The following is a 54,129-nucleotide window of genomic DNA, read 5'->3' as shown; positions in this document are numbered from 1 at the left end:
ACCCAATGGTGTCTTATATATATCTAGCATTTGATTTTCGTTTGCATCATAAATTTCTGTAATCACTTCATATAGATAAGGCTCTTCTGGCGACCACAGATTAGGTGCCATCAATGCCATTACCATTTCAACCTCGGTATGGTTGTCTCCTTCGATTGTGATCTTATTTGAAAAAGAAGCTACTACTTGCTTTGTTCTGTCCGCAATTGAAGTCTTGATTATACCACTCATCGAATGAGCGTATTCGTTATATATCGTAGTTTTGATGTTGATCTGGGCTTCATCTTCTCTTACAACCGGTGTGGTCACATACGTTCCGTTCCTGCCAACATGAAGTCTATCCGTCTTAATAAGCCACACGTGGCGATAAATACCGCATCCTTCATACCACCAACCTTCATAATCACTGGCATCCACTTTGACGAAAATGACATTTTGCCCCTCTTCTCCATAGCGCGCAATATCAGTAATGTCATAACAGAAGCCTGTATAGCCGCTTTGGTGAGTTCCCATTAGATGTCCATTTACCCATACTGTACTGTTTCGCATTACGCCATCGAATTCGATTATGATTTTTTCCCCTAAATCTCCCGCAGGAATCTCAAACACTTTACGGTAACAGCCAATCCCAACCGGGAGATATCCGTGACTCTTATGGTGCTTAACTATATCTCCGTCATAAACGTAATTTCCTTCCACACACCAGTCATGGGGAAGATTGACTGTCTTCCAATCCCGCTCATTTAAGGCAGCCTGCTCTCTTTCATCAAAATAGGCAATCTTCAGCCATTCCCCTTCAGCAATCTGCTCGCAGTCGGTTAATCCCCCTGTCATACCTCCTTTAACAGCATGCCTAACAGGCAAATCGCCTAAATGAAAGAGCCAATCGGAATCAAAGCTTTGCACCGTTCTTGGCATTGTCTTCATCGTAATCCCTCGTTTCGCAGGTCATTGATATAGTCTGTCATCGTTATGGTGCGGCCTTCCAACCTGGATTTCTCAGAGGCAAAAGCCATTAAATGGCTTTGAACGGATACGTGAGCACCAGATAGTCCTGCCACTTCTCCATCACTTTGCACGAGCCGAACAAAATCATGCATAATACCATGATCTCCCCCACCGTGCCCTTCCAACGGTGTATCCAGATGAATCATCTCTGTCTCCCCCGTGATAAAACTGGTCACTTCGATCACATTTTTCTCCATATGTGCTCTTATCTGCCCATGCGTGCCCATCAGCTTAAGGGTCCTTCCATTTTCATGGGTATAAGCGCATTTATCCTCCTACCTTCTACTTTGTGTGATAGTTCCTTCGCTTGATGCCATTAATATACACTGTTCGCTCCCCACGAATAAACTGACAAAAGTGTAGATTTCCCTGCGATTTAGCGAATAATTGGGCTATCAATTTTACGATTTTCTAACAAATCACAAAAAAATGCGGATAACCGGATGCAACTTGCGCCCGGTTATCCGCTTGATTCCTTCATTCAATCTATCCATGAGGTGGAGGTCGGATATGCTGCCTCAACAGGATCTTCGTCCTTATGGCAGATCCCTTCATATATTCCTTCACTGCTGCAATCTTAAATTCTTTCGTATATTTATTAAATGTTTGTCCTTTTTTAGCCATGTAAAAAGCCCCTCCAAGTTCACTCATTGCCTTATAGTACCATAAGGTTTTTTCTGAGTGTCTACTTAAAGGGGATATTACCAATTTGATTGGTTTTTTTTAGTATTTATGCTCAAACTTAAGTAGATAAGGGTAGCATCATCCGGCTTTTTGTTATTTGGCCAAAATTTGATAGTATACAATTTCTTTTACTTCGATCGAATTTATCACATTATTTACCATGCATGTCGTGAGGAACCGTAACGGTTGATGAAGCAGAAGTTTTATTACCTGCATGATCAAAAGCCGTATAGGTGATCGTGTATATGCGTCCATTCCCTTTGCCAGATCTTTCGGCACAAAGCAAAAATTTAGTATCCAAAGTGCCTAACTCTGCACCTTGAATGTCGTTTGACGTTTGACCATCACCTAATCCATTGTCCGACTCGTTGCTTATTATGGATGTAAGAACGACAGATTCGATTCCGGAAAGACTATCTTCGGAATACACAGACGCACTTACCGTAATCATTTGGTGGTTTGCCGGCCACAAAATAGTTTTATCCAAAACTACATGAAGTGTTGGGGCCGTCATATCCAATTGCACGACTGCTGTATGCGGCGTTTCAACATTGCCTGCCTTGTCAACGCTCCAGTAAGAGATGGTGTGACTGCCTTCTTCTTTAATGGTAACGGAAGTACCTTTTTGCTCAGTACCGCCGTCGACCCTGTAAAATGTATCAGCTACACCTGAAAAATTATCAGTTGCATTAAGCGTTATTGTAACCGGAGTTTGATACCACTCACCGAGCTTTGTTCCATCCAGCTTAGCGACAGTTACTGGAGGAACGTTTAAATTAATCTCGGCCACGTTGCTATAGCCCGACTCTCCCGCAGTGTTAACAGCAGTCACTTGATAACCGTATACCATATCCGGATTCAAGTTGAGATTTGTAAATGTCGTAGCAAGCACTTCAGCATCGTTTACCTTCTCAAAGATACCACTCTTGGAATCAGCACGGTAAATGTTATATCTCTCTGCACCAGGCACAGCCGACCAGTTCAGCGTAACATCAGTGGTCGCATTTGCCGTCGCTGTTAACCCCGTCGGTGCATCAGGAACTGGAATTGCAGCCAAAACAGTTACATTAATGCTTGTAGTCATTGCCACGTTGTTCGGATTTGCAACTCCGTCAGGCAAAGTTACTGTTCCGCTAACCGTGAACGTCTGCCCTGCATGTGAGGACGGATCATAGGATGAAGCATTCACATCCCATGTCACACTAGCATTCACACTGCCCGCATCGGTAACCAGTGCTACAGTTGCTGGCAAGCCAAGGGCCACCGCTGTCTTCACCGTTCCGTTGGCCAGTCCGGTGATGTTAGCTGGCGCTGTTATACTAACAAGCTGCGTCGCAGTCGGTGGAGTTAGAAGAACATTTATTTCTGCAGCTGACGCCCATCCATTGACGCCAGCCGTTGCTTCGAGCTTGACATACGATGCATCGATCGGTGTAAAGGTTGCGTATTTCACCGAGTTATCGCTTGCCCAGCTTCCGCTTTTAACCTTTGTAAAGGTCACCCCATCCGTACTTACAAATACGTTATAGCCTGTAATAATTCCATTGATGGCTGATTTCCTTGGCAAGTACGAGATTTTATTAATATTGGAGGTTCGCCCAAGATTTAAGGTAATCGATTGGGGGAGAACGTCGGACTTGTCCCATTTTGTATGCCACATCGTTAGCGGGTTTCCATCAATCGCCATGGATGCCGCATCATTTTCACCAATCGTTTCCTGGCTTGTCGCTGTCGCTGTCATTCCTGAATGAGAAATCCCATTTACAACCACACTAACGCTTGTGGTCAAAGGAACATTATTCGGGTTTAAGAGTCCAGCAGGCAGGGTTACGATTCCCGTTACCGTGAAGCTTTGCATATTCATTGAAGTGGGATTGTAACTTACGTTACTTAAATCCCATGTCACACCTGCATTCACATTTCCTGAACCGGTGTTCAGTACTACTTGCCCAGGCAAACCAAGAGCTGCCGCAGTTTTTGTCGTTCCGATTTCCACTCCTTCAATAGGTGCAGGCGCTGTTATACTTATAAGCGAATCCCCCATGTAATCCATCTGGAACCAGTTTAAATTAATTCCGCCTGCAGTTCCCAGCAATCTTATCGTATGTGAACCCGTAGGCAATGCAATCATATCGGTTACTGTTGTCCAATTCGGATCGCCGCCGGTGACCGGCAATGATGTCGTCTTTAGTAATACACCATCTACGAGAATTTGGATTCCACCCACGAAGCCTGTACCCGTTGCAATTCTGTATTTTATTGAATACGCTCCAGATGTTTGAGCATTGATAGTATAGTCCGCCCAGTCCCCGGAATTTAAATAGCTTATATAGCTTCCTTCTTGACTGCTTGTTGCGGTTTGAACCCCAGACATTGCGCTGTAGCTTTCCGCCTCAATCTTCCCAGGTACCACTTGAAGTGGCTTCACTGCCGGAGCGTCTACACCGCCGTAAACATCTATAAGATCGTAATATGACATCCCCGTGTTCGTGCCAGGAGCGCCAGTGCTGTTGTAATTTCCCATGCCAATATAATTGAATGATGCTCTATTGAGGGTCGTTACCAACTGGCCATCAATAGAAAGATTGACTTGGCCAGGAGTCGAGTAGTCAAACTTAAACTGATGCCAACCAAAAGTACGTGGAATGGTCGTTAACTTTTCAGTAGTACCATCAAGATAACTGAAATAGTCCTTGCTAGTATGACCGTTAATTCCTAACCCGACCTGTTTGTCAGAAGTATGGTCATCAACCCTCATGAAAGATTGAACCATCACATCCGAATTGTTTAAGCCTTCGTTCCAGTCATTACCGGCATAATCACGACGTTTATCAAAGAACCAGCCAGTTACGATTTTGTTTAAGTTGTTGTTGAATGTTCTGCTTAATGCAAGGCCGCTTGAATTTCCCGCAGCGCCACCGTTGATGAAGAGAGAGTATTGACCGTTAAAAGGGCCTTCTGCTGTATAAGCACTGGATATAATCGGTGTGCCTTTTTCAATAGACCATTTTGTTGTGTCAATCTTCCCGCTCTCAAAGTCATCTGAAAAATAGCTATTCGATTGCAATTTCGGCGAGGTCGGATTATACAATTCGGAAGTGAACGGAAACTCTTGACGGTTGATACCGATATGGTCATAATCCATCTTCGAGACGTCAAACGTATAATACAGACGCGGATTATAAGCTGACGTTGGATAATCGCTGTTTATGTTATCCACATAAAACTTGTCATTATTTTGTGTAGGTTCTACACGTAAATTAGCGCTCTGATTGTTCATGCCTTCAATATTAGAAAGATGCGTACCCGAGGCGCCCATAGCCAAGTCCATACCATGAACAGTATTCGCATCGCGAACGTCGGGAGCACTACCGATATCCGAAGTTACAATTTGATTAAAGAAATTGACCTTTAAGTCGCCGTATGGTTGACCAGTTGCTGGATTGGTAACTTGTGTCGGGTCATTTTTGCCGTAAATACGATTCACATCACTGCCTTTGAAAAGAGCTCCAATGAATATGGCGCTATCCTCAGCGGTATCTTGTTCAGCATCATGCACATAAATATATTCAAAATGGTTGCCGTAGTTATAAACGTCTGTCACCGGGTTGAAATTCGGACTAGCACTAGTCATAGTCTGTGCCTGGCCGACAAACGAAATCGCACGTCGTGGAGCATAGTAAATTTCGAGGTTCTTAAAATTGCTAAAACCTGTATTCATAACTTGCAATCCAGCACCAAAAGCATTACTTTGTCCAACATGGTGAATGGACAGATTATAGAAGGTATTGTTGTTGTTGTATTTTCCAACACCTGGATAACCGCCATCCGTATTAATGCCGCCCATGCCGGTGTTATCTATAGCAAGATTTTGGAAAGTATTGTTTGTGTTGTCACGCCAAACGATGATTCCAAAAAGACCCATATTGGTAATGCGGCTGTTTTGAATCGTGATATGGTTGGTATTGATCAATGTAAACCCGCCATGCATATATGCCGGACGAACAGCATAGTCAGAATAATATGGCTGTGTGCTGCCCGCTGCCTCTGGTGGTGCGTATGGAATTGCCGTACCGCCAGCATACCAGGTTTCACCGTAGCTCCAACCATCTACGATATAATTACTTGATTCTGTACTTTCGAGAGTAAATCCGTCAAAAGTGATGTTACTAACTTGTTTTGCTGGATCCGGTGTTTTGCCCCAATCCGAAATCGCGGGTTTATCGGTTCCCTGCAAATGAATAATTTCGTTCGTTGTCGGAATCACAACATTCAAGTTGTTCATTTTATCGACGTCTGCAACATTGTCAGCGTCTGTCGGATAGTAATAAAGCCAACCTGTATGTTTATCATAGTAATACTCACCTGGTGTATCCAAAAAGGAAATGTTTCCTTGCAAGAAATAGCGTCCGTTGGAATTAATGTTGTATTTTGTAATATATAGTTCAGGATGCGCAGAATCGTACGGTGAATACAATTTATTATTCGTTGTGTCAATCCTGCTAATGGGAAGAGTGTTAGACTCGAAAGCGCTTCCTCCGCAGTCAAAAACAAAAAGTTGAGCAATCTCTGACCTGCCGCTAGCCTGAGCATCTTTCAGAGCCTTGATTTGAGCCAGAGTCAGGTCGCTCGCTTTGTAACTCATATCTTTGTTTGAACCACCGGTTGATTCTAAATATGGGCCATTAGACGCTTGGAATTTAGGATCTTCCACCTTATTAGGCGTACGAGCCATGAGGGCTTTTTGGGAGCCAATATAAAGTTGGTTAAAGTTATATTTTTGCGGATCGATTTTAACTTTATAGACTTTGCCTACCGCAGATGATGGCAATTCACTTAAATAATCCGTACCCGCCGCATCAGAAGCCATCGTCTGCACCCAACCGCCTGTAAGAGGGTCGCCGCCAATTAAATGCGCGCTTCCGGGAGCTTCGAGGCTTTTATAATAAACCTGGTGCCCATTAAAACCTGAATCACGTTCGTCGAAGTTCAACCGGTCATGGATGTAATAATTGCCCGGTGCAACAAAAACATTAATGTCGCCAGTCATAGTTTGATTGATTTGACGAACAGCTTGTTGGGCTTTTGCAATGGTCAGAAATGGATGCTCAGAAGTCCCATCATTATTGTCGCTGCCTATTGTAGATACAAAAAACTCTTTGTAAACATTATTTCCTGCCGCGTTAGCGCTTACATTTGGAATAGCGCCACAGAAGGAGTTCGCAATCAATGTAACATATAAAAATAAATGCAATATTTTTCTGGTAGCATATTTACTCATTTCATCGTCCCCTCACATTTTAAGTATTTTTTCGAAAACTCGCACGGCCTTCTATTTTAGTAGAACCACCTTTCCCCGTCATTTGGATTGAGGCGGTTCTACACAAATTACTTGCCGTTTGCTGCTTTCCAATCATTGATTTGTTTCTGGGCATCGTCCGTTAACTTGTCTAATCCTGCTTTCTTCAAGCGATCCACATACTTAGGAATACTAATTTCTGGATCTACGGTACCTGTCATTAGTGCAGGGATCATTTCTCCCATAATTGCATTTACTTGTGCATATTCTTGTTTTAGGGAATCCGGATTATACAAGAATCCTAGTAATGGTGAAGTCGCCGATGTATCATTCAATTGTTTGAGTTGATCGAGCGTGACCGGTGACCCTTTGCTCGCATAATCATTAAACATGTTTCCAAACTCCCAGTTCGTGCCCGGAGCATAGCCGCTATCTGCAATAGCTTCCATTGTATTGTCATTAACCTTCTTATAGTGCTTGCCTTCGATCCCATCGGACAATAACCGATACAATTGTTTGTCGCTGTAAAGCAAATCAAGCAACATCATCGCTCTCTCTGGATTTTTACTCGTTTTAGAAATTGCTGTCATTGTTGCAATGACTCCGCCTGTATTTATATAACTAGGAACACTATCGACAACTACAGCAGGATATCCTTGTTCAGCAGTTGCTGCTTCGCTGGCACCAGGGCCGCCGCCGCGCGTCCATACCGCATACTTGCCGGATTTTGCCTCGGCTTTGTAATCTTTTAATGAGACTGCATCTTTTCGAATGTAGCCCTTCTGATACCAGTCTCTATATACCTTCATCAAATCCATAAACTCCTTGCTCTCCACTCCGTCAAACACTTTCATGTTCTTGTCGTTAACGTTAATCATTAGCGGAAACAAGCTATTTCCTTGCACGGCATCGATTGTGAATCCTGTTTCCATATTGAACAATTCAGGGAATGGGTTCGCGGCAGGCAAATAACCTGTCATACCTGGCTCACCGCTTTTCACCTTCTCCAGGAATGGAGTTAAATCGCTCGGCTTTTTGACGCTCTTTACATCAAAATTATATTTCTCTACAAGTCCTTTATTAAAAACTAGTCCACGAGCTATGTAGTAAGTTTGATAATTTAGAGATCCGTATATTTTACCGTTTATCTTTGTTGCACTCCAATATTTTTCTGGAACCTGCTTCAAAATATCTTGACCGTACTTCTTAAGCAGATCGTCCAACGGCACATAAGCTCCAGCCAAAACATTGCCCCCATAGTTATTTGCCCATGAAGACGTAAATGCCAAATCATAATTCTCATTTGTAGAAGTGATGACTTTCATTTTATCATCGTATGCCCCCCAGTCGATGACATTAAGCTTTAATGTGGCATTGATTTTTTCCTTCAGTATTTTGTTTATTTCTTCCATAACTGCAGGTTGATCTTTTTGTGGAGTGCCGACTGTGTACCAAGTCAACTCAACCGGTTTTAATGCAGCTGGTGAAGCAGACGCTCCCGCAGATGCAGAAGACGTTGGTGATGCACTTGCCGTTTCATTTGTTGACTTAGCTGCATTGGATCCGCATGCGCTGAGAAGCAAAGATGCCCCAATAACCAAGGTCGTACAAAGTGAAAGCTTCTTTTTCATCATTTCTTAAACCCTCCTGTTGTTTTATATTGAGACTGCTTTCGCAGTAACAATCAAGTTAAGTGGCCTATCCTTTTATCGAACCAATAGTAATACCTTTTTCAAAGTACTTCTGGAAGAAAGGGAAAACAAATAGCATCGGACCTGCAGCTAAAACAGCCATTGCCATTCTTGCCGATAAATCCGGCAATGACACTTTGTTAATCATCCATGGTGGAACAAAAGCACTTTTCAGAAAATCCATGTTAGACTGAATTTTAAATAGCATATATTGTAAAGAAATTATTTCAGTATTGTTTTGAATAAACATTAAGCTTAAGTAGTAGTCATTCCAGTACGTAAGCAGGTAGAACAATCCAACCGTAGCTAGGCCTGGCTTGGCTATCGGAAGAACAATTTTGAAAAATATTCCGAGCTCGCTTGCTCCATCGATTTTTGCAGATTCAATAATCGCGGATGAAATGTTCGTGAAAAATCCTTTCATAAGCATAACAAACCATGCACTGACCAAATACGGAAGAATTAAGGCGAATATAGAATCCTTCATGTGCAATTGATTAACCACGAGGATATACCAAGGAATCAAACCGCCGTTAATCAACATTGTGAAAAACACATAAAACGAAGTCTTATTGGCATACGCATAATCTTTCCTAGATATTGCAAAAGCCAGCATTGAGGTAAATAACAGTCCAATTACCGTACCCACAATCGAAACGAATATTGTAACAATATACGACGTAAATAGTTGACCTGGGTTTTGAAAAATAAATCGATAGGCTGCCAAATCAATATGCTTTGGAATAAACGAATATCCGTTTTTTAGAATATCCACATCACTAGATATCGAAATTGAAAATACAAGTATGATCGGCGCAATACATACAATGGAAACAACCGCCATCACAATATGAATCATCGTATTGAAAAGACTAACTCGCACCCGTTCTCCCCCCTTTAAAATAATGCGTTTTCTCTGTCATATTTTTTAATAATCCAGTTAGAAACAATAACAAGGATAAACCCGACAAAGGACTGGTAAGCGCTCGCTGCAGAAGACATCCCAAAATCACCAACACCTTTTAATGAACGGTAGACGTAAGTATCAATAACGTCAGTTGTTGAATACAGCAAGGATGAATCACGAGTCAAATTATAGAAAAGATCAAAGTTTCCGTAAAATATTTTTCCAATTTGGAGTAAAAGCAACATCGTGATCATCGGCTTTAACATCGGAATTGATATATTCTTAATCTTTTGCAGCTTGCTTGCTCCATCAATGTCAGCTGCATCGAATAGTTCGCTATCGATTCCTAATAAACCCGTGTAATAAATAATCGTGAAATAACCTATGTTCTTCCATGTATTGGCACTTACAAGCAATGACGGCCAATAGGAAGGTTCGTTATACCATAAGACCGGACTAATATGCATTTTTTGCAGCAACATATTAATAAATCCATGCTCCATATCAAGAAAAGCGAGAAACACATAACTTACGACCACCCAAGATAAAAAGAAAGGGAAAAACATGATTGTTTGATATAACTTAATAAACTTACGCGACATTTCATACAACATCAAAGCAAACATGATAGAGAGCACTAGTAACACAACAATAAATAGTGCATTGAGAAGTACCGTATTTCGGGTAATACGTAAAGCATCTTCACTCGAAAAAAGAAAATGGAAGTTTTTAAAGCCTACCCACGGGCTTTTCCAAAAACCTAAATCGTATCGGTAATCTTTAAATGGAAGCACCAAACCATATAAAGGGATGTAACAAAAAACGAATAAAAATAACATGCCAGGAACTGTCAAAAGAAACAATTCATAGTTTTTGCGGAATGTGCGCAATGCCTTCATTTTATCCTCCTACCTTCTACATTGTGTGATTATTTCTTCATTGCTGATGTCATTACTATATACTGTTCGCTCCCCACGAATAAACTGGCAAAAGTGTAGATTTCCCTGCGATTTAGCGAATAATGGGGCTATCAATTTTACGATTTTCTAACAAATCACAAAAAATGCGGATAACCGGATGCATATTGCACCCGGTTATCCGCTTGTTTTCATTATTAATTCTCTTTTATCGCTTTCATGAGAACATACTCCTTAGGTGAACTCCCGAACTTCTTTTTGAACAATCGATAGAAGCTCGTTTCATTTGGAATCCCGACCTTCTCCATGACCTGTGACACAGTCAATTGGGATGTCTCTAACAATTCTTTAGCGCTTAGGATTCGCACATCGTTAATATAGGAAGCTACCGACATTCCTACTTGACCCTTAAATATTTGTCCTACGTAGCTTGATGACATTTTGTAAATCGAGCCTAATTTTTGGAGCGAAAGATCGGGATCAGAATAATTTTTTTCAATCGTATCTTTGATGGCTTGGGCAATAGCAATATGTTTCTGATGACTTTGATATTTCTCCGTGCTTATCAACCGACGAAGCAAGCTCTTCATTTCATCGTATATCTCATCAATGGTTTCTAGCGTCATAACGCTACCGTAAATCTCATTAAAATCGATTACAGGTTGGTTAATGTTGGTGTCATTCATTTCAAATATGGTCGCCATTATTGTTCTTATTAATTGCATAATCGAAAAAGGAATGTGGCTGCCAGATTGCTGCGATATTTCTTTTAAAATAGCAAATATCGTATCCTCGGCAGCATTTACGTTTAATGACTTCATTTCGTCAACTAGCTTTTTTTCCAGATTAACCGAGTAGTGGAGTTCCTTTATTTGATTTTGCTGCTCGATCATATCTAAAGTGATAATTGCGCTTTTACCGAATACATACCGATAGTTTGAATTGATTAGAGCAACGTTATAGCTTTGGGATAAATGATTAACTTTGTCTACAGCAATTCCTATAGATATAGATAACGACAAGCCTAAATATTTAGAGATATTACCCTGTAATTCCGACAAGCAATTATAGAGCTCCTGGTAAATCTCATCTTTATCTAGAACTTTTGAATGAATGATAATTGCGAAATGATCTCTTTTCATATCCAATGATTCATTGGCAAACGCTTTCGATATGGTTTCGGATGCAATATTAGCAATAGAATACTTATAAAGTTCGATATCTTTAGCCGTATTATTTTCTTTAAATAACTGATAATTATCGATTTTCATGACACAAACGATAAACGTTCCATCTGAACTTAACGTAATTTCACTATGTTCCTTTAAGCTAAGCAATTCTTTTTCTTGCATAGACACACTGTCAATCAAAAGGTTTCTAAGGTAATAATTTTTCAATTGATTTACATTCTCCTGCTCTTTGCTCTGGGCAGTTTGAACGAGTTCAACAATTCTTGTGTACGTTTGGTTTAGGAAGCCAATCTCATCATGATGAATTGTAGAGTTGTTTTCATTTGAACCAAATCTTCCAGAACTCATCCTCTGCACTAAATTGCCAATTGGCCTATAGATCTGTTTTGATAACGCGAACGAAATAAGTATACTTAGTGCGAGGAAAATTAAAGTCATAATAAGAATACTTAATTGTATCTTATTCATGTATCTTAATACGTCTGAGAGGGGTTGAGTTTTTATTAAAACCCAATCCGCGCCTTCAATGTACATATAGGTGATAAAATAATTTTCTCCAAGTATCTTATCAATCATATACCCGTATTGTTGGCCCTGTTTAATATTCTCCTCGATTTTGCTCGCAAATAGTTGTTTCACAGGCTCCTGCAGACTTTTTGTGCTCAAATCGCTGTTCACAACCTGTCGTTTATCGCTTAGTAAAAATAAGTCCCCTTTCATATCCGTGGCATTAATGGTTTTGATATTGTTAATAACCAAATCCGCATTCACATTTACAAACACAGCCGCGTCATATACCCCATTCACGCTCGGAGACTTATACATGGCATAAGTAAATACCTCTGCTGATTTACCATCCATTTTCATTTTCCTCGAAATAGGCTGCAAAATAGGAAGGGTCTTATAGGAATTTAAAGTATCCTTCAGTTCTTCATCTTGATAAAACATGCCATTGTAGGTCGATAGAAAAGTTTTAGCCTCATTATTGTATAGATAGATAGAATGAATAAGTGGATTATTGTTAATGACGGAAGTAGTCATTTTATTCAAAGTAAGATTCAAATCAAAAATGTTGCTGTCTGTCTCTTTGACATGCAATAAATAATCCGCATCTGAACTAAAATAAATGGAGGAAATCAAATGTCTGACAGTCTCATTCATATATGTAATATTATATTTCATTTGATAAAGCATTTGTTTATTCAATTCGTAGTTGTTTTCTACGACATTTTTTCTAACGTTATAATAAATAGTAGCCGAGAAACCGATTACAAGAAAACAGATGGCTGCCGTTATCCATAGGTAAATGCCGTTAAAAAACTTCTTTTTTTGAAATGATTTCAATTTCACAGGAATACCACCCAAAGTTGTAATTTCCATCTATTATAATGCTATTCTGATGATATCGACAAGGTATATAGACGAAGATTCCTCAAGTTCCGATTGTCGTGACAAAGCGGTCGAAGCTAGCCCTATCAAAATGTTTGTTCAGAACTTGGTGTATTAGTACCTGTTAGTAACCATTCTAATGAACACTCAAATCTAATATAGATCGATATGACTATATCTATAGCAGGCTTACTCTTCCCAGCCTCTATATCACTCAAGCTCCCTTGAGAAACTCCAATTAATCTAGAAAATTCAGTTTGATTTAAATTATGTATCCTTCTAAGTCTTCTAATGTTTTCCCCGATCATATTCACGAAGATCCCCCCAAATGATACGACGAATTATGACAGAGATTATTACAGAGATTTTGAAGATAATTTTATTTATTATTTTCTTCACCTTTTAAATAAAAAACAAAAACTTATTTTATGAATTGTATAAAAAATCCCGATGTATCAAGGCTTTGAGCCACATCGGGACTGACTTAGTTGTGACAAATCTACGTTCCAAATCGATGACAAACTATATTACAAACGGTGACAAAGTGAATTACAACTCACATTTGATAAAAATAGAGTGATGGAAAGTTGAGGAGATCCAAACCGGTTGAGACTAAAACCGGATTACAGAGGAGTACCTGTATCCCTTCCTTCTCTTTCTGAGCGATCCATTCTTCTCTTTTGGGACCTTCGACACTGGATTCTAGAACAGCCGTCTTGATGCCCCGCTCCTCGAGTAACATCTCCAATCGTTGAAGAGTTCCCATTTTTCCGGTATATACGGCATAGACGCCAACCTTCCTATTCAGCTTCAGTTGAGATCTAACAAACTTAATAAGTTCTAATTCCTTCGGGTATAAAAGTTTATCACTAAGCCGATAATCAGGAGAGACAATCTCTTCATTCGTATCCGGATGATAAACACCCTTGAAATTGAAGGGAACGTCTGGGTAGGACAGCAATGTATTAAGCAGGCTGCCTAGCAGCACAGACTGTCCACCTGCAAGTAGTTCTTGTTTCACCGCTTCACGAAGCAAATCTTCTACATCATGCAAGTTACGCTTCAAATACCATTCAGGAGCCAAAAGCCTTGTTGCTTTGGTAAGCTTTCTTTTGGTTCGTCCAGGTCTTCGTTCGACCCTTGTCACGCAAGAGATGAACGATCGCTTTCCTTCCATGCGTACATTCAATGGGCCTTCTTGCAAGGTAGGCATAACCTCGAACATATCCGACATCTGGATAAAGCAAGAAACATCACTTAGCATGTCCGTAAACAATTGCGGAGCAGCAGCGGGCATTTCCTTAACGGAAGTCTTCTTCGAAGAACCATTGCTAGAACTATTCAGACTGTCATTCTCACGTATTTTTGTTACTTTCTCCCTGACTCCATATAAATCGATCCATCGGCCAACGTCACCCCATTTGAATCCAGCATTTTTCATCCTTGTCGGAAAAAGTCGAAAAATGAGTTCAAATAAATTGGAGGCGTACCCATTCATCAATGTTCCAGTCATTGCGATGGAATTCTTCGCACATTGTGAAATGACATGAAATGCGTGTGCCTGCGCACTACCGCCCGTAAATAGTCATAGGTAAGAGTTTGAAAATATCTCCCTCTTTTCCCCGACTCCACACCGTACGTGAACCTTTCAGTTCATACGGCGTTCCATCTAAGCGTTTCCTATATTACCTTATCTAGCTTACAAAGGCTCCTGAGTTGGTTTAATTTTCTCAACTGCATTGAGTTGAGACTGAAATAGTGGAGATACTTTTGAATCGTCTCTTGTTGTGTTGCGTGTATCAGCCTATGAATATCCTTGTGAACTATGACAAGGTTCTTGAAGTCATCTTTTCCGCCTAACAAATTCGCTTTATGATAGGTCAGGCCGTTCCAAACGAGGATCCGATTACCTTTCGGCGATTCCCAGTAAAACGGCACATTGGGCTTTCCAAAGGGGCAAGCGCCGTGATGAGTATTGATGTTTGTAGACAGATACTTCACACCTGCATCATATAGTGCATCCGCCATTCCCCAAGAGAATCCATTAACATCGCAGGACATAGCGCTGAGCAACGGCACACCCACCTCACGGGCAAACTCCGCTACTGGTTTCAGAATGTCTCTCATATGACCTTCGTCAAGAAGCTCGGTCATATGCAAATATGTCGCGCTCAATTCCAAAGAACCGTTTTTCAACGCTTCGACCAACCGCGATTTTCCTACGCTGCCCGTTTTGGACAAATACTGCTCAACCGCCCAAAACCCTTCGCACATAAATTTGAATCGGGAGTGGCTATCCCGGGTTTGCTGTTCGAGGGAAAGCGCCATATCAACCGCCTGCTCGAGAAACTGCTTGTGGTACTCCGTAATAACCTCTTGACGTTCCGTATACCCAATGTCGATATGCGAATGTTGGATGATAAACAAAGTAAATGGTTCTTGCCGATGCAATGTGATCCTCTCCCTTGTATATATTGCTTTCATGTTCATTGTACTGTGATGTGATCGTTGCTTCTTTGCTACCACGAAGTGCATAAGTCCTGTCTCTAATTATCAATTACAATTTATTGGATCTGAAGCATAAACGGAAACGGAATTTCATGTCTTCTTCAAACCACATCCGGAAATTCGTTCCCCCAGGCAAACTATAGGCGCATCCAGTGTCTCAATCACGACACTTCCATCCGCACCTTCATAATAAAGTCTATTTCCCTAACGTATAGCATCGGTTCATTTCAAGATTTTCAATGTTTTCGGCGGCATTTGAATGATATGAACTGACAGGGTTCAAGCTGTCTAACACTTTCTTTGCTTCGAGTTGCAATTCCGAACTTAGCGCTGACACCGCTTGATCCAGATATGCGCGTTGCTCCTCCCACGAGCTTTCAAAGTGCCGATAACTGCGCTCCTCCTTTCGCCCAAGTCGATTAAACGTATCATAATCCGGACATTGAACATCTTCATCCCTAAATTGATCCTTCGATCTCGCCGCCGTAAAATCCGCTGCTGAGTAATTTACGTAATCCGCCAAATAAGTTTTCTCATCCAACCCCCAAGTATGCTCTGCAATCAACATGAGACGATTGCAAAACTTGCCGTAACTTTCACCATTTGGATCTAGTACACCCGTACCCACCCATTTATCCCTTAATCGAAGCAGTTCCCGGTAGCGTGCCACTTTGAGCGGGTCGGATGCCGTGCCCTGGATCCACGAATCACCAATTTCCTCACTAACGATCGGAAGCACATGCTTACATTCCAGCAACTTTTCGGCGAATGCATCCAGTGTTGACGCGGCAATTTCCACACCCGGATATTCAGTTTGCAATCGTCTGTACAGCCACTCTATATCTTCTAAGGAAGAAGGACCGTTATTATCGCCTGTGTGGGCAAAATAAAGCGCCTCCTCAAGTCCCTCCACTTCCAGAGCTTGACCATAATCACCGGCATAGTTGACGATCAGCTCGGAGCCGTCGCTCGCCCTCCAAACAAACGCTTGCGGGACGCACGGAGGCTTGCTGGAAGGATTTACTCCGATATGCAAATAACGAATTCCGTAACTAGCCAATATAGGTACGATGCCGATCGTATGTCCCGGAACATCCGTCATTTTCGCGGCAATGGTCTTTTTCCCGAATCGTTGATCCAACTTCTTAGAAATCGACAAGCCATATTCAAGCAGTGTTTTATCCATCAATTCCGTATGGGTTGTAAAAGGAAGACCGTGCCATGCAATTTCTCCTCTGCTAATCGCATTCTCCATTTGGATCCGCTGCTCTTCCGACGCGGATTGCAAATATTCCTCGATCAGCCAAGACCCGACTGTCCAAATAAATTTCGACCGTCCGTCATCTCTTGTCATACGTTCAGACAATGATAAGGCTTGCGGAATAAACGTAGTCATGTACTTGTCAACCACATTAGCCGCAAGATCGGTAAACCCGATATCCAAATGCGTTTTGAAAATAACTAGCCAAATATTTCTTTTTTGAAAGACACCATCATTCTACCCCCATACTGACAAAATTATAGTCGGTTGCTTGCAAAAACATATCGGATCTCGCCGCCCTTTCCTTTACGTGAAAGCGCAGCGGTCACAACCATCGCAATTATTGCACCATCAGCGCGAACTCCATATCGTGCTGCGTAATAGTGTTCCGGAGACTGGTGGCGTTATCCTAATCCCGAACAATAACTTGATCATACCTTTGCTCCAAGACACCCGGAACCTCGTATAGTAAATAATAGAGACCGTTAACTTCTCCTCGAAACGAAGCAGGAAAAGACAAATACTCATATTTCGACAGAATTGGAAGCACAGAAATATCACTGGAATTTCCGCATTTAGTCTTCTTCAAACTAAAAGCTGATAGTATATTGTTTTCTATAAGAACAACCCGTTTATGTCTTGTATCATATAGGCAAAATTCCAAAAGATTAGCCCTCCTTTTCTCCACTTTATTTCTTTATGGTCGCTCCTCTTGGAGAAGTCGAATTAAAGGACTCAGAAAGCTTTGATAGGGGAAAAACATGCCGAAGAGCATGCAGTTTGGACTAAAATTATAATAGAAAGCAGACCTATACGAATGTCACAGATCTGCTTAACGGTGAAGTGAGGATTAACCCAAGCTATCCAATATAAACAACAGTAGACTATTACTGCGAATTCACCAGTTTCAAGCCGTTCAGTGCAATTTCGGCCGATCCTTGGAGTTAATTGTAGTGGGACAAAATTATTCCTACAATTCCATTAAAGTTGTAGACATGGAAAACATCCGTTTCTCTCTTCCTTGAATGTATCCCGCAGTTCCATTTCGTACAGCCTCGGATAAACCATGTGTCGGATAGCTCGAAAACGGCTCTAAGCCAATATTATAATGCCTGCCAAACCATGGATATCCGGTCGTATTTCCGAATTCCTGCCAGTACCACAAATAGGGCATAGTATCAGCATCCCACTCTACACAAATTGCTGCGTTAAGCCTTGCATTGTCTACTTGGTACCATCCCTTATCTTTAAACCCTTTCATATAAACGATTTCCGAAGGCTTGCCTTTTGGTGGAAGAACAGAGATATCCGTCATGTTGCCCGATGTTTCCTCAACCCACGGCCATTCATGCGTAATTCCACGTTTTACTCGTGCGGATTGATCATTATCTGCCACATCCAGCTCGTCAGCAATAATTGTTATGTTCTCTGGCATTCGAATCGTACAACCAGGTTCTAAAAATGGCTTACCGAATGCTAAATGCTGCCCCCACATATACCTTAGAGGTACCTCGCTTAAATTCTCTATCTCTTCCTTTATGTCAATTTTTGCTGCGTTAGCATAAATGGTAATGGTCTTGCTCAGTTTAAATGGAACTTTCTTTGTTTTGACTGTAAATCTTACAGCAACCATTTCCGGGGTATCTATCTCGATCATGTATGACCATGGCATATGAGCCACTTCGCCATGCTGACCAAATTGGGCACCAAGATAAGCACTGCTGACTCCGCCATTTGGGAATATCTCTTGCCATCCACCTATATAATAATCAATATAAGTGGACTGGGAATCAGGAGATGTCGGCAAATATCTATTTGGGTTATCAACACCATTTTCAGTCAGCCACATAAAATCCAAATCGCGGCTTTTTAATAAGAACTCGAAGATTTCTAAACCTTTATCGAGTAGGATAGAAAGCCTTATTTTTTCATTTTCCAAAACAAGGGTCTTCATTCCCATATAGGTATACTGATCATGAATGCGGCAACCATAATTTCTTTGTTTTCGGTAATAATCCATCTATATCTTATCCTTTCAAGAAGAACGGGTACAAAGTCATACCACCGTCGACGAAGAGCGTGACTCCAGTAACATAGCTAGCTTCCTCTGAAGCCAGCCATGCTGCCGCGGATGCGATTTGCTTCGGTTCGCCTACCCGGTTCATAGGGATAAGTGACAGAACGACTTCATTCTGTTTTGGATCGGACAGAATATGATCGTTCATAGGCGTAGCAATGGCTCCGGGCGCAATCGTATTAATGCGGATACCATGGGGAGCATATTCGAGCGCAAGCGTCTCAGTCAACATCCTTAACCCACCTTTGCTAGAAGCGTAATGAGCATGGAGAGGCTTTGGAATTTTTTGGTGGACACTCGACACATTGATAATATTCCCTAGAATGTTATGCGCCAGCATGTACTTGATAGCTTCACGACAAGCAACGAAAGGGCCGGTTAAGTTGGTATCCATGACTTTGTGCCACTCTTCTAGACTTAACTCATGGGATGGACAGGTAGTTTGAATGCCCGCATTGTTAACCAGCACATCCAGGCTTCCGAATGTCTCTACGGCGGTCTTGATGAGTCGTTTGATTTCATCTTCTCTACTGACATCGGCACAGACTGCAATCGCGTCACCGCCTGCTTTCTTTACCTCTTCCACAACCATAGAGGCCTGATCTGAATTATGATAATCGTTAACAACGACCTTCATCTTCTCCTGCCCGAATCGAACCGCAATCCCACGTCCGATCCCTTTCGAAGCACCCGTAATAACCGCTACTTTCCCTGCAAGGTCCGTAAACATATTATCCCATCCAATCCGTTATTCTTTATTCGTTATTTACGATTGAAAGTGCGGCCTTCATATACCCTAATGCATACGCCATACCGGCATGCCAAGGTGCTTTGCACGTCATCTGCGGTGTATGATCTGGAATAAAAACACCGTCAAAATTATTCTTCTTATAAATGCGAAGCGCCTTGATCATATCAATGTCGCCCTCGTCAACAAACACTTCCTGATAATTCGGCACTTTGCCTATTACATTACGAAAGTGCACGTAGCCTATAGCATTTTGCTTGCTATACTGGTCGATGGCTTCATAGATGTTACCCTCGGTCATTTCCTGCAAAGTCCCCATGCAGAATTCCAACGCATTACTATGGCTTGGGACGATATCAAGCAGCTTTTGGTACAAATGAGGCTGATTCACCAAACGACCATATCCGCGGATAGTAGGCATTGGAGGATCATCTGGGTGAGCGGCTAATCTTACTCCAGCTTCTTCGGCTACCGGAATGAGCTCCTTAAGGAAATATTCTAATCTCTCCCAAAGCTCAGCCGAGGATATCGGGGGGATGAAACCTTTCGGTGCGTTAAAATCATACGTCATATTCCAGATTTGTCCGTTTGGAATCGGCGTTTCCTCCGGTCCTTCTTGGAGGTTGAATGTTGCAGTGACTGCTTCCCCGCGGGCGACAGCCCGATTCACATGTCCCCATACTCCCGCTATGCTGAAATTGTATCCAATGACTGGGATACCAGCTTTACCTACATTACGGACGATCTGCTTTAAGTGCTCGATCTGTTCTTTTTTCTTAGGACCGTCCATCAAAATGTCGTACCAATCGGCAGGACTGAAATTTTCGATCGCTTCGAATTCTAATCCCTCTTCATTCATGGATTTCTTTAATGCGAGCAGGCTTTCATAGGACCACACATCTTCGTTCGGTCTTGCTATTCCCATGTTACGGTCTTTATCCGTTGATGGCAAACCTTCGACACCATTGTAGTAATCCACCAAATGAGCAACGATATGGGTACATCCAGCTTGTTTGGCAAACCGGAAATTATCTTTCGTCAATCGATCACGATATAATCCAAGACCTAGCTTCATGACAACAACTCCTCTATGCAAAATGAAATAAATACGTGCTAAATCCTTTTATAGAATTCCAAAAGTTTTAAAGGCTTCCGTACATAGCATGCCATCCTGTAAGGCCTTCCTCACCAGATTCTCGCCTTCCACTTTTTCCAGTGACTTCTTAATCACTTCTTCCTCAATATCTTGAGGAACGAATACAATACCGTCGATATCCGCAAATACGTAATCACCAGGGTGGATTCGTACGCCATCTATTTCAATCGGCTGTTGGTAATTGATAAGATTAACTCGCCCCTTCGAATCCGTAGGTACCTGACCTCTTGCGGCCAAAGGAAATTTCATTTCCAAGATTTTGGCCGTATCGCGGTTTAAACCGTCAACGATTGCACCCCTGCCTCCGCGCGCTCGACAGGCTGTCGCGATTAACTCACCCCAGAAAGCAGCCGCATCAGGTGCCCCTGTAGAAACGACAAACACTTCACCATGTGAAACAGCGTCAATGGCTTCCATTTGCAACTTGTAAGGCTCCGCTGGAATTGAAAATACTTTTGTTCCTTGAGCAGTGAAAGCTCGGCCGCTTATTTTCAGATTAGAATCAATCAAGCGTACTCCCGCACCCAATGTTTGATTGCGATAACCAAGATCGTCCAAAATATCGCCAATAACCGCTGAATATAATTTTTGCTCCAAGAAATCGAAATCGTATCCTGCAATTATAGTTGCTTTAGTATTGTTCATGTTTTAATCTCCTCTGTTTATTTATTTGTTTGTTTAAAATTTAAAATGTGAAATTTCAGATAATCTAAAATAGAAAGGGAGCCCTTTACAAGACCCCACCATTTTCAGTTAAATGATCAATCATATTGATCTTACTATTCTTAATGTGTTCTTCAAGTTTTGCGCATGCATCTTTTATATCGTTACGCTTTAACGCCTGTACAAACGCATTGTGTTCGTCATGTCCTGAAATAGACCGTTCATAACTTTGAAAGAAGTATATCCTTGCAGCATACAGAAAACTGTTTATTGACCTATATTGCTCCAGCATTCGGTGATTGTCAGCTGCCTGAACAATTTCATTATGGAACCTAATATCAAGTTCGAGAAAACTTTCAAATGGAAACGGTGTAACAGCCAATGTCCCTTTAAAATCTTCAAGGATTTCTTCAAGCGTGTTAACAAGTTTTTGTGCTTTAAATTCAGTAAGATGAGACACACACCACTGCTCAATCATTAACCGGATTTCAGAAACTTCTTCGATGTCCGATTTTTTTAAGCTCGTGACAAATGTTCCAGATCGAGGCTTTACTTCCATTAAACCTTCAAGAACTAAACGGTTAACAGCATCCTTTAAAGGCGTTCGGCTAATGTTCATTTTTTGCGATAAGTCATTCAGATCAAGTCTTTGCCCGCCAATAAATTCACGGTTTAAAATCATTTTTTTAAGCAAATGATACACTTTCTCCGAAAGTTCGGTATGCTCTAGTTCATACACTCTATTCCCCCCTTTCGCTATTAAATCAAACAAGCTGAAACTTCAGATTTCAGTATAATTATACTCTCTTTTTACTGCATAAATCAAGTAGGATTTGTTTTTGCACCTACCCATATGCTCCCATTCACGGTTGAATTGCCCCGTTCCTCATTCATACGTTTTTTTGTCATTCAAATAACAACTCTTTCGATACGATTGGAATCCCAATCGTTACTTTCGTACCTTCACCATACACGCTTTCGATCTTAATACCGTATGAGTATCCATATTTCAAATGGATTTGGCGATTCAGATTTCGCAAAGCAAAGCTCGACGTATCATCTGTTGTTTCCAACGCAATTGAACTACTTAATTTCGCCAAATCCTCTTCTTTCATTCCAATCCCGTTGTCTTCGATGATGAGTTGTAAGCCCTCATGGTTTGTAGACGCGGTAATAGTAATATGCCCATGACCCTTTTTCTGTTCTATTCCATGGTAGATTGAATTCTCAACAATGGGCTGGAGAAGCAGCTTCGGTACTTGGCAATCCCCCAGTTCCTCCGGTAGTTCTATATGAAAGCTGATTTCACCTTTGTAACGGATATTTAGAATTGTCAGATAACTGACAACCAGTCCGACCGCTTCTTTTAATGTGACGATCTCTCTACCTCCACTTAAGCTATACCTGAAAAATTTGGATAGAGCCGCTACCATTTGCGATATTTCTTCTACTTTTTTGATCTTTGCTATGCTATAAATCGAATCGAGGGTGTTGTACAAAAAATGCGGATTAATTTGTGCCTGAAGAAGCTTAATTTCGGCTTCCTGGTTCAATACTTTTTCATTGGCCAGATCCTTGATAAGCAATTTCAGTTCGTCGGCCATATCGTTAAACCCTTGGTAAATAAGTCTATATTCATCTTTTCGATTGTCCAGTATCCTGATATCCAAATTCCCATTCTCAATTTTATGCATGGCTTTAACAAGCTTTAACAACGGTTTGTAAAACAAATTGGACAACAAATATGTTACGGCAAAGATGAGGAGGCCCGTCACCGAGATAAGAATGAAGAAAAACTTTCTCATTTCGTACACTTTACCCAAAATTTCAGACGAAGGAATTACAACGACAAATCTCCACCCGGTGTAATTGGAGATAGAGTACACGACAAATTGACTTTGGTTTTCGTAAAAAAAGCTACCGCTCTCTCTTCCCAACAACTGGATCTGACTATTAATCCGTGTATAGAGATCAGTTTTAGTACCCAAAATGCTTTTGTCCGAATATGCTACAACATTTGCGTTGGCATCCAGCACGACGAAATCACCTGGAATGCCTCTTTGGATTTTCCTGTAATAATCGCTGATATAGTTCTCGTTGACATTCACAGCCAGTATGGCAATTGTTTTATCTTCATTTTTCAAAATCTTGTCAAACGTAATTTGTTTATTGGATTCTAATCGCGTTTCAATATGGTTCAAAGTGTAGTAATCTACTGATCTGGATACGAACCATCGGTCTACACCTTCCTGACTTTGGGCCTGTTTAATAAAATCTAAATTGCCCGGATCAATATTTTCATAATAGGTGGAGTTAGAATCGATAACCGTATTTTGATGAACCAAATATAGATTAAAGGATTCGATCCCTTCCATGATGTTGCTAGCTTTAATGCGATTTTTGAAAAAGCTTAGGAGATCCAAGATTCCTGAATATCTTGCATATTTTACTTCAGGTTCAAGTGGGAGCTCTTGCTTGGCAAGAGCAAACAGCCTATTATCAGTCAAAAGTAATTGACTCATTCCTGTAACATTGTAAAGAGCGGTATCAATATTGTCGACCGCAAAATTAATACTGCTGATGACAACCTTTGAGGCTTGTTCCGTGATGGACTGTTCGGATCTTTTATAAAGCAACCCGCTGACTATAATCATTGGGATGAGAACGACCATAAATATAACGAAGAACATTTTGGCGCGAATACTGATATTTCTAAACATCATACGTAATCCGTTTCTTTAATACCGAATGGGGTATCTTTCTCATGAATAGTTGATCCATGGTATATAATGTACAAAGAAATCACTCCTTTGGTTATGGTTAATTGGTAACTCCATTTTACCAGAAAGCGGTTTCTTATTGTGTTTACGTTCAGGTTATTTTGTCGCGATACTGCATAGGGGTTAAACCCTTAGTGGTCTTAAATATTTTCGTAAAATACTGAACATCGTCATAGCCAACGCTGCTAGCGATTTCATATATTTTTTTCGTTGGATCGCTCATTAATTCAATCGCTTTTTCGATACGATATTCCATAATGAATTTACTAAATGAAATGTTCACTTCATCTTTGAATATTTTGCTTAAATAGGAGGGATTCAAAAGGAATTTCTCGGCAACCAAGTTGAGCGTAATTGTTTCATTATAATGCACTTCCACATATTGGATGATCTTTTCAATCACCTTCCGCTTTTTGGGCTCATGTGTTTTCTTTAAGTAATCAATGATCTTCTCAAAAGCTTCTGACAGGAGCTGTCGGATATCCTGAACGCTTTGCAATCTATGCACCAACTCGAAAAAATCTAGACTGAACTCCGAAAATTCATCATTTACAGTGAATTTTGAGATGACATGTACGACTTGAAAATAGATAAACTTTAACTCTGCAGGAGTGATCTGTGAGTCCCCTTTTACGAGCATTTCCATATTCACATGAAGCGATTCTTTATCTCCCAGTTTGATTGAGTTGATAATCGCATCGATATCATAGTTTTTGTAATGTTCCGACTTGGACGAGGAAATCAATTCCCCTTTCCGTACTTTAGCTGAATATCCGTTAAACAGCAGTGACTGCTTAGCCTGACGGTACGACGAGGATATATCGAAGATATCCGTATAACCTCCTCCTAGACCAATGAACACCGAACAACCTAGAATTTTGCCGATGATTATATTGAGGGCTTCGGACATGGATAATACTCTGTTGTGAATGACTTCAACTTCGTTTGAAGAGGAGATAATAACTACTACCTCATCTGAATGAATGAACACAATATCGTTTTCACTCAAATCTCGAAGAAAATCCCTTGCCACATTCCTGATTACGAATTGGACAAAATCAGTACTATTCTGCTCTGTTACTTTCTCGAAGTTTTGAATCTTAAATATGACGCAAATATGATGAACGTTAGTACGATTGATTTGAAAATCATTCAGTACCTCAACAGCTTCCTGTCTGTTTTGAACCTGTCCGTTAATCAATTTGGCGAATAGCATTTCCTTCAACAATGGCAATCTCTTGTTAACCTGATTATCGGCCTTTCTTAATAAGGCTTCTTGTTTCTTCTCCAGTTGAATTTGCTCCAAACATCGTTCTACAATATGGAGTAAATCCTGATCCTCGACAGGTTTAAGAATATAGTCAAAAGCCCCTAACGCAACGGCTTTCTTAGCATATTCAAAATCACTGTATCCACTGATTATGATAACTTTCGCCAGTAATTGATGTTCCTTTAAACTCTGCATCAATTCCAACCCGCCCATATTCGGCATCCGAATATCCGTAAGGATTAAATCAGGATGAGAAACCTTAGCCTTCGCTAAAGCTTCATCGCCTGAACTCGCCTCTTCAATGAAATCAATTCCCAATGTGCCCCAATCTATCGTTTGTAGGAGTCTTTGGCGTACCCAAGTTTCATCATCCACAACTATCATTTTGGCCACACCCAATTGCCCCTCTCATGCGAAGCTTAGGATTTCTGTTAGAAGGGTATGAATGGAGTTCCTGCCCTCTGTTATGTAAGGCAACAACTCCATCCCGCTTGCTTCATTATGTTCAGCTTCGCTTCTTCATTAATTGAATAGTCGTAATGAGCACAGCTACAAGAATGAGAAGTCCTCTTACGATGTACTGGACGTATTCGTTAATATTTAACAATGTCATCGCATTGATGAGAACCCCCAGAAAGATCAGACCGATGAAAGTCCCCCATACTTTACCAACACCTCCGAATAAACTTGTACCTCCTATAATCACGGATGAAATGGCAATCATTTCCCATCCTTTTCCGAAATTAAAAGAACCTGACATCACTTGCGATGAAATAAGTATGCCACTGAGTGCAGACAAAAGCTGAACGACAACCATACAAATAATCTTCACTCTCGATACATTAATCCCGGATAATCGCGCGGATTCAGGATTCCCTCCGACTGCATAAACAGAGCGGCCGAACTTCGTGTAGTTCATGATGACGAGAACGACGGCAAATACAACAATTAAAATAATAGCAGGAATAGGGATTGAAAAGATTTCACCAGCTCCAAACACATTATACCATGAAGGCAATGTCGTAACAGGGAAACCCTTGGATAGTACTGCAGCAATCCCATAAATTACGTTTAACATAGCTAGTGTAATGATAAAGGAAGGCACTTTATACTTGGTTAGAATCCATCCGTTGAAAAGACCGATTAGACCGGCAACTAGAAATGAAGCTATGATGCCAACAACGACCGCTGCATCCATCGACATAACACCGCTGCTTGAAAGATTGCCGGAAACAAGTCCGACAATAACCCCTGTTATCGCAACCGTTGATCCGATGGATAAATCTATTTCCCCCGCGATAATGACCATTGTCATACCAAATGCAATGCAACCTTGCATAGCCATATTTCTTAAAATATTTAACAGATTATCCGTGGTTAAAAACCCGGAGGAGGCAAATGCCATAGCAACCACAATAATGATCAAAATAATTTCCAACACATGCTTATTCAAACTTTTTTTCAATGTGTCAGGTGACAACAATGATGTTTTGACTGATCCTGTTGTTGATATTTTCACAATTATTCTCCTCCCATACTAAGAGCGTATAGTTCATCTATTTTTAGTGCTTCCGGAGTATATTCCCCTGTTATTTGGCCATCTTTTAAAATTAGAATCCGATGACAAACCTCCAGCAATTCTTCCAATTCAGAAGAAACCATAATACTTGATATCCCCTTACGTGACTGATCCCAAATAATTTGGAAAATTTGCTGTTTGGCATTCACATCGATCCCACGAGTTGGTTCATCAAAAATCATAATCTTGGGATTGGTATTTAACCAATTTCCCACAACCACCTTCTGCTGATTCCCTCCGGATAATGAAGAAACTTGATGATTAACATCCGCCACCTTAATCTGAAGATCTCTTACTTGTCGTTCAACAAAATCATTCTCAATATGCTTCCGGATAAAAGATTTTTCAGATATTAGATCTAGACTTGCCATACATAAGTTATCCTTAATCGAAGCCATCTGAATAAGACCTTCATGCTTTCGATCTTCCGGCGTATAAGCAAGACCAGCTTTTTTCATTTTCTCGGGGGTTGGAGCATGGATTTTCTTCCCACTGCAGTAAATCTCACCATTATCATAAGGATCAGCTCCGAAAATCGACTTCAAAAGCTCGGTTCGCCCCGATCCCAACATTCCTGCTATACCTAATACCTCACCTTTTCTCAATTGAAAAGACACGTCCTGAAACTTATTTTTGCGGGAAAGCCCTTTTACTTCCAAAACGACCTCGTTAGAAAAAGTAAGATCATCAGGACGAGTGCGAATTTCCACATCACCGAACATCATATTAATGACATCTTTGCGTGTTAGTTCCTGCATCGGCGCTTTACCTATATAATGCCCCTCACGCAGCACCGTGCAGGTGTCAGCGATTTCCCAAAGTTCGTGAAGCCGATGCGATACATAAATAATAATGACATCTTTGTTTTTTAATTTGCGAATCATGGCAAACAAGGATTCAATTTCGTTTTTGGCAAGCGCCGAGGTAGGCTCATCGAGCTGTAATACTTTTGGATTAAAGCTCATGGCCTTAACGATTTCTATCATTTGCGCTTGACCTACACTTAGGTTATAGACCATTTCCTCAGCTGGAATATCCACGCCCAGTTCTTGTAAAAGCTCATTTGCCATTGCATAGGCTCGCTTCCAATCGATCATGAAGCCTCTCATCGGCATTCGACCAAGAAAAATGTTCTCAGCAACGGTTAAACCAGGCACAAGGCTTAGCTCCTGATATACGGTTGCTATTCCCTTTGCGAATGATTCGCTAGGATCATTAAATTTCATGGACACTCCCTCCAAAATGATTTCGCCTTTTGTCGGCTCGACTGCACCTGAGAAGATTTTCAACAGCGTAGATTTCCCTGATCCATTTTTGCCAAGCAGCGCATGCACTTTTCCACTTTCAAACGAAACGGAAACTTCATCCAATGCGATGGTACCCGGATATACTTTCGTTATTTTTTTGGTTTCCAGCATACTCATAGGATTTACCTCCCTGCTCTCCCACTTTTATAGTTCGGGGTTATTACAGAAAGAAGATTTTCATCAAATCTGCAGCAACCCCAACTTTTTTGATTTTTTATGTTATTTGCCCATTTTGGACTTCAAGTCAGCCTCAAATTTCGTAATGTCATCCGGTTTCGCTCGGCTAAGCAAAATGCCATCTACAATCGTTGCTTTACCTTTACTTGCACTGATGTCTTCACCTTTCAGGCCTTTAATTAACAATTCCATTGCTTTATATCCAATGTTGTAAGGATCTTGCCCTGCAATCGCTTGCAGAATGTTATTGTCGTCTTTGAGCATAGAGATCAATTGGTCACTTGCATCTGTTCCGAAAACAAACACTTTGCCTGCTTTACCTGAATTTTTAACAGCCATTGTCGCACCGATCGTGCCGCCTTCGTTAGCCGCCCAAATTAAATTTACATCCGGATGAGCAGTTAATATGTCACTTGTTATGGATACGGATTTATCTTGAAGCCAAGCGTCTTGATCCGCTACAATTTCAACGTTGGGATTGACTTTTTTGACTTCATCAATGAATCCGTTTACACGGTCAGCGCTTTGTTGCGGTAGTTGGGATTTAAATTGAAGGATGGCGATTTTCGCTTTTCCGCCAAGCTTGTTCTTAATAAATTCAGCAGCTTCTTTACCAGTAATTTGACCGATATTCTTATTGTCCGAAGTATATCCTCCGACTACGAACGGAGCATTTGTCAAGGCAAGGTTCGTAACTGCGACCTTCACCCCTTTTTCATCTGCCTTTTTCAGAGCTGCGATGGAAGAATCCTGATTCAGCGGGGAGATGGCAATACCGTTTACTTTCTGGGATATATAGGTGTTGATTAATTCAGCTTCTTTTCCTTGGTCGTTAGCAGTGTTTCCTGTCAGTACTTTAACTCCGGCAGCTTTACCCGCATCTTGAAAGCCCAGTGATAGCAGTTTCATAAATTGGTCTTCCTGGAAGACCACGCCTGCAACGACAAGATCAGCTTTTGTATCCGCCGGTTTTGCTGTTACAACAGCTTCGGGTGTTTTCGTAGCTTCACTAGCAGTTTTGCTGGAACCACAAGCAGTAAGAGATAGTGCCAAAATTGATGCAAGCGCAAAAGTAGAAATTCTTTTCAAATTTTTCATTGTTCAAATCCCCCTAATCAAAGTTTGGATGTTTCTTGCATTAATGAAACGTAATTACTTACAAAAGACGGTATCAATTACCGACCGCTCCACCTTTCGTAATTTATTAAGTAACATTAGACAAGAGATAACTATTGACTCATTCTACCCAGCCTTGCTTGGTCCTGTGTTAGCTATGATCAATGTTATTGTAGTTTGATTATAAAATGATGCGGAAAAAGGAACAACGGGAGAGATTTTGTATTTCTTGTATTATTTTTGTTTTTGTTATTTTTTACGAATGGACTCTCGTCAAGGCTGGTATATTGATTGATTATACAAGGATCTTATTATTTAAAAGTTGCCGTGTGATTCTATCGTACAAGATAATAATAGTGGTAAAGTTATTGTTTACAACTCAGCTTTCACATATATATAACACCCTAAACCTTCGCTTTACTCTTTCACACGCTTAAGAATAAGAAGGACGAATCACCTCTAAGAAGGACGTCGTGTATCGCTACGAATTACAGTCGGTTAACGGCGACAATTCTTAGGACTACTTGGAAGCGACATAGTTTTTCCATGATCTTTCCCGTATATTGTCTTACCTAGTTTGTCATTCGTGTTGCTCCGCTATACTGTCGTTACTTTAATAAACAAAAAAGGAACTACCGTGAAGCTAGCCCCTCAACACCTTATTATGAGAACTTTTCGAGTTCGACTTTGAATGAATTGATATTGGTGGTGACTTTTTAGGAAACCTTAATACAGAAAAAAGACGTGACTGATTTGATCGTTCATAGCAATCAAGGATTCCAGTTCACGTCTTACGTCCACTCTTTTATAAAAAACGAACCATTATGATTTTACGCTAAGCAGCATACCCTTAATGAAATTGCGCTGTAGAACGAAGAACAGCAACACCGTTGGCAGCGAAGTCAATACGATTCCGGCTAACAATGTGGTCACACCTGAGCGGAAGTAAATACCTTGCATTGTCGCCAGACCTGTCATAACTGGACGAACCTTTTCCGATCGGGACAACGTCAGACCGAAAACCAAGTCGTTCCAAATCCACGTGAACTGGAACAAGAAAAGGACGGAAATTGGTGGCAGCAGCAGTGGACCGATGATTCGAGTAAGATACCAAAACTATGAAAACCGTCAATCTGTGCCGCTTCCACAATTTCGTAAGGCAGCGTCGTCATGTAATTGCGCAATAAAAAGACGCAGAATGGAATGGTAATTGCAATTTAAAATAAGAGCATGCCGCCGAAGGTATTGTAGAGACCTAACTTTTGATATCCCTTGAACAACGGAACCAAATACATCTGAAAGGGAAAAATAGTCCCACTGTAGATGAGTAAGAATAAACTTCTACAAGAATTTAAGTGTTTTAAAAATTCGAATTTATTTGTCACTTTTACTTGATAAAACTTAGCCTCTTCGTGGAAACTGTACTTATTAGATTCGATTTTTCGCAAGATTTCATTGCTTCCTTCGTAGAAGAGAGAGAAGTAGTGGAGTACTATAATCAATAAGAATGGATCATCATCATTGTCAATATCAAGTATAATCTCAAGAGCTGCTTTAACAAGGCAAGTTAATATACATAATGTCTCCAAGTTGATTTTTCTTAAGTATTTGTCTGTTTCATTTTCAATGATATCCCGAAAAAACGATTTCATTACTTTCTCATTTACTTGCTCACGAATGATCCCAACAAATAGCAAAAAAAAGAGCCGAATAAATCTGGTTAGATTTACTGCGATCTTTTTATGAATTTCACTTATTTGGGATAGTCCCATTGGCGGTACCGCCCCTATTTTTCCACAAATTAGATAAATATTGGTTTTCCAATGGTTCTCGTGTCCTGATTATCACACAGAAAAGAAGCCTAATTCAATATCCGGCTTTAGTTTCATTTCTATTCATCTATTTAAACTGTTGGATGATATAATCCGCTGTTCGAATAGCTAGGGCAATAGTGGTGAGGGTGGGGTTTGCCGCTCCGCTAGTGGGAATAACGCTATTGTCGGCTATATAAAGACCTAATACGCCATGGATTTGTCCATATGGATTGGTAGCCGAAGTGGAAGGATTATCACCCATACGGCATGTTCCCATCTCGTGAATCTCATCTCCGGGAAGTTTTCGGCAAATTTCTGAAACCAAGGGAGCTTTTAAGGTGGAAGAAGCCTGTTTTAGACCCTCACCCATTTTTTGAATGATATCCTCATCTCTCTCACTGTATGAGAATTGCACTTTTAACTCTGGCACCCCGTACTCATCTCGCATGAGGGGATCAAGGACTATTTTATTTTCATATCGTGACTCAACCATACCTGAACCGATAAAATCGATCTCCCACTCCTTACGCAATGGTTTTTCATTATAAGCATACCAATAGTATTCCGAATTTTTTCCTGGTCCATGAATCTGTATTTGATAGGGACGATCAACCGTCCGTGGAATCAAAATACCGAGCGTACCTAAGATCTCGGGAAAATCATCGCGACAAACAATACCTGTTCCAACCACTCTAGAATGATTCGTAAGATAATGACCGATTGCTGTCCCTGAGATCCCAGAATGAAGTAAAATACGTGGGGTTTCAAACGTGCTTGTTGATAAAACAATGGTCTTCGCTTTAAGCAAATAATTTTTTTTGTCCGAAGACACGACTTTTACGCCAACCACTTTTCCCTTTTCAGTTAGCAATTCGACGGCACGGCTCTTTATAGCCAAGTCAAAAGGTCGCTTATTCAAAGCTCTCGCAAGAAATAAGATTGAGCTAAAAAACACATTGGAATGGATTTCTCCATATTTGGTTTCTGCTAAGTCAGCAGCAATCGGTTCATCGGTTGCTTCGGGAAATCCGCCTTTCCTAAGCTGGGATAGAAGGATTTGTGTTATTGAAGATCCATGTGTATAGGACTGACTGACGTTCATGACCTGTTCTGCAATATTGTAGTAAAGGTTCATATCTTGCAACGAGACCGGCCACTTCACAATATCGGCAGTATGCATTCGAGGACACACTGCGTTCCAAAGGACTGTTCTTCCACCTAAAGCGAGAAACTGTTTAAAAGCTAGCTCAGATGATTCCGGAAAAAGGGTATTTTCATGTAAATGATCCGGCCAGGACATTCCAATTCGCTTCCAAAACTTTGGATTCGCCCAGAATTTACCATAACGTTCAGCATTCATCGTAGGGATGTTTTGTACATTTGTTGGTAAGAAAAGATCTCCGGCTTCAATGACACCGATTCGTTTCCCGTTTCTTCCCCACTGTTCACATAATCTCCAAAGAACCGCTCCTCCTCCTGCTCCTGTACCGACAATAATAACGTCATATTCGATTTGTGCCATTTGTTCCAACGAAGTGAGGGGAATCCACTGATCCAAATAATCGGATTGAGATTCAGGTTCACAATGGGGTATAGCTGCCGGGTTCCTGAGTTTCATACTTGGAGATGAGATTTTTACTACTTCTCCCTTGATTTGCTGATCGGGACTAGTAATGTGTTGATTACATGAAAGGAGATCTTGTATTCCGACATGATATTTTTCAGCAATGCTTCTCAGCGTATCACCATCATCAGCAACATAAACCTTCAAAGACTCACACCTCCATTCTTTTCATTCGTAAAAATATATGTGGCGGAATTTGCCTTTATGCAGCCGAAACCCATGTACAGGATGATTCTAGCAAGTAAAACAAACCCAAACTAAAAATTAACTAACATTGAATAATATGGATATTTCCTGACATTTAGACAAATCATAATTTTAGTCTTCATCATTACTCAAAGCTGGGTACAGGGAGGATACATTGTGTTTAACAAAACATGGTTTCATTTCCGTTCTCATCAATCAAGGAGGAACAGTTAGTTACAAAACAATAAGAACATCCGTTTTTCATGGAATTGAATCAAAACTTACAAATTTTGCAGTCTGTTTATACGAATTGTTCGGATGTCATATTTCATAACTTTATAATCTGCGAAAAAACAAATGCAGTCATTATTTACATTGAGGGCATGTCAAACACAGAGTTGATTGATCAGCATATTCTTGCCCCGCTTATGCTGGAAACAGGGGTAGAACAGAACAATTCGTTTATTTATCTAAAAAAGAAGATCTCTGTTTCTAACATAAAAGAAGTTCATGATTTTTCCGTTGCTATCGAACAAATTTCAATAGGGAATCCCGTAATTCTCATGGAGGGGGAAAAGCAAGGAATCTCCTTTGGATTGGCAAAGATGGAAAAGCGTGAGAAAGAAGAGCCCCAGGCTGAATCTGTTGTACATGGCCCACGTGAAGGGTTCACTGAGACATTAGCTGTGAATACCTTAATTTTACGAAGAAGGATCAAATAGTCCGCAACTAAAATTGAAACCATTGAAAAATGGGCGTTATTCCCAAACCCAGATCATGATCGCCTATATCGAAGGCATTGCTGATCCTACCTTGATCGAAGAGGTTACAAATAGGTTGAAACGAATTGTTATTGATGGTGTGTTGGAAAGTAGGTATATCGAGGAGTTTATCGAAGATAGTCCATTTCCCCCTTTCCCTCAATTATTAACAACAGAACGACCTGATGTTGCCACCGCGGCTCTGTTGGAAGGACGCTCGGTCATTCTAGTCGATGGTACTCCTATTTCCATGCTCGCTCCAGCTACTTTTTTTTCCTTATTACAATCACCTGACGATTATTATCAAAAGGTTTAAGATTGGTACGTTGATTCGTTGGTTACGTTACCTTTTCGTTCGTTATTATTGCCTTAGTGGTTCCTTCTACTTATGTTGCCGTTTTAACCTATCATCAAGAAATGCTTCCAACTGCTCCGCTCTGAAAGCTGAACAGCCACTCCGACTTAATCGGAGAAGATAATAAATACCGGTAGTCGCACGGACAGAAACCTGATCCGACAAGAAAGGGATGAATCCTGATGCTTGAAAGAGGGAAAATTTCACCAATGCAAATGGGTATACTATTATACTCAGCGATGTCATCAATTATTCTATTGTAGCTAGCTTAGGCGAATGCCGCCTTGGATCAAGGTTTCCGCGATTTGATCCGCTTTGTCTTCCGGAATGCCCCTCAGAATGGCAATGATTTTTTCTTCGGAAAGCCGTGTACAGTTGTCCATTAAATACCCCCTCACGGTAACCTCGACTCGCGCCAACTAGCGGTGAGTATCCCTATATTCTTGCGGTGTAACTCCGTAATGCTTTTTGAACACGTTGATAAACGAATGCGCCCTTTGATAACCTAATTGGGCTGCGATTTCATATACCATATCATCGCTGCTTTTCAATAAATTGATTGCTTTCTCCATTCTGATACGGTGAATATATTCGCTTAACGTTTCACCCGTTTTTAATTTGAAAATTTTGGACACATACACGCGATGTAGATATAAATGATCTGCAATTGCTTGTATGGATACATCGTGGGACAAATGATCTTCCACAAATTTTCGAATCTGACGGGTCATCGTTTCCCGTGAATCACTCCTCTCATGCTCGATGTCCGCTTCAAAGCACTGCAGCACACGGGTCGCCCAGTCCTGTAACTGATGGATCGAACGAACTGGATTGCTGCCGATAAGCTTATTATAATCATCGCCGATCAGTTGCGAGAGTTGCCTGCCGCTCTTATGTGCAATATAGGAGAATGAGGCGGATATCGAATAGAACACTTCAAGAAGATGCTCCTCCGAATCTGACCATTTCATTTGAAGTTCATCAAAAATATGATGGAGTTTTTGGGCGACAGCATCCCAACGCCCCTCCTCAAGCAGGTGGGACAAAGTGGGGAACTCGTACAGATTGTGCAAGGACCTCATTTCGATCTGCTCGAGTTCATCGGAAATCGTCATAAATAACTCCTGCTCGCTGCCAACCTTTTTACGAAGCGCCGAAATGGATGTGTTATAAAGGGTGGCGATACCATCGGGAAAGCTGCACCACCTACTGACCAACACCGAGATACTTCCCTTCAAATATTTTTTCACAATTTCCTGTAATTCGGATGCCGTGCTTTCCAAAATATGTTGTTTCCAATCACCGCCGACTTCCGCTTCATTCCCCTCGATCGACTTCCATTTTACGACAAACACCAAGAAATCGTGCGCATCCTTGCAATGCCATAACTCAAACCGTTCCCCGAAAAGCTCCTCGGCAATATTGCCTATGGAGAACTCTATCAACGACAAGTTCGTCGTATCATAATGGATAAAAGGGTTCTCCAGCCGGATCATCATCATGGCAAACGGCTCGCCGATCAAAGCAGGCACTTGAAAGATTTCCATTTTTTCTTTCAGAGTCTGCATCGATATGCGTCTTCCCTGCAGAAGATCATGAAGTAATGATTCTCTCAGCAAAGGGAGATTTTCCCTCAAGGTACGTGTATTCCTCTGATTGGAAATAATCCATTCCCATTCTGCCTTTAGATTTCGGTTTACTCTGTCCACCGTCTGCAGCAAATCCTCATCCGTCACAGGTTTCAGCAGATAACCAGCTGTCTCGTGCTGAATCGCTTCTTGCGCATATTTAAATTCGGCATGTCCCGACAACAAAATGCATTTGGTGTTCCGCCATTTGGTGCGTACTTCACGGATAAGCTCCAAACCGTTCATACCGGGCATGCGAATGTCCGATATAATGATATCGATCGAATGGGTGCTCATTATTTCCAATGCGTCAAAGCCGGAGTACGCCCTGAACACAGCCTCGATCCCAATCTGCTCCCATGAAATAGCCGTAGCCAGTCTATCCACTACATGAATTTCATCATCAACGATTAACAAGCGGGTCATCTCTTATTTCCTCCCGGCAATTCCGGAAGCCCACCATTCGGCAATTGCTTCCACTTCAGTGTGCATTTTATTCCCCCTTGATCGGAACGCTCCACAATCAATCCCGCACCTTCGCCAAATTGATAAAGCATCCGCTGATGTACATTCCATACGCCGCATCCCATTTCTTCATTCATTGGAAGCTCCATTTCATATTGAAGCTTTCTTAATTCCTCCGGCGGCATGCCGACACCGTTGTCTTCCACGATTAATCGGTACTCATCTTGATCCATCTCGCCCTTGATGAGAATTTTACCGTCGCCGATTTTGGGCTCAAGTCCGTGGATGATTGCGTTTTCCACTAACGGCTGCAGCAGTAGGCGGGGAATGAACAGCTCTTTCATGTCTTCCGGAACGGAAATGTCGTAGTGAATCTTCTGCAGCCGCAGATTTTGGATCACCAAATAATTTGTAACCAGTTTGAGTTCATCGCGAATCGGAACGGATTGATTTTCAATCCTAGTCGTATACCGGTAATAGCTGCCAAGATTTTGAGCCATAGCAACGACGGATTTCGTATCTTTAAGAATAGCCGTATTGACAATGAAAAATAGACAGTTATATAAAAAATGCGGGTTGATTTGCGACTGCAGCATTTTCAGATTCGCTTCCCGGGAACGGATTTTCTCTTTGTATACAGAATCAATCAGCGCTTGAATCTGTTCCGCCATATCGTTGAAACGGCGTATGAGAAAATCAAACTCATTGTTCGGCTTATAATGAATTCGCGTAGAGAAATCCCCCATTTTCAAGCGCTGCACACTGTTTACTAATTTCAAGATCGGTATCTGCACATGCCTATACAACAGCAGGGATGCAAGTACACTTAAGCCGAGCAATAGTGAAATCGAGATATAAAATAAGTTACGGCTGCTCGTTATCGGGTGCAAAATTTGCTGCAATGGAACGTAATCAACCAGGTACCAGCCTATATTCTTCGATTTAACGTAAGTTACAAAATATTGCTGGCGATTCAGCGAAATGACGGATTTGCCCGATTCATCGGTTAATTTAGGCTTTATCAAATCGAGCACTTGTTGAGTCAGCTCTTGTTGGGCGGTACTATTTTCAATAGGCTCATAGCGAGGGTCATAAAAAAATGGATCTCCCTTTCCCCCCGCCTTAAATTGATCGAGCATATTTATGATATTCACATCCGGAAAGCTTACTTGAAAGATCGTCGATACCTGTTCAAACCGGTTTGCCAATTCTGGGTTTACGATCTGTTTGACAAAAACATGATCCTGCGATTCACTGGAATTACGATTTTCGTATACCCAGTTTTGCGTCAAATTTTTTCCTACAAAACGATCGTCATAGGAGACGTAAATATTAGACGACAGCGCCTTTTTCTCATTAGGCAAAAAGATCGATAGATCATTGATCCATCCGCTTGAAACGCTCTGCAAACTTAACTTTCTGGAAACCCTAGATTCTGTTTTTAACCGTTCGAAGAGAGAACTGCTCGGAAAATCGATATATTCGCGAATCGTCGGATCGGAGCTAATAATCACCGGAGACATGGACAGTTGGTCAATCGCCGTATCCATTTGGTACTGGAAAAAGGACATCCGGTTCAAGTTCGAGGATTGGATTTCTTCCGTTACGACATCGACGCTCACTTTGTTTGAATAGCTGTATAACAAAAGAATGGGGAATAACACTAAAAACATGAGAATGACGAGTTTTTTGAAAGTATTCATACGAATCGCCATCGTCGTTCATCCCCATTTCTCTTTTATCATTCGGCAACCGAGCCGTCTTTATGCCTCCATACCGGGTTGGTCCAATTATGTCCGATAGAAGCCATTTTGATCACATGCTCTTCGTTGATGCAGTGTGGAGCGATCGCCACATCGTAAGCTTCCGCCATCGACGCGTTTTTTTTCATTCGGTAATACCACCTGCATGAGACAAGTCAGGCTGTACAATATCTACGCATCCATCCGAAAGCAGCGATTTAAAATCCCATCGGGGGTACATTCTTTCCCCAGTCGCAATCGGAATCGACGTATGATTCGCAATTTCACGTAAAGCCTCATGGGTCCTCCGCGATAAAATCCAGCGCGGTACATGACGTTCCAGTGATCCTCGATACGCAAAGGATCTTTGCCTATTCAATATTCCATCAGTTCGGTGACTGCCGCTTTCACCGTATCGGCTCGTCCTTCGACGACAGGTCCCCCCCCCAACCGAAAATACCTTCATCGGTCTCGATTTTTTGAAATAGCCAGCGCGGAAGGACTTTATATAGTTTATAATCTGTTATTCTCTTTCTATCCATCCATTCCTTTCTAATCGATTGACTTACCCTTTTACCGCACCTGCCGCCAAGCCGCTAACGATATACCGCTGGGCTGCAAGCGCGATGATGAGGATCGGGAGAGTAATAATGCAAGCTGCCGCCATCAGAGCTCCCCAATTGATTTCTGTATAAGACATAAAATTGAACACCGCAATCGGCAGTGTTTTCGTTTTGTCCCCTGCCAAAATAAATGAAAACATGAAGTTGTTCCATGAGAAAATCATGGACAATAGCGAAGATGTAATAATCCCAGGTCCTGATATAGGTAAAATAATGCGGAGAAACATTTGCGTTCGGGTACAACCGTCAATTAGTCCTGCTTCCTCAATTTCCAAAGGCAATGCCTCAAAGAACGAGATCATAATCCAAATGATAAACGGCATTCCGACGAGCATATGACTTAGAATAAGAGAAGTATACGTATCGACCAATTGCAGTTTTGTGAAAATCATATACCAAGGAATTAAGAATGATATCCCGGGGACAATACGCGCAATTAAAATCGTGAGCCCTAAGCCATGAAGCTTATATCTTGCGATTCCATAGGCAGCTGGCAAGCCCAAAAGCAATGCGCCTGCTGTAGAGCCGATAGCAACAATTAAACTATTCGTTATGAACCGCATGAATTCATACTGTCTAAAGACATTGACGTAGTTTTCCATCGTTGGTTTAAAAATAAAAAAGTTGCCGGTTGACATAATCTGCGCATGTGTTTTAAAAGAGGCAAGAACCATCCAAATAAAAGGGAATGCAAACGCGATTATGACGATCCACATGATCAGCGAATGCAAGAACATTAAATGACTACTTTTCTTCATTCCTTAAGCTGCCTCCAATCGCTTTCGTACCCATATCATAGCTAATGTTAACGCCATGACGAGCACAAAGAAGATCATGAGCAGGGAAGATGCCGTACCTAATTTGAAGTATTGGAAACCGAGCGTATATCCATAAACGTTCAATGTTTCCGATGCGAAATTAGGGCCGCCCTGCGTTGTCCCGTAAATGATATCGAATGTCTTTAATACATCGATCAGTCTCAGCATGACGGCTACGATAATCGTCGGTCGCAGCAGCGGCAGCGTAATGTGCCAAAACTTTTTCCATGCGGTTGCGCCATCCACATCCGCCGCTTCATAGGGCTCGGATGGAATTGTGGATAATCCTGCCATAACGATCAAAGTGATCATTGGAGTCCATTCCCATACGTCGATGATCACTAAAGATGGAATAACTTGATCTGGAGAAGCTAACCATAGTAAAGGCTTTAGGCCTAGAAATCTAAGAAGCTCGTTAGCAACTCCGATCGTCGGCTCATAAATAAGCAACCACACTAACCCCATGGCGACTGGTGTGGCGACCATTGGCAGCAGGAACAGCGTTTTAGCTGCATTTTTGCCGCGGAAATCACGATATAGCAATAGGGCAATGGCTATACCCAATACCGTTTCAAACACAAGCGCTGCAAAGGTAAAATAAAAAGTTGCTCCAACCGAATGCCAAAAACGTTGATCTGATAATAATGCTGTGTAGTTCATAAGACCTACCCACTTTGGAGACTGTACGGCCGACATATCCCATTCATAAAAGCTGATTCGCAGCGTATACAAAATAGGAAATACCATCATAAGCAATACAAAAAGTACCGCAGGCATCGTATAAATCCATTTCAAGTTGCGGTCAACCCATCCGCGATACATATCATTTCACCACTTTCAATTTAGGTAGCCAAAGGGCCAAAAAATGACCCTTTGTTGGTATAGTTATTCTGTTTTTTCCTTATCGATAATATCTTGCAGCATTTTATTTGCAATATCGGCTTCACCTTTTACATCTTCACCCAGTATCGCTCTCAATACGATTCCACCCACCGCTTCGCGGGCTTCGCCTACACGGATGACAACCGGACGGTCATGGCTAACTCCGATTTCAGATGATTCTTTGATAACCTTAACCAACTCGCTAGGAAAGCTTTTGGTGCCCTCAGGGTTATTCCATACTGATGCGCGTGCACCTTGGACGCCTTTCTGCTGTGTTTTTAGCACAATCTCCTTGCTGGTAGCCCAATTAATAAATTCCCATGCCGCATCTTTATCAGCCGACTTCGCATTCATAGCCAGTCCCCACGAGATGACGCTAGCAGGCTTAGCCCCAGCTTTTCCAGCAGGGAACGTAGCGAATCCGACTTTATCCGCAACGATGGATTTGCTAGGATCTGTAGCATTTTGATAGAACGAATTCCCATCGGTATAAAAAGCGGCTTTTCCTTGAGCAAAGACGCCCATTGCCTGAGGCCAGGACATATTCAGTACGCCCGGAGGACCATAATCTTTCAGTAATGTTCCGTAAGTAGTGAATGCTTTTATCGCTTCGGGTGTATTGATTGTTGCTTTATCTCCCTGTATAAAGTCGCCGCCTTCAGAAAAGAGGAATGAGGATACTTGCGTTACTAGCGCAGAGCGCTGTCCTCTGGCTACGAAGCCGTAGACCCCATTGTTCGGATCGTGTAGTTTTTTTACTGCAGCTACCAGTTCGTCAATCGTTTTCGGTACTGAAATGCCGGCTTTTTCAATCAAATCTTTGCGGTAGTATAGGATTTCCTGCTCCGTAGTAAGCGGAATTCCGGTTAGTTTACCATCGAATGTAGTAGCGCTAATCGAGGGTTTATAAAAGTCGTTAAAATCGTAGCTAGCATCTTTCTTTACATACTCATCCATGGGCTGCAAGTATCCGTTTTTCGTAAACTGCTTCCCTTCTTGTAGCGGACGGTACATGAATACATCGGGTGTTGTTGAGCCGGAGGTAAACTGTACGGTCATCTTCTGGGTAAGCTGCTCATCTACATAACTCTGTACCTCCACCTTCATTCCCGTTTTAGTTTCAAAGTCCGGTAGTAACGTCTTGATCGTGTCCGCCCAAGGATGATTCGCCGTTGCAAAAGTGATCTTTTTACCTTCGAATGGCTTGCTCGTGCTTTTCGGTTGTTCGGCTTCCTTTTTCGTAGCGCATCCGGCCAAAAGGCTTGAAGCGATAATCATAACCAAGCTTATATTCATCCACTTTTTCGTACTTTGTTTCACTTTGGACCCCTCCTGTTAATTCTATTTCAAAGATTGACCTTGATAGATAATATCGTAATTGATATTAGTATGAATCGAAATAACGCATGTGAAACATTGATAACTTACCTGTAGTCAGTTTAAATGTGCAGACATTTTCTTCGTTACAATATAGGTTCCGAGCAATTTAAATAGCGGAGGTTGGGAATGAGATAAGGTTCTTGTCAAAATCAGATAAATATTGGTTTTCCAATGGCACAACGTAAATACCGCTATCTTCTGGGGTCTTTTCACCCTTTCAGATAGCGGCTTAGATAAGCTTCAGCTTCCTATACCCCCCTGATATATTCAAGCACTATAGGCATCTAATCCCCACTTAATACAGAATGACAGTCAAACACGTTTAAATAACGTTCTAGACTATCATTATCGAGTTTTACTTATTTAGTAATGTCTTATTCGGCAAGTAATGCAGGGAGCGGATAAATCGAATGGTTTTAGTTTTGGCACGCATGACGATGGAATGTGTTTCTGCGCGCTGATCCGGGAAATACTGCACACCACCCAAAAATTCCCCGGGAGTCACACCGGTCGCTGCAAAAATAACATCCTCGGTACCTACCATATCTTCCATCGTCAAAACTTTATAGGGATCATGAATCCCCATCTGGATACATCGGTTAAACTCATTATCATCAGCTGGCATCAAACGCAGCTCCCCCTAATCATTTAAGGGCAGCTGCAGCCAGTACCCCCTCAGGAGCTCCGCCAGACCTCACATACAAATCAATACCCGCCTCCGGAAAGGCAGGCGCCATGGCTCCAGCCACGTCTCTGTCTGATAGAAATTTGATCCTTACTCCAACATTTCGCAATGTGTTGATGGTCGTTTCATGACGTGCTCGGTCCAAAATCATCACCGTTAGATCAGAAACCTTTTTGATTAGTTTATCTGCCGCTTTTTTGAGGGTCACATCCAAAGGATCGCTAATACTGAGTAGGCCAACTAATGCAGGACCAAAGGCTAGCTTTTCCATATACATATCCGGCGCATGCAGCAAATTCCCCTTATTTGCGACAGCGATCACAGACATGGCATTATTCAAGCCCTTTGCCACAAGTTCTGTTCCTTCAAGCGGATCAACCGCCACATCCACTTCGGGACCGTTCAAGCTGCCAACCTCTTCTCCGAAATATAGCATTGGGGCCTCGTCCATTTCACCTTCTCCAATGACAACAGTTCCCAGTATCGAAACCGAATCGAACATTGCACGCATGGCTGAAGTTGCTGCACCATCTGCACTATTTTTATCTCCTCTGCCCATCCAAGGAGCTGATGCCAACGCCGCTAACTCCGTTACACGAACAATTTCCAAAGCCAGTTCCCGTTCCATTGTTTTCCCCCTAGCCTACATTTTTTTGGGTTTGCCTAAAGTCATATATATTTCAACACTCGCTGAAACAATCTGTTACGCAGATTTAATAATCGGGCGTACGAAGCGAATAACTGCAAGTGATGCAAATACAGCTAAACCACCTGCAAGCAAGAAAGCCACTGTGTATGTTCCTGATGTATCCACAATAAAACCCGTTAAAGTTGGTCCGATTATTCCAGCTGTATTAGCTAAAAAGTGCATGAAGCCACCAACTAATCCAACGTTATTTTTGTCTACAACATCATTAATAATGGCCCAGTAAATAGCACCTGTTAAATATAAGAAGAACACAGAAAGTGAAACAAGTGTAACTGCATCAACTGTTGTTGTTACAATACCAGCTAAGCCGATACAAACCGCTGCTAAGAACAAACATGTTACAAGCACAAGTTTACGTGAGAATAAAACACCTTTTGGGGCGAATTTTTTAAAGAAGAAATCCGATACGAATCCTCCTGAGTTGCTGTTAATGATAAATCATCTAGAATGAACGGGGCTGCAATGGACAATGCAGAACGGTCTAAATAGTTAATTACACCTGCTAAAAACAAGAAAAGAATTACAATTCCTCTACCTTGTGAAAACATAAATAACTCCCCCATCGGTTGCAAAAATGTGTGTGGATTCTTTCGGAAAAGCTATCAATTTATTTCAAAATATGAACCCATATATGAACATTTTATCTACGATAAAACGTTTTAGTATAATTCAAGTTAACAAGCGGTCGCTTTTTTTGTAGTCTAGCAAGTGCTTTTCAGAAAGCAAAGTCGGTTTCAAGCGATGCACGCGACCACTGCCATCGTGATTACTGCAACTCTACCTGTTAAGTTTTCATGGATTGGGATCATTGTTAATTACCTGCTTTGCTTGCTTCATGTGCATCCCACAATCCAAGTAAATACATAATTCCCAAAGCTCGGTCATATAATCCGTAACCTGGGCGACAAATCTCTCCCCAAATGTGACGACCATGGTCTGGTCTTACATAGCCAGTATAATTTTGCTTATTTAATTCTTCCACAACGCCCTGCACATTAATGGAACCATCTTGTGTATAATGAGAAGTTTCCACAAAGTCACCGTTTTCATAAATTTTCACATTACGGATATGGGAGAATGGAGCACGGTAAGCATACTTCTTAGCTACTTGAACCATATCATTTTCAGGATTCGCACCCATTGAACCTGTACACATAGTAAACGCATTCGATGGTGAATCCGATATGGCGATTAGTTTTTCGTAACTTGATTCTCCAGTAATGATGCGTGGTAAGCCGAAAATGGACCAAGGTGGATCATCCGGATGAATAGCCATTTTTATTTCGCATTCCTCTGCTACAGGTAATATTTCTTTAAGGAAAACTTCCAAATTGGCCCATAGCTGTTCTTCATCTACATTTTTATAGGATTCAAATAATTCAGAAATACGCTCCACCTTTTCTGGTTCCCATCCAGGCAACGTTAAATCTGTAGCTGCTGCTACCGTATTAATTAGCTCCTGAGGATCTAAATTATCCACTTTTCCTTTTTCGTAAAATAAAGCAGTTGAGCCGTCTTCCAAAGGATGAAACATTTCAGTACGGGTCCAATCAAAAATCGGCATAAAATTATAACAAATGACTTTTACCCCAGCCTCTGCAAGATTCCGAATCGTCTCTTTGTAGTTTTCTATATACATCATGCGATCTTCATTGCCTAATTTAATCGATTCATGAACATTTACACTTTCAACAACATCCGTGTGAAATCCAAATGATTGGATATACTCGATCTCTTCTTTAATTTCTTCTTTTTCCCATACCTCTCCAACAGACTTTTTGTGCAATGCCCAGACAATTCCCTTGACTCCAGGGATTTGTTTGACCTGTTCTAAAGTAACGGTATCATTTCCTCTACCATACCATCTAAATGTAATTTTCATGATATACCCCATTATTCTGCACTTTTCTGCATATATTTTCTACTTAGTTCAACTACGGCGTCATAGCCACCGCTTTGAACTTTCCTTCATTTAGCAGTCTTACTAGGTAGCGCTTACAAATAAGTTACATAGAATTGAAGATAGTTAAGCACTATAACTTCAATGATCTATTTCATTCTTTTTTTAAAGTTTTACTTAAAATAACTAGGGAACTCTTTTTTTAGTTTTTCTTTATCAAAAACAACCATTGTTAAGTGTTCTTGTATAACCTTTACAGCTACTTCTGGTTTTTTATTTTTAATTGCCTCTACAATCATTACGTGTTGATGATAAATGTTTTCCCAATTAAAATCGGTTGCTAATCTTAACATACGGATTCTATGAAAGGGCAAGTTCATTTGTTGAATCATCAACCAAATATTGCTTTTTTTACATTCTTCAAAAATTGTCTGATGAAACCCTTCATCAAGTTGGAATAACTGTGCGTGATTTTTTTCTTGCATACATATTTCTTGCATTTTTAAATTCATCTCTAATGAAAATAGTTTTTCCTGTGAAAAGTTTTCGCAAGCTAACTTAATAACAGCAATCTCTAAATTCTCTCTCATGAACCTTGCTTCTTCCACAAGATTTAAATCAATTAGCGAAACGCATGTCCCTTTTTGAGGATAAATATCTAATAGCCCTTCTTGTGATAGCTGAAGAAAGGACTCTCTAACAGGTGTTCGACTTACTTTAAATTTATCTGAGATTTCTTTTTCGGAAATTCGATCACCTGGCAAAAGAATCAATTTCAAAATGTCATCTTTTAAAAGAGAATAGATAGAATCTTTTGTTGACAAGGCTTTCATTTTCGAATCTATATTCAAATAACCCACCCTCTTTGCTCAATATACTAACATACTAGTATGGTACCATACTAGTATTCATTTGAAAAGAATAAAATACATAGTTTTATTTAAAAATTGTGTTTAGGTTCTGGTACAAAGTGATCGGTTTGGAAAAGCAGAATTTATTCAAGGGAAAACATTATTTTATTAACAGTGAGATGTATCTACGGGTACAGCATTAGTAAATTTTGTGAAGATGTTAGAAGAACGTGGCTTATCGATCGCATAATCGTTGTGTGCGCCCCTTTATGCAGCCGAAACCCCATGTACAGGATGATTCGAGCAAGTAAAACAAACCCAAAATAAAAATTCACTAACATAGAATAATATGGATATTTTCTGGCATTTAGACAAATCATAAATTTAGTCTTCATCTATACTCAAAGCTGGGTACATATTAATGGTACGAGGAGGATACTTTGTGTTTAACAAAAAATGGTTTCATTTCCGTTCTCATCAATCAAGGAATAAAGAACAGTTTGTTACAAAACAACAAGAATATCCGTTTTTCATGGAATTGAATCAAAACTTACAAATTTTGCAGTCCGTTTATGCGAATTGTCCGGATGTCATTTTTCATAACTTTATAATCTGCGGAAAAACAAATGCAGTCATTATTTACATTGAGGGCATGTCAAACACAGAGTTGATCGATCAGCATATTCTTGCCCCACTTATGCTGGAAACAGGGGTAGAACAGAACAATTCATTTATTTATCTGAAAAAGAAGATCTCAGTTTCCAACATGAAGGAAGTCCATGATTTTTCCGTTGCTATCGAACAAATTTCAATAGGGAAACCCGTAATTCTCATTGAGGGGGAAAAGCAAGGGATCTCCTTTGGATTGGCGAAGATGGAAAAGCGTGGGATAGAAGAGCCCCAGGCTGAATCTGTTGTACGAGGCCCACGTGAAGGGTTCACAGAGACATTAGCTGTGAATACCTCACTTTTACGAAGAAAGATCAAAAGTCCGCAACTAAAATTGAAACCATTGAAAATTGGGCGCTATTCCCAAACCCAGATCATGATCGCCTATATCGAAGGCATTGCTGATCCTACCTTGATCGAAGAGATTACAAATCGGTTGAAACGAATTGATATTGATGGTGTGTTGGAAAGTGGGTATCTCGAGGAGTTTATCGAAGATAGTCCATTTTCCCCTTTCCCTCAATTATTAACAACAGAACGACCTGATGTTGCCACCGCGGCTCTGTTGGAAGGACGCTCGGTCATTCTAGTCGATGGCACTCCTATTTCCATGGTCGCGCCAACTACCTTTTTTTCCTTATTGCAATCACCTGATGATTATTATCAAAGGTTTATGATAGGTACATTGATTCGTTGGTTACGTTACCTTTTCTTTTCGATTGCCTTAGTGGGTCCTTCTACTTATGTTGCCGTTTTGACCTATCATCAAGAAATGCTTCCAAGTACTCTCTTGATTAGCATTGCAAATTCCCGTGAAAATATTCCGTTCCCGGCTCTCGTTGAGGCTCTACTGATGGAAATTACTTTCGAAGCGCTACGTGAAGCAGGTGTCAGGTTGCCCAAGCAGGTAGGTGCGGCCGTTAGCATTGTAGGAGCCCTTGTAGTCGGTCAAGCTGCGACCGCAGCCGGTATTGTTTCATCACCAATGGTCATGGTTGTGGCGATTACTGGAATCGCTTCTTTTGTAATTCCTCACTACACAACAGGAATTGCATTAAGGATGTTGCGTTTCCCTCTCATGTTTCTTGCGGGTATGCTGGGATTGCTCGGCCTGATGATGGGAGTCATCGTTCTGTTTACACACCTATGCATGCTGCGTTCGTTTGGCGTTCCGTATCTGACTCCACTGGCTCCAATGAAAGGTCGTGATTTGAAAGATGTGTTATTTCGTGCTCCGATCTGGAAGCTGAACAGCCGTCCTCATTTAACAGGAGAAGATAAAACATACCGGCAGTCTCACGGACAGAAACCAGATCCGACAAGAGGGGATGAATCCTGATGCTTGAAAAAGGTAAAATTTCAGCCATGCAAATGGGCATACTATTATTTTCAGCGATGTCATCAATTATTCTATTACAGCCAGCTGTTATTGCGAAACATGCGAAACAAGATATGTGGTTATCGCCGATTTGGGCATGTTTGGGTGCATTTCTATTCATATTTTTCATAATTCGTCTGAATAAGCTCTACCCGAATATGAGTATCATTGAATTTAGCACGCATATTATGGGTCGCATCCCTGGGAAAATATTCGGCTTTATTTACATGTTGTTTTTTCTACAACTTACTAGCTTAGTGGTTAGGCAATACGGAGAAGTCATAGTGGAGCTTTTTTTTACTAAAACTCCAATCCTTATCATCATGGTAAGTATGGTACTGATTTGTAGTTATGCTGTATACGGAGGCTTGGAAGTACTAGGAAGGATTGCAGGTGTCTGCATACCAGCCATGATTTTTCTCATTCTTATGATCGCTCTTTTGGTCATTCCAGACATGAATACTAAGCATTTGTTTCCTATCATGGAGAATGGATTGACCCCCTCTCTCAAAGGTTCCTTTATCGCCTTAGCAGGTTTTGGTCAATACATGCAAGCTTCTTTCTTTCTTCCTTTCTTAGCGGATAGGGAAAAAGGAACGAAATGGGTAGTCATTTCAATAATTACCGCAACAATAACTTTCGTAATAACGAATCTGGCAACACTTTTCTTATATGGTAGAATTGCCGGAAGTATTTCCTTCCCGATAATGACCTTGGCTAGGTATATCAGCCTTGCTGACTTTCTGACACATGTGGAAGCGATCGTGATGGTTATTTGGTTATTGGGGGCATTTACTAAAATATCCATGATGTATTATGTTCTTGTTCTTGGCACTTCGCAGTGGTTGAATCTCACTAATTATCGATCAATCATCTTTCCACTTGGGGCTCTGCTTGTAGTGTTCAGCTTTTGGGCAGCGACCAATAAGGAGGAATTGTCGTACCTCGTCGGTATTACAGGTCCTTTTAATGCTACGACTTTTTTGATATTGATCCCAATGCTACTATTATTGGTCGCTTTGGTTCGAAAAAAGTTTCAACAGAAAAAGGGGGAAGTAGATGGATGATTTTATTTCGAAACATTCCAATAATACAACTCCCCTTCCTTTTTCTTGTAGTTTTGTTGCTTGACGGTTGCTGGGATAGAGTGGAAATCAATGATGTGGCATTGATTACGGCGGTAGGTATTGATAAAAAGGATGATGAAACCATCGAAGTATCCGCACAAGTGTACACTCCCAAAACGGCTGGTGAAAAAATGGGAGCAGAGAGCGGTGGTGGTGGAACTGGGCAAACATTCATGAGATCGGCGAAGGGAGTTGCATTGGCTGACTCCATATCGGGGTTGCAATCGAAACTTCCACGCAAAGTCTTCTGGGGGCAAACCGATGTTTATATTATCGGTGAAGAGCTTGCGAAGAATGACATTCGTGACCATCTTGACTTTATAATGCGGGATCAGGGGCCACGAGAACATGCATTTGTATTTATCTGCAAAGGGAACGCAAAGGATGTTGTTGAATTACTGCCTCCTCTTGAACGAAACTCCGCGGAAGTACTCCGGGAGATGGCGAAATCCCACACCGGTTTGAAAGTGACGGCACTAGATTTAGCATTAATGTTAAGCGATGAGACCGGTGCCGCAGCTCTGCCATGGATTGAAATCTTACCGCCAGAGCCGGGCAAAAATAAAAAACAAACGATTGCCTCAATGAAAGGAACCGCGGTGTTTAAGAAAAATAAAATGATTGGGCGGATCGATGAAAAGATGACACCTGAAGTACTCTGGTTGACCAATAAAATGACTTCCGGAGTAATTACGATTACTCCAAAAGAATCAAAGGGCATAGTGTCGTTCAATTTGATAAGAAGTCATACGGAACTTATTCCTCAAGTAACGGACGGAAAATGGCGTATGACAGTCAAGATTGAAGCAAATTACAAAGTGATTCAAAATACAACAAACCTGAGCTTGAGTAAAGAAAAATTCATGAAAATAGTGGAAAAGGATCTAAGTGAAGAAATTGAAAATCGAGTGAAAAAGACTCTTTCCCTAGTTCAGAAAAAGATGAATGCGGACATCTTCGACTTTGCGGGAGCCTTTCACCGAGGTTTCCCCAAGGAGTGGATAAAAACGAAAGACCATTGGGATGAAATATTCCCTCAGATCGAACTGAAGATCGAAGCTAAAACGAAAGTAATTCGTACTGGTTTAGTCGACGAAGGTGCAACCCGAACAGAAAAAGAGGTGAGGAAAAAGTGATTTGGCTTGAGATATTCGGGATAACAATCTTCGTGTTACTTCCCGCTTATTTTCTTTTGTTTAAAATAAAACAAAATCAAAAAAAGGAGAATGTGGCCTTTGTTGTACTAACGGTTTTGGGTTGGATTCTTGCTATTTTGCTTGTTTTGTACCCCAACCTACCAGGTCCAACCCAAGTGATAAATAAGATATATGAGCCCCTGGGAAAGCTTTATGAGTAATAATTTTAGGATATTGAATTTAAAGAATATGGTGTAGCTTTGAGCCAAAAGCTTTTAACCCCTCTGGATTCTACAATTCCGGCGCTGTTATTCCGAACTGCCACTCCCAGCCCTAGTGTAGGGTAACTAGAAAAAGGCTCCAGACCAATATTGTAATTTCTTCCGTACCATGGGTAACCTTTGGAAGCTCCGAATTCCTGCCAATACCATAAATACGGCATAACCGCTCCATCCCAAGCTACCTTCATTCCCATATCAAGAGATTTGTTTTCGACCCGATACCAAGCTTGATTGCCAAAACCGTATAGGTAGATCATTTCTGAAGGCGTACCCTTTGACGGTAGAACTGAGAAGTCAATAGCCCTTCCTTCTTTATCCAAACCATAAGGCCAATCATAAGAAACGCCTCGCCTAACTCTCCCAGGTGTAGATACGGGGGATTCCACAGACTCGGTTATGATTTTCGCCCTATCCGGCAAATAAATTCTGCACCCGGGACGCAAAAACGGTTTGCCAAACGCAATATGCTGTCCCCACATATACCGCAAAGGAATATCGCTTAAATTCTCCAGTTTTTCCTCCAGTATGAGTGTGGGAGAATTATTTCTTAGTGATACTGTTTTTGTTAACTGAAAAGGCATCTTTTTCGTCCTGACACGAAAGCTGACAGCAACTCGTTCCACGGTATCTTCATCAATTTCATAGTCCCAGGGCATATGCGCCACCTCTCCATGCTGCCCGAACTGCGCACCAAGGTAAACACTTGTAGGCCCCCCGTTGGGAAATACTTCCTGCCACCCACCAGGATAATAATCGACAAATGTCGAAATGGGATCAGGTGATGTCGGCAAATAATCCCGAGGATTCTGCACGCCATTTTCAGTAAGCCACATAAAATCAAGATCTTTAGGTTTGTACAAATACTCAAAAATTTCCGTACCTTTACCCGCTAATATGGATATCCTTACCAAATTATTTTCCAGTACAATCGTTCGCATCCCAAAGTAAGTATATTGATCATGAATCCGGCATCCGTAGTTTCGCTGGGGCCTGTATCGTGACAATGCCTCTCCCTCCACCGACTCCTTGATATCTACAAAACATTCGCAATCCGTGTGATATGCCAACGTCCTAAATTGGAGACAAATAAATCTTTCCCACGAAACGCACAGTTGGTAGGATGGCAAAGCGTAACTGCATCCCTGTCATAAATCAGTAGTTCCAGTCCGTCACTCTCCGACCAGCGATAAATTAGTGAAGGCTCGTAACAGCTAATGTAGATACGTCCTTTCGGATCCAACGTCAGTCCGTCCGGCACCGCATCCACTTTAGTGATTATTTCCTTCTGTCCCGGCTGGCCATTTGCCAGGATTGGAATTTTATCAACACATCTTCCGAATGATTCCGCTACATAAAGCGCATCTCCATTGCTTGACAAAGCAATGCCGTTGGCAAAACGTAAGGGCAAATCGTACCAGAGCCGCCCTTTTCCTGATTGCAGATCGAACCTCCATATCCCCGGTCCGGATTGATGCTGATTAAAGCTGTCGCTTACATAAAGAAATCCGTTTTTTTCATCCACCACCGGAACATTGGGAATTCGCATTTTTTTGCATATTCCATCGCCATCGGCAAAACGGCACAGATAGCCTGTTCTTATGTTCAATCTGAATACTGCACCATACTTCATATCGCAGGTAAATAAATTGCCTTGTCCGTCGAAGGCTATCCCAAGAGTAAAACCACCTGTTGAAGCAATTTGTTCGATTGCGCATCCATCTCGATCTATACGATATATTTCGCCCTTCTCTCCACCGCACCAGATATTTCCTTGCGAATCAATTGCAATCCCTTCCGGGTGATTAAGCTGTGGGTTTGTAAAGATGCCGTCGAAAAATACGAATGCTCTATCATCAGGCAAAATCGCTTGTTTTCCCATCCATGCTGGTACAAGGTCCACAGATACCCCTCCCAATTGCCTCATGAAGCAAAAACCGACTATGAAAGTATATAACTCTTTGCTGTTTTACGCTTGTCATCTGCCCGGTGTCCATTCGGCTTAAGCAGAAACCATCTCGCGCTTGCATGGCGGTCATTGTCATACGGATATCTTCCATATTCGCGGTATTACTTAGCTTGATGTACCTTCTCTTGATCAAACTTGATTCCGAGATACTTCTTCTGGCACGTTAATCGTACCGTTTTCGCTGACTTTTTTTCTCCCTCTAATAATATTATATATGTTCGTAGCTACAATGAATTTCAAACGGTGTTTTCTCCATTCCGCTCATCCTTCTAACATCAGAGTATTCAAGGATACGATTTTTATGATTCTTGATCTTTGAAGCCTGGACGATGATTGAGCCATTTCCTACGGTTGGAAAGCCAAATACGACTACAAATTGCTTAAACGCTGAATCAACCAGTAAAACGCCTTTAAAAATATAAGTAATGGACTAATGACGCCCCTATGGAGACCTCCGAAAAAAATGGCTTGTAACTGGAATTTCTAAGCAAGTATCCGGACTGGACTGCATTGCTGGCGAGTTCGGATTAACCCGAGGTGTTATTTCGCAGCTACTGGAAAAATTGGAGGAGCAAGGCCTCATGCATATGATAAGAAAAGGGCAGGTCGAATGCAATCATTCGTCTGCCCTGTCTGAAGTTGAATTAATCAATAAATTGTTTGGTTTGACAGCATAATCAAACTAGAAAATTGCACCAGAACCATCAGAACTACCCTCAATGTTTTGGAGATCCCTTAAACTATCCCCTGACGTAATCATAATCCCTTTAAAAGTGCTTGTAAGTGTATCTTGACTTATTAAAACATCCGTCCTTATGCCTTGCGATGCCAATCCCTCTTGAAAAGTGTGAGCGAACAAAAAGCCGCTATTGGAGATTTGGCCGCCTAGAATGATCTCCGTAAATGTACCGGATTCAGTTTACAGTTTATGGATTTTTTGCCAACAATTCGATCCAGTGACTGGAGGCAATGTCCTAATCCCGAACAATAACTTGATCATACCTTCGCTCCACGACACCCGAAACCTTAAATAGTAAATAAGAGCGACCGCTAACTTCTCCTCGAAACGAAGCGGGAAAAGACAAATACTCATCTTTTGACAGGATTGGAAGTACGGAAATATCACTGGATAGTCCGTATTCAGTCTTCAAATAATAAGCTGACAGTAAATTATTTTCTATAAGAACGACCTGCTCTTGTATATTGTCGTATAGGCAAAATTTCATAGGATTAGCCCTCCTCTTTTCTACTGACAGCTTTCGTGGTTGTGGTGCAAAGCTCTAATTCATAATAATATCATTGAAATTAAGCCATGAGAGTGGGACATTTACTTTGGAAACGGGATTAGATTTATTGCTTCCTCGCTACTCGAGGTGGGTAAAATAGAATGCGATTTTATATGGAGTGGCGGGCATGATAGGC

Annotated in this window: 40 protein-coding genes and 4 pseudogenes; 6 read left to right on the top strand and 38 right to left on the bottom strand. The window is 41.2% G+C overall.

The features are described 5' to 3' along the window. The 25 genes from GC102_RS22235 to GC102_RS22115 form a co-directional block, all read right to left on the bottom strand. On the bottom strand, positions 1-927 hold a 927-nt coding region (locus tag GC102_RS22235), incomplete at its 3' end, for a sugar-binding domain-containing protein (protein WP_376769403.1). Continuing rightward, the gene (locus tag GC102_RS22230; RefSeq protein WP_171691433.1) at positions 924-1,205 is read right to left on the bottom strand and encodes a hypothetical protein; all 282 of its coding nucleotides are present in this window, start codon (positions 1,203-1,205) and stop codon (positions 924-926) included. The genes GC102_RS22235 and GC102_RS22230, both read right to left, overlap by 4 nt. A gap of 289 nt (positions 1,206-1,494) precedes the next feature. Beyond that, positions 1,495-1,632 carry a hypothetical protein gene (locus GC102_RS22225; protein ID WP_171691432.1) on the bottom strand — a complete coding sequence of 46 codons (138 nt, stop codon included), beginning with the start codon at positions 1,630-1,632 and terminating at the stop codon, positions 1,495-1,497. A gap of 211 nt (positions 1,633-1,843) precedes the next feature. Beyond that, complete coding sequence (locus GC102_RS22220; RefSeq protein WP_171691431.1) at positions 1,844-6,973, bottom strand: carbohydrate-binding protein; 5,130 nt, start codon at positions 6,971-6,973, stop codon at positions 1,844-1,846. A 107-nt stretch (positions 6,974-7,080) separates the two neighbouring features. Then, complete coding sequence (locus GC102_RS22215; RefSeq protein ID WP_171691430.1) at positions 7,081-8,625, bottom strand: ABC transporter substrate-binding protein; 1,545 nt, start codon at positions 8,623-8,625, stop codon at positions 7,081-7,083. A gap of 64 nt (positions 8,626-8,689) precedes the next feature. Continuing rightward, on the bottom strand, positions 8,690-9,565 hold the full coding sequence (locus GC102_RS22210; protein WP_312883349.1) for a carbohydrate ABC transporter permease: 876 nt from the start codon (positions 9,563-9,565) through the stop codon (positions 8,690-8,692). A 14-nt stretch (positions 9,566-9,579) separates the two neighbouring features. Continuing rightward, positions 9,580-10,488, bottom strand: coding sequence for an ABC transporter permease (locus tag GC102_RS22205; protein ID WP_171691429.1), 909 nt, complete (start codon positions 10,486-10,488; stop codon positions 9,580-9,582). Positions 10,489-10,703: 215 nt separating this feature from the next. Further along, complete coding sequence (locus GC102_RS22200) at positions 10,704-13,046, bottom strand: AraC family transcriptional regulator (protein ID WP_171691428.1); 2,343 nt, start codon at positions 13,044-13,046, stop codon at positions 10,704-10,706. A gap of 125 nt (positions 13,047-13,171) precedes the next feature. Further along, positions 13,172-13,393 (bottom strand): helix-turn-helix domain-containing protein, encoded by a 222-nt coding sequence (locus GC102_RS22195; RefSeq protein ID WP_246321058.1) that lies wholly within the window; start codon positions 13,391-13,393, stop codon positions 13,172-13,174. A gap of 248 nt (positions 13,394-13,641) precedes the next feature. Next, entirely contained in the window at positions 13,642-14,598 is a 957-nt protein-coding gene (locus tag GC102_RS22190) for a P-loop NTPase family protein (RefSeq protein ID WP_216628127.1), read from the bottom strand. A 167-nt stretch (positions 14,599-14,765) separates the two neighbouring features. Continuing rightward, positions 14,766-15,536 (bottom strand): glycoside hydrolase family 38 N-terminal domain-containing protein, encoded by a 771-nt coding sequence (locus GC102_RS22185; protein WP_171691426.1) that lies wholly within the window; start codon positions 15,534-15,536, stop codon positions 14,766-14,768. A gap of 253 nt (positions 15,537-15,789) precedes the next feature. Continuing rightward, positions 15,790-17,052 (bottom strand): DUF5054 domain-containing protein, encoded by a 1,263-nt coding sequence (locus GC102_RS22180; RefSeq protein ID WP_512698994.1) that lies wholly within the window; start codon positions 17,050-17,052, stop codon positions 15,790-15,792. A gap of 772 nt (positions 17,053-17,824) precedes the next feature. Continuing rightward, a complete protein-coding gene (locus tag GC102_RS22175) occupies positions 17,825-18,874 on the bottom strand; it encodes a DUF4432 family protein (RefSeq protein WP_171691424.1) in 1,050 nt (349 codons plus the stop codon). Between the two features lie 7 nt (positions 18,875-18,881). Beyond that, positions 18,882-19,661 carry a glucose 1-dehydrogenase gene (locus tag GC102_RS22170; protein ID WP_171691423.1) on the bottom strand — a complete coding sequence of 260 codons (780 nt, stop codon included), beginning with the start codon at positions 19,659-19,661 and terminating at the stop codon, positions 18,882-18,884. 25 nt (positions 19,662-19,686) lie between these two features. Beyond that, positions 19,687-20,754, bottom strand: coding sequence for a mannonate dehydratase (locus GC102_RS22165; RefSeq protein WP_171691422.1), 1,068 nt, complete (start codon positions 20,752-20,754; stop codon positions 19,687-19,689). Positions 20,755-20,802: 48 nt separating this feature from the next. Continuing rightward, the gene (locus GC102_RS22160) at positions 20,803-21,480 is read right to left on the bottom strand and encodes an RraA family protein (RefSeq protein ID WP_171691421.1); all 678 of its coding nucleotides are present in this window, start codon (positions 21,478-21,480) and stop codon (positions 20,803-20,805) included. 85 nt (positions 21,481-21,565) lie between these two features. Continuing rightward, positions 21,566-22,237, bottom strand: a complete 672-nt coding sequence (locus GC102_RS22155) for a GntR family transcriptional regulator (RefSeq protein WP_171691420.1) — start codon at positions 22,235-22,237, stop codon at positions 21,566-21,568. A 166-nt stretch (positions 22,238-22,403) separates the two neighbouring features. Continuing rightward, a complete protein-coding gene (locus GC102_RS22150) occupies positions 22,404-24,221 on the bottom strand; it encodes a sensor histidine kinase (protein ID WP_171691419.1) in 1,818 nt (605 codons plus the stop codon). A 148-nt stretch (positions 24,222-24,369) separates the two neighbouring features. Beyond that, entirely contained in the window at positions 24,370-25,932 is a 1,563-nt protein-coding gene (locus GC102_RS22145; RefSeq protein ID WP_246321056.1) for a response regulator, read from the bottom strand. Positions 25,933-26,053: 121 nt separating this feature from the next. Continuing rightward, positions 26,054-27,067 (bottom strand): ABC transporter permease, encoded by a 1,014-nt coding sequence (locus GC102_RS22140; RefSeq protein ID WP_171691417.1) that lies wholly within the window; start codon positions 27,065-27,067, stop codon positions 26,054-26,056. A 2-nt stretch (positions 27,068-27,069) separates the two neighbouring features. Then, positions 27,070-28,551 carry a sugar ABC transporter ATP-binding protein gene (locus tag GC102_RS22135; RefSeq protein ID WP_171691416.1) on the bottom strand — a complete coding sequence of 494 codons (1,482 nt, stop codon included), beginning with the start codon at positions 28,549-28,551 and terminating at the stop codon, positions 27,070-27,072. Between the two features lie 102 nt (positions 28,552-28,653). Continuing rightward, a complete protein-coding gene (locus GC102_RS22130) occupies positions 28,654-29,709 on the bottom strand; it encodes a substrate-binding domain-containing protein (protein ID WP_171691415.1) in 1,056 nt (351 codons plus the stop codon). Positions 29,710-30,549: 840 nt separating this feature from the next. After that, positions 30,550-30,753, bottom strand: coding sequence for an ABC transporter permease family protein (locus GC102_RS22125; protein ID WP_171691414.1), 204 nt, complete (start codon positions 30,751-30,753; stop codon positions 30,550-30,552). A 191-nt stretch (positions 30,754-30,944) separates the two neighbouring features. Next, positions 30,945-31,499, bottom strand: a complete 555-nt coding sequence (locus GC102_RS22120; RefSeq protein WP_171691413.1) for a hypothetical protein — start codon at positions 31,497-31,499, stop codon at positions 30,945-30,947. A 127-nt stretch (positions 31,500-31,626) separates the two neighbouring features. After that, positions 31,627-33,312 carry a GMC oxidoreductase gene (locus tag GC102_RS22115; protein ID WP_171691412.1) on the bottom strand — a complete coding sequence of 562 codons (1,686 nt, stop codon included), beginning with the start codon at positions 33,310-33,312 and terminating at the stop codon, positions 31,627-31,629. Between the two features lie 302 nt (positions 33,313-33,614). Here GC102_RS22115 and GC102_RS39605 point away from each other — a divergent pair, with 302 nt between their 5' ends. The 3 genes and pseudogenes from GC102_RS39605 to GC102_RS40110 all read left to right on the top strand — a co-directional run. Then, on the top strand, positions 33,615-34,073 hold the full coding sequence (locus tag GC102_RS39605) for a spore germination protein (RefSeq protein WP_246321053.1): 459 nt from the start codon (positions 33,615-33,617) through the stop codon (positions 34,071-34,073). 13 nt (positions 34,074-34,086) lie between these two features. Beyond that, on the top strand, positions 34,087-34,428 hold the full coding sequence (locus tag GC102_RS39600; RefSeq protein WP_281367692.1) for a spore germination protein: 342 nt from the start codon (positions 34,087-34,089) through the stop codon (positions 34,426-34,428). Positions 34,429-34,466: 38 nt separating this feature from the next. Continuing rightward, positions 34,467-34,553 (top strand): annotated as a pseudogene (locus GC102_RS40110) (hypothetical protein); the annotation flags it as partial. Positions 34,554-34,886: 333 nt separating this feature from the next. Here GC102_RS40110 and GC102_RS22105 read toward each other — a convergent pair. The 10 genes and pseudogenes from GC102_RS22105 to GC102_RS22060 all read right to left on the bottom strand — a co-directional run bounded on the left by GC102_RS22105 (position 34,887) and on the right by GC102_RS22060 (position 46,132). Then, positions 34,887-36,521 carry a response regulator gene (locus GC102_RS22105; protein WP_171691411.1) on the bottom strand — a complete coding sequence of 545 codons (1,635 nt, stop codon included), beginning with the start codon at positions 36,519-36,521 and terminating at the stop codon, positions 34,887-34,889. Further along, the gene (locus tag GC102_RS22100) at positions 36,518-38,275 is read right to left on the bottom strand and encodes a sensor histidine kinase (RefSeq protein ID WP_171691410.1); all 1,758 of its coding nucleotides are present in this window, start codon (positions 38,273-38,275) and stop codon (positions 36,518-36,520) included. Before GC102_RS22100 ends, GC102_RS22105 begins: the two co-directional genes overlap by 4 nt. Positions 38,276-38,301: 26 nt before the next feature. Beyond that, a pseudogene (locus tag GC102_RS22095) lies at positions 38,302-38,844 on the bottom strand (enolase C-terminal domain-like protein). A 23-nt stretch (positions 38,845-38,867) separates the two neighbouring features. After that, entirely contained in the window at positions 38,868-39,683 is an 816-nt protein-coding gene (locus GC102_RS22090; RefSeq protein ID WP_171691409.1) for a carbohydrate ABC transporter permease, read from the bottom strand. 3 nt (positions 39,684-39,686) lie between these two features. Further along, positions 39,687-40,565 carry a carbohydrate ABC transporter permease gene (locus GC102_RS22085; RefSeq protein ID WP_171691408.1) on the bottom strand — a complete coding sequence of 293 codons (879 nt, stop codon included), beginning with the start codon at positions 40,563-40,565 and terminating at the stop codon, positions 39,687-39,689. Positions 40,566-40,628: 63 nt separating this feature from the next. Next, on the bottom strand, positions 40,629-41,921 hold the full coding sequence (locus GC102_RS22080) for an ABC transporter substrate-binding protein (protein WP_171691437.1): 1,293 nt from the start codon (positions 41,919-41,921) through the stop codon (positions 40,629-40,631). Between the two features lie 439 nt (positions 41,922-42,360). Beyond that, positions 42,361-43,318, bottom strand: a pseudogene (gene glpX / locus GC102_RS22075) (class II fructose-bisphosphatase). A gap of 75 nt (positions 43,319-43,393) precedes the next feature. After that, a pseudogene (locus GC102_RS22070) lies at positions 43,394-43,920 on the bottom strand (MFS transporter); the annotation flags it as partial. Between the two features lie 290 nt (positions 43,921-44,210). Continuing rightward, on the bottom strand, positions 44,211-45,281 hold the full coding sequence (gene uxuA / locus GC102_RS22065) for a mannonate dehydratase (RefSeq protein WP_171691407.1): 1,071 nt from the start codon (positions 45,279-45,281) through the stop codon (positions 44,211-44,213). A gap of 191 nt (positions 45,282-45,472) precedes the next feature. After that, complete coding sequence (locus tag GC102_RS22060) at positions 45,473-46,132, bottom strand: GntR family transcriptional regulator (RefSeq protein ID WP_171691436.1); 660 nt, start codon at positions 46,130-46,132, stop codon at positions 45,473-45,475. A gap of 439 nt (positions 46,133-46,571) precedes the next feature. Here GC102_RS22060 and GC102_RS22055 point away from each other — a divergent pair, with 439 nt between their 5' ends. From GC102_RS22055 to GC102_RS22045, 3 genes are read left to right on the top strand one after another with little or no spacing between them, the layout of a single operon-like run. Beyond that, complete coding sequence (locus GC102_RS22055; protein ID WP_376769402.1) at positions 46,572-48,158, top strand: spore germination protein; 1,587 nt, start codon at positions 46,572-46,574, stop codon at positions 48,156-48,158. Next, a complete protein-coding gene (locus tag GC102_RS22050; RefSeq protein WP_171691406.1) occupies positions 48,158-49,264 on the top strand; it encodes a GerAB/ArcD/ProY family transporter in 1,107 nt (368 codons plus the stop codon). Before GC102_RS22055 ends, GC102_RS22050 begins: the two co-directional genes overlap by 1 nt. Beyond that, the gene (locus GC102_RS22045) at positions 49,261-50,460 is read left to right on the top strand and encodes a Ger(x)C family spore germination protein (protein WP_171691405.1); all 1,200 of its coding nucleotides are present in this window, start codon (positions 49,261-49,263) and stop codon (positions 50,458-50,460) included. Before GC102_RS22050 ends, GC102_RS22045 begins: the two co-directional genes overlap by 4 nt. A 226-nt stretch (positions 50,461-50,686) precedes the next feature. Here GC102_RS22045 and GC102_RS22040 read toward each other — a convergent pair whose 3' ends face one another. The 3 genes from GC102_RS22040 to GC102_RS22030 form a co-directional block, all read right to left on the bottom strand. Next, entirely contained in the window at positions 50,687-51,745 is a 1,059-nt protein-coding gene (locus GC102_RS22040; protein ID WP_171691404.1) for a DUF4432 family protein, read from the bottom strand. 29 nt (positions 51,746-51,774) lie between these two features. After that, positions 51,775-52,641, bottom strand: a complete 867-nt coding sequence (locus GC102_RS22035) for an SMP-30/gluconolactonase/LRE family protein (RefSeq protein WP_216628126.1) — start codon at positions 52,639-52,641, stop codon at positions 51,775-51,777. Positions 52,642-53,681: 1,040 nt separating this feature from the next. Continuing rightward, positions 53,682-53,933 carry a hypothetical protein gene (locus tag GC102_RS22030; RefSeq protein ID WP_171691403.1) on the bottom strand — a complete coding sequence of 84 codons (252 nt, stop codon included), beginning with the start codon at positions 53,931-53,933 and terminating at the stop codon, positions 53,682-53,684. Between the last annotated feature and the right edge of the window lie 196 nt (positions 53,934-54,129).

Source organism: Paenibacillus germinis, from assembly GCF_013141785.1.
GTDB lineage: Bacteria > Bacillota > Bacilli > Paenibacillales > NBRC-103111 > Paenibacillus_E > Paenibacillus_E phytorum.
The sequence above is the reverse complement of the archived record's forward strand: the minus strand, read 5'-3'. Positions and strand labels throughout refer to the sequence as shown.

What these genes read in the sequence shown, in the direction of transcription:
- GC102_RS22230 (WP_171691433.1), bottom strand. Translation starts at nt 1,205, where the DNA reads ATGGAGAAAAATGTGATCGAAGTGACCAGTTTTATCACGGGGGAGACA.
- GC102_RS22225 (WP_171691432.1), bottom strand. Translation starts at nt 1,632, where the DNA reads ATGGCTAAAAAAGGACAAACATTTAATAAATATACGAAAGAATTTAAG.
- GC102_RS22220 (WP_171691431.1), bottom strand. Translation starts at nt 6,973, where the DNA reads ATGAGTAAATATGCTACCAGAAAAATATTGCATTTATTTTTATATGTT.
- GC102_RS22215 (WP_171691430.1), bottom strand. Translation starts at nt 8,625, where the DNA reads ATGATGAAAAAGAAGCTTTCACTTTGTACGACCTTGGTTATTGGGGCA.
- GC102_RS22205 (WP_171691429.1), bottom strand. Translation starts at nt 10,488, where the DNA reads ATGAAGGCATTGCGCACATTCCGCAAAAACTATGAATTGTTTCTTTTG.
- GC102_RS22195 (WP_246321058.1), bottom strand. Translation starts at nt 13,393, where the DNA reads ATGATCGGGGAAAACATTAGAAGACTTAGAAGGATACATAATTTAAAT.
- GC102_RS22190 (WP_216628127.1), bottom strand. Translation starts at nt 14,598, where the DNA reads ATGACTGGAACATTGATGAATGGGTACGCCTCCAATTTATTTGAACTC.
- GC102_RS22175 (WP_171691424.1), bottom strand. Translation starts at nt 18,874, where the DNA reads ATGGATTATTACCGAAAACAAAGAAATTATGGTTGCCGCATTCATGAT.
- GC102_RS22170 (WP_171691423.1), bottom strand. Translation starts at nt 19,661, where the DNA reads ATGTTTACGGACCTTGCAGGGAAAGTAGCGGTTATTACGGGTGCTTCG.
- GC102_RS22165 (WP_171691422.1), bottom strand. Translation starts at nt 20,754, where the DNA reads ATGAAGCTAGGTCTTGGATTATATCGTGATCGATTGACGAAAGATAAT.
- GC102_RS22160 (WP_171691421.1), bottom strand. Translation starts at nt 21,480, where the DNA reads ATGAACAATACTAAAGCAACTATAATTGCAGGATACGATTTCGATTTC.
- GC102_RS22150 (WP_171691419.1), bottom strand. Translation starts at nt 24,221, where the DNA reads ATGATGTTTAGAAATATCAGTATTCGCGCCAAAATGTTCTTCGTTATA.
- GC102_RS22145 (WP_246321056.1), bottom strand. Translation starts at nt 25,932, where the DNA reads ATGATAGTTGTGGATGATGAAACTTGGGTACGCCAAAGACTCCTACAA.
- GC102_RS22135 (WP_171691416.1), bottom strand. Translation starts at nt 28,551, where the DNA reads ATGAGTATGCTGGAAACCAAAAAAATAACGAAAGTATATCCGGGTACC.
- GC102_RS22130 (WP_171691415.1), bottom strand. Translation starts at nt 29,709, where the DNA reads ATGAAAAATTTGAAAAGAATTTCTACTTTTGCGCTTGCATCAATTTTG.
- GC102_RS22120 (WP_171691413.1), bottom strand. Translation starts at nt 31,499, where the DNA reads ATGGGACTATCCCAAATAAGTGAAATTCATAAAAAGATCGCAGTAAAT.
- GC102_RS39605 (WP_246321053.1), top strand. Translation starts at nt 33,615, where the DNA reads ATGGAATTGAATCAAAACTTACAAATTTTGCAGTCTGTTTATACGAAT.
- GC102_RS22105 (WP_171691411.1), bottom strand. Translation starts at nt 36,521, where the DNA reads ATGACCCGCTTGTTAATCGTTGATGATGAAATTCATGTAGTGGATAGA.
- GC102_RS22100 (WP_171691410.1), bottom strand. Translation starts at nt 38,275, where the DNA reads ATGGCGATTCGTATGAATACTTTCAAAAAACTCGTCATTCTCATGTTT.
- GC102_RS22090 (WP_171691409.1), bottom strand. Translation starts at nt 39,683, where the DNA reads ATGAAGAAAAGTAGTCATTTAATGTTCTTGCATTCGCTGATCATGTGG.
- GC102_RS22085 (WP_171691408.1), bottom strand. Translation starts at nt 40,565, where the DNA reads ATGTATCGCGGATGGGTTGACCGCAACTTGAAATGGATTTATACGATG.
- GC102_RS22080 (WP_171691437.1), bottom strand. Translation starts at nt 41,921, where the DNA reads ATGAATATAAGCTTGGTTATGATTATCGCTTCAAGCCTTTTGGCCGGA.
- uxuA (WP_171691407.1), bottom strand. Translation starts at nt 45,281, where the DNA reads ATGAAAATTACATTTAGATGGTATGGTAGAGGAAATGATACCGTTACT.
- GC102_RS22060 (WP_171691436.1), bottom strand. Translation starts at nt 46,132, where the DNA reads ATGAAAGCCTTGTCAACAAAAGATTCTATCTATTCTCTTTTAAAAGAT.
- GC102_RS22055 (WP_376769402.1), top strand. Translation starts at nt 46,572, where the DNA reads ATGGTACGAGGAGGATACTTTGTGTTTAACAAAAAATGGTTTCATTTC.
- GC102_RS22050 (WP_171691406.1), top strand. Translation starts at nt 48,158, where the DNA reads ATGCTTGAAAAAGGTAAAATTTCAGCCATGCAAATGGGCATACTATTA.
- GC102_RS22045 (WP_171691405.1), top strand. Translation starts at nt 49,261, where the DNA reads ATGATTTTATTTCGAAACATTCCAATAATACAACTCCCCTTCCTTTTT.
- GC102_RS22030 (WP_171691403.1), bottom strand. Translation starts at nt 53,933, where the DNA reads ATGAAATTTTGCCTATACGACAATATACAAGAGCAGGTCGTTCTTATA.